Raw genomic sequence first — 56,855 nt, 5'->3', positions numbered from 1 at the left:
GGCGGAGGGGCGACGCAGCGAGCACGCCACCGCCAACGCCCTCGACATCGCCGGCTTCACGCTGGCCGACGGCACCACCATCGCCCTGCCCGGCGACTGGAGTCCGGCAGATGGGCGTAAAGGCGCCTTCCTGCGCGAGGTGCGCGACGGTGCCTGCGAGGTGTTCCGCGCGGTGCTGGGCCCCGACTACAACGAGGCCCACCGCGACCACTTCCACCTCGACATGGGAGCCTACCGCGTCTGCCGGTGAGCCGACGCCGCCGGATCAGGCACTGTGGTAGGCCAGCACGCCGTCGGCGCGCGTCTCGATGCGCAGCTCGCCGCGCCCGACCATGTGGTTGAGGTGTGCCAGCGCCTCGCCGAAGGCGAAGCTCAGCTGGTGCGAATCCAGCGCCCGGCGGAACAGCACCGGAACCAGCTCCTTGCAGCTCAGCGGCTTGGCGCGGCAGGTCTCGGCGATCTGCGTGCAGCGGTCGGCGTGGTGGGCCTCTAGCGCGCGGGTGCGGTGGTCCAGCCCGTAGAAGGGCAGCCTGTGCCCGGACAGGACCAGCGCGTCCGCCGCCACCTCCTCGCGGATCGCGGCCAGCGACGACAGGTAGAGCCCCAGCGGGTCGGCCTTGGGCTGCATCGCCGAGACGCTGACGTTGGGGGAGATGCGCGCGATGACCTGATCGGCGGCGAGGAACAGCCGGTCGGCGGCGCAATAGAGCATCGCCTGCTCCGGCGAATGGCCGCCGCCGGTCAGGATGCGCCAGTCGCGCCCGCCCAGCCGCAGGGTCTGGCCGGGAATCATCCGCTCGAAGCCGGGGGCCAGCCCGGTCGTGCGGTTCAGGTAGCTGAGGCCGCGGCCGAGCATCTGCTGGATCTCGTCGGGCGACAGGCCGCCGGATTGGTAGAACGTCTCCTGCGCCTCCAGCGCCTGGGGGTCGCGGCCCTGCTGCAGCAGCTTGGCGTAGAAATACTCGCTCTGCGTCATGTGCAGCGGTGGGGCGAAACGCTCGTGCAGCCAGCCGGCCAGACCGACATGGTCGGGGTGGAAGTGGCTGACCACCAGCCGGACGATCGGCTTGCCGCCCAGCGGGCCGCGCAGCAGACGGTCCCAGCAGTCGCGGCTGACGTCGTCGCCCAGCCCGGTGTCGAACAGCGCCCAGCCGTCCCCTTCCTCGAAGAGGTAGAGATTGACGTGGTCCAGTGCGTAGGGCAGCGGCAGGCGCAGCCACAGCACACCCGGCGCCACCTCCCGGACCGTTCCATTATCCGGTGCTTCGGAAAACGGATGGCGGATGAGTTCGGCGTCGTCTTTCACCCTGATGATCCTCCTTGCGCTGCGGTGCCCCCAAACTCTTGGCTACCCGTTGGCTCGGGCCCGGTCAACTATCCGCAGATAGAACATTCCGACCATTGACGCACCTCGTGTTTCGTTTCACACCCGCTCCGCCGCGGGAGCATCAAGGGATTCGCGACGAATGCGCCGCGCACCGGTTAACGAAAGGGCATTGCCAAAGGAGAATACCCGGATGACCACCGCAACGTTCAGGATCATCCGCCACGCCGACGGGCCGGTTTTCTTTGATGACCGGACGATCACACTCGCGGAGGCGCAGATCATCGTCAACGACGCCATCGCACGGGGCGATCTGGAGGTCGGGTCCTTCCTGCGAATCGATGACGAGGAGCTGGTGATCGAACGGGAGGTTGCGGGGTAGACGGCGCACCGCCCACCCCGATCCGTTCGAAGCCGTCAGCTCCCAGGTCAGCTCATGGCGACGAGGCTGGCGTTGCCGCCCGCCGCCGCGGTGTTGACGCTGATCGACCGCTCGTTCAGCAGCAGGTCGAGGTCGTAGCCCTCGCCCCGTCCCGCCGCCAGCGCCTCGGCGGTCGCCGCCTGCACCAGCAGGATCGGGCCGGGAAGCTCCGCGACGCGCCGGTTGATGGCGGTCACGCGCTCGCGGTCGCCTTCCACCAGAACCGCGGCGAGCGGCCCGACGTCGCGCCAATCCGCCGTGGTCCGCACCCGCGCGGCCAGCGCCGGCGGCAGGCCGCGCAGCAGCTCGCCAAGCTCCGGCGGGGCGTCCACCGCGGCGCTGTTGCCCGTCGCCAGGACCGCGCCGAGTTGGAGCAGCAGACCCGTCCGCGTCTGAGGCAGCAGCAGGACGCGGCCCCGCCCATGCAGTTCATAGAGGTTGCGCTCGCCCACTGGGCCGTTCAGCTCGGCACCGCCGCCGATGGCGCTGCGTGCCGCATAGCCGGCGCAGCGCGACGCCTCCGCCGTGAAGCCCTTGGCGCGCAGCCACTCGCCGTAGGCCAGCCCGGCCGCGCGTGCGGCGTCCGGCCCGCGGAACTCCAGCCAGCCCTTGGGACGGCGGCTGAGCAGGCGGGAGAGGTAGAGCGGGCCGCCCGCCTTGGGGCCGGTGCCCGACAGGCCGTGGCCGCCGAAGGGCTGCACCCCGACCACCGCGCCGATGGTGTTGCGGTTGACGTAGACGTTGCCCGCGCCGATCCGCTCGGTGACCCGCTCGATGGTGGCGTCGATGCGGGTGTGCAGGCCGAAGGTCAGGCCGTAGCCGGTGGCGTTGATCGCATCGACCAGCGCGTCGAGGTCGTCGCGGTGGAAGCGGACGACGTGCAGGACCGGGCCGAAGACCTCCCGCTCCAGCTCGCCGATGCTGGCGATCTCGATCACCGTCGGGGCGATGAAGGTGCCGTCCGCCGTCTCGGTGGGCAGCGGCAGGAACTCCACATTGCGGCCCTTGGCGCGCATCGCCTCGATGTGGGCGGCGATGGTGGCGCGGGCCTCCTCGCTGATGACCGGGCCGACATCAACCGCCAGCCGGTCCGGGTTGCCGATGCGCAGTTCCCGCATGGCGCCCTTCAGCATGGCGAGCGTGCGGTCGGCCACGTCCTCCTGCAGGCAGAGGATGCGCAGGGCGGAGCAGCGCTGGCCGGCGCTGTCGAAGGCGGACGCGATCACGTCGCCGACCACCTGCTCGGCCAGGGCGGAGCTGTCCACGATCATGGCGTTCTGGCCGCCGGTCTCGGCGATCAACGGGATCGGCGCGCCGTCCGGCAGCAGGCGCCCGGCGAGTTGGCGCTGGATCAGCCGCGCCACCTCGGTGGAGCCGGTGAACATCACGCCGCGCACCGCCTCGTGCCCGACCAGGGCGGCGCCGACCTCCCCCGCGCCGGGCAGAAGCTGGAGCGCCCCGGCGGGGATGCCCGCGGCGTGCAGGATGCGCACGGCCTCGGCGGCGATCAGCGGGGTTTCCTCGGCCGGCTTCGCCAGCACCGGGTTACCGGCGGCCAGCGCCGCGGCGATCTGGCCGGAGAAGATGGCGAGCGGGAAGTTCCACGGGCTGATGCAGACCACCGGCCCCAGCGGGCGGTGGGTGGCGTTGTCGAAACGGTCGCGCGCCTGCGCCCCGTAGTAGCGCAGGAAGTCGATGGCCTCCCGCACCTCGGCGATGGCGTTGGGCAGCGACTTGCCGGCCTCGCGGACGATCAGGCCGAGCAGGGTCGGCATCCGCTCCTGCATCGCGTCGGCGGCGCGGAACAGGCTGGCGGCGCGCTCCTCCGGCGGGGTGGCGGCCCAGGCGGACGCCGCGGCGACGGCGTGGCCGAAGGCCTCCGCCACCAGGGCCTCGCTCGCCTCGGTCACCGTGCCCACCACGTCGCGGCGGTCGGCGGGGTTGCGCACCGGCTGGGCCTGCCCCGCCCGCTCGCCGTCCGCCAGCAGCGGCGCGGCGGTCCAGGTCATCACGGCGCTGGCCGACAGGGCGGCGGACAGGCGGGCCAGCTCCGTCTCGTCGGACAGGTCGATGCCGGCGGAGTTGACCCGCTCCGGCGCGTAGAGGTTCCGCGGCAGGGCGATCAGCGCGTGCGGCGCGCCCAGCGGGGCGATGGCCCTGGCGACCGCAACCGGATCGGCGACCAGCTCGTCGACCGGGACCGCCGGATCGGCGATACGGTTGACGAAGGAGCTGTTGGCCCCGTTTTCCAGCAGGCGGCGGACCAGATAGGCCAGCAGCGTCTCGTGCGTGCCGACCGGCGCGTAGATGCGGCAGGGCCGCTTCAGCGGGCCGACAACCTCCTTGTAGAGCGGCTCCCCCATGCCGTGCAGGCACTGGAACTCGTACTTGCCGACCTGGAAGTCGCTGCCGGCCATCTCGTAAATGGTGGCGAGCGTCTGGGCGTTGTGGGTGGCGAACTGCGGGAACACCGCCTCCGGAGCGGCCAGCAGCTTACGGGCGCAGGCAACGTAGGAGACGTCGGTGTAGACCTTGCGCGTGTAGACCGGGAAGTCGGGCAGCCCGTCGAGTTGGGCGCGCTTGATCTCGCTGTCCCAATAGGCGCCCTTGACCAGCCGGATCATCAGCCGGTGGCCGCTGCGCCGCGCCAGATCGACCAGGAAGTCGATGACGTACGGGCAGCGTTTGCCGTAGGCCTGGACGACGAAGCCGATGCCGTTCCAGCCCGCCAGATCCGGGTCGAAGCACAGCGATTCCATCAGGTCGAGCGACAGCTCCAACCGGTCGGCCTCCTCGGCGTCGATGTTCAGGCCGATGTCGTAGCCCTTGGCGAGCAGCGCCAGCGCCTTCACGCGCGGCAGCAGCTCGTCCATCACCCGGTCGGCCTGGGCGCGGGAATAGCGCGGGTGGATCGCCGACAGCTTGATGGAGATGCCCGGCCCCTCATAGACGCCGCGCCCCGCCGACGCCTTGCCGATGGCGTGGATGGCGTTCTCGTAGTCGGCGTAGTAGCGCGCGGCGTCCTCCGCCGTCAGCGCCGCCTCGCCCAGCATGTCGTAGGAGTAGCGGAAACCCTCGGCCTCCATCGGGCGGGCGTTGGTCAGCGCCTCCTGGATGGTCTGGCCGGTGACGAACTGCTCGCCCATCATGCGCATGGCGAAGTCGACGCCGCGGCGGATCAACGGCTCTCCGCCGCGCGCGATCAGGCGCGTCAGGGCGGAGGACAGCGCCTGCTCCCCGCCAGCCGAGGTCAGCTTGCCGGTGATCAGCAGACCCCAGGTGGCGGCGTTGACGAACATCGAGCCGCCCTTGCCGAGATGGGCCTGCCAGTCACCCCCGGCGATCTTGTCGCGGATCAGCGCGTCGCGCGTGGCGTGGTCGGGGATGCGCAGCAGCGCCTCGGCCAGACACATCAGCGCCATGCCCTCCTGGCTGGACAGGCTGTATTCGTGGATCAGCCCTTCGACGCCGCGGCCCCGTGGCTTGGCGCGCAGGGCGGTGATCAGCTTGCGGGCGGTCGCCGCCGCCGCGGTGATGACACCGGGCGGCAGCGACGCCTGCTCGAACAGGAAAGGCAGGCAGTCCGGCTCGGGCCGCCGGTAGGCGGCGGTGATCGCGGCGCGCAGATCGGTCGCAGGACGGATCGGCGGGGCGAAATCCGCGAAGGGCGCCGCGCGGCCGGACGCGGCGGGCGGGGTGGCGGTCCGGGTGGCGGTCGGGTTGGTCATGCTGTTCATCGGTGTCGTCCGCTCGAATCCGCAGGCCGGGGGCGAGCCGGTCCCTGATGGTGAAAGGGGGGGTGTTTCTCAGGCTTTCGGGCCGGTTCCGCCCAGTTCGGCGGCACGCTGGGCCGCCGCGCGCAGGGTCGCGTTCAACAGACTCTGGAGGTGGTCATCGGCCATCAGCTTGGAAAGGCCGGCCGCCGTGGTCCCGCCGGGGGAGGTCACGCCGGCGCGCAGCTCGGCCGCCGGCTGGCCGGTGGCACCCATCAGTGCCCCCGCCCCCTCGACCGTGGCGCGGGCCAGCCGTTCCGACACGTCGGCGGGCAGCCCCACCTCCACTCCGGCGCGGGTCAAACACTCCACGAGGTAGAAGACATAGGCGGGGCCGGAGCCGGACAGCGCCGTGGCGGCATCGACCAGCGCCTCGTCGGCCAACCACTCCAGGCTCCCGACCGCGGTCAGCAGGGACGCGGCGCGCGCCTTCCGCTCGGCCGGGCAGCCCGGCTCGACCACCGCGACGGTGGCGCCGCGCCCGACCGCCGCCGGAAGGTTCGGCATCGCGCGCACGACGCTGCCCGCCGCCGGGAACAGGCGGCGCAGGTCGGCCAGCGTCTTGCCCGCCATGATCGACAGCACCAGCGTGTGCGGCGCCAGCGTCGCCTGCACCCCCGCCGCGGCGCTCTCCACCATCTGCGGCTTGACCGCGACCACCAGGGTATCGACTGGGGCGGTATCGACCGCGGCACCGTCCGCCGGATTCAAGCGGACGCCGGTCCGCGCGGCCAGTTCGACCAGATCCGGCGCGGGGCTGGGGTCGGCAACCGAAATGGCGGAGGCCGGCACGCCCTGCGCCAGCCAGCCGCGCAGCATGGCGCCGCCCATGCGTCCGGCACCCAGCAGAAGGATCGTGCCGCCGCCCAGCGCCGATCCGGCGCCATCCGCGGTCTTAGGGCCAATGTCGAAGGTCACGGTGTCTCTCACCCGATCCAATTCGTCTTTTCAAAGCCGCGGCGTCCGCTTTGTTTTGCTTGTTCCACTGCGGCATCCGCAGACTATCGCGGAGTCCGCCGTGCCTCCATGGTTGTTTTTGCCTTCAGGCCGCGATATCAACGGCTAAAAGTGGCGTGGAGCGCGAAAATGACGGAGCTTGACCGGACTGACCGGCGCATCCTGGCGGTTTTGCAGATGGACGGGCGGATTTCCGCCGTGGATCTGGCGGAGCGGGTCGGCCTATCCGCCACGACCGCCGGCGAGCGGATGCGGCGGTTGCTGAAGGACGGCTATGTCACGGGGTTCACGGCGCGGCTCGATCCGCACCGGCTGGGCTTCGGGCTGATGGTGTTCGTCGAGGTGCTGCTCGACAAGACGACGCCCGACGTGTTCGACCGCTTCGCCCAGGCCATCCGACACGCGCCGGAGGTCCTGGAATGCCACATGGTGGCCGGCGGGTTCGATTATCTGGTGAAGACGCGGGTGGCCGACATGGCGGCCTACCGGCGGTTCCTCGGGGATGTGCTGCTGTCGCTGCCCGGCGTCCGGGAAACCCGAACCTACGCGGTGATGGAGGAGGTCAAGAACGACGGCCCCCTCCCCCTCTGACGCCTGATCATATAAGGCGCCTGGTCACGACACCCGGACGGGGGCCACCGCAGGGCGGGCCGGAAGGACGACCCGTACCGTCGCGTGCAGCGTGGCCAAGCCCAGCACCGAGAGCGCCGTCAGGAAGCCGGTCAGCAGAAGCGCCAGCGCCAGAAAGACCATCGTTTCCATGTCATACCTCCTTGCAAAGCATGGAGGGGAGGCTACGCCCGGACCGGGTTCGGCGGATTGACCCGAGTCAATGGATGGCCTGATTCCGGAAACGCCCTCCTTTTTGTCCGCATCCCCGCCATTCTTGGCTGCGCACCGCTCCGCTCAGTACCGCTGCCGCATCGGGTGGCGCTGGCGCTTTTCCCACCGGTTGTAGCGCCGAACCACCGCGCCACCGGGGCGGATTGGCCTCACTGTGACCGGATTATCACGCATTTGAGATTTATTATCCTAAAATCGTCCCATTTAAGGCCACAGCGAAGTCGATAGTCTTAAGGGGTAAGCCAAAAGGCTAGAGCGCCAACCGAAAGGATGGGGACGCACCGACCGCGTGCCTGCCCCGCCGGCCACCAACCGCGGTGGCATCCCCACAAGGAAGAGAGTGCAGACCATGGACGATCTGGGTATCGACCTTCACCACCAGGATCTGACCGACCACACCAACTACGCTGGCGATTTCGGCGCCGACACGACGCATCTGACCATCAGCGAGACCTCCGTGTCCACCGCCGATGGCTTCGCGACGCCGGCCTCCCTCCTCCAGGCGCAGGCCCTGCAGACCGCGCAGCCGCTGGCCCTGGCCGACGCCGCCGCGACCGCCGACAATGCGACGAAGATCGTCATCAACGCCGCCGGCAACGTGGCGGGCGGCGTCGCTCCGCACTTCAAGGTGATGGTGGACGGCAAGGTCATCGGCGAAGGCTCCGCCGGCACCGACGCCAAGGACTTCACCTTCAACGCCAACGTCGCGGCGGATCAGGCCCACAAGATCCAGATCCAGTACGACAACGACGGCTTCGTGAACGGCCAGGACCGCAACCTGATCGTCAACAAGATCACCATCAACGGGCATGCGCTCGACGCGGCCGATCCGTCGGTGACCTATGACAAGGGGGCGCTCGACGGCAAGGACGTGGTCAAGGGCCAGTCCGGCATGTGGTGGAACGGCACTCTGGTCGTCGCCGCGCCGAAGGACTTCTTCCCCGCCGCGACCGCCGAAGCGGTGACAGGCGCCACGAAGATCGTCGTCAACGCCGCCGGCAACGTGGCGGGCGGCGTCGCCCCGCACTTCAAGGTGATGGTGGATGGCAAGGTCATCGGTGAGGGTTCCGCCGGCACCGCCGCCAAGGACTTCACCTTCAACGCGAACATCGCCGCCGGTCAGGCCCACAAGGTCCAGATCCAGTACGACAACGATGGCTTCGTAAACGGTCAGGACCGCAACCTGATCGTCAACAAGATCACCATCAACGGCAACGCCGTCAACCCGACCGACGCCTCCGTCACCTATGACAAGGGCGCGCTGGACGGCAAGGACGTGGTGAAGGGCCAGTCCGGCATGTGGTGGGACGGCACGCTGGTCGTCGCCGCGCCGAAGGAGTTCTTCCCCTCCTCGACCACGACACCCACCACGCCGACGACGCCGACCACCCCCACCACTCCGACCACTCCCACGACGCCGACGGCCCCGCCCGCCCCGTCGAACCCCGGCGGCGGCACGTCGGATTACCCGGCGACCCCGGCCTCGCAGGTCTTCTACGTCGACGCGACGCACGGCAACGACAGCAACTCCGGCAACAACCCGAACCAGGCCTGGAAGTCGCTGGCCAAGGTGAACGCCACCAGCTTCGCCGCCGGCTCGCTGGTCCTGTTCGAGCGTGGCGAGACCTGGACCGACAGCCTGTTGGTCTCGACCTCCGGCACCTCCGACAAGCCGATCATCTACGGCGCCTACGGCACCGGCGCCGACCCGATCATCAAGGCCAAGAGCGGCGCCAGCTACGCCGTCAGCCTGAACAACAAGGACAACATCACGTTCGACAACCTGACGATGACGGGTTCGAACGACACCGGCCTGCTGCTCAACGGCGGGGCCAACAACGTAAAGGTCACCAACTCCCAGATCCTGGACAACCGCGGTTCGGGCGTGGTGATCAGCGGGACCTCCAACAACCTGCGCATCGATCACTCCACGATCGACGGCAACGGCGGCTACGGCCTCGTCCACTATTCCGCCGACAACGCCAACCAGTACTTCACCAACAACATCATCAGCGACAACGGCTGGCGCACCGATGCGGTGTATTCGGGCTGGAACGGCCGCATCCTGAGCGGCGAGATCGCCGGCAACACGATCTTCAACAACGGCAGCGGCGGCGGCGACGGCCGGTCGCATGGCCTGTACCACGACCACAGCCAAGCCAACAGCACGCTGAAGATCCACGACAACGTGATCTACTCGAACCCGCGCGGCGCCGGCATTCTCGCCAAGTCGAGCACCGAGATCTACAACAACACGATCTACGGCAACTCGAACGTCGGCATCTCGATCGGCCAGAACCAGACCACCAACGTCACCTACAAGATCTACGGCAACGAGATCTTCAACAACAACGGTGGCATCATGGAGCACCTGAAGGGCAGCGGGTCGATCACGCTGAGCCTGTACGACAACACCTTCTACAACAACAACGGTCGTGCGGCGATCAACATCGCCGACAGCATCAAGCAGACGGTGACCAACAACACCGTCTCCTCGGCCTCCAAGGCCAACCCGATCATCTGACGATCGGCGGTTCCGCCCCTTCGGCAATGTCCGCGCCCGGCCAGTCTCTGGCCGGGCGTTGGCGTGTCCGGGAGAGCGTTTCCTGCTTCCGCTTGCGACACAAAACGGCAATAATCGAAAGCACAGTCCCGCCGGCGGCTCTGCTTTTGCCTCTATTTCTTGTGCGCTGCACAACAAGGCCCGCCTCAGCGGAGTGATGAAGACCGAACGCCACCCCCGTTCGCCGCCTTTTCATGACGATCAGCCGTTATTTCTGCTCAGTGCGCGCGGCATCCCCCACTTTCTCCCCAATCGACCAAAGTGGCAGACGGCTTTCCCTTTAGGACGCTGCGAAGGGGATATTTATCTTGCACTTTATGTAGGTTTACCCGCCTTCCGCCCTTTGATAGCGTCCACAGACCTATTCCGTGCCTATGCGTGCATCGGCACCGGCCGATACGACGGCCAGGGGTGTCCTAGTCCGGGATGCGGACCGGAGGGAGGCCCCTACAGAACCGACCAGGAAAGGGACGAGACAGGGCAAGAACGGCACTGACAACGACGACAAGGACGGGACGGCTGGCGCCACACAAGCGCCCGACCGACGGCCACCGGGGAAGGAACGCCGAAACCGCTTCCGCGCGCGTGCCACGGGAGCGGGGCTCTGGGCGGCACGCACACGCCTCCATTCCCAGGGCCGCGGTGTCCGTGGTCATGGCCATCGGTTGCCCCGTTCGCGGGGAGACACCCGATGGCCGGACCGCCGGACGCCGTCCGCGTCGCCACGACAAGAGGGGTGGAGACCAGGTATGAATCACGTGAGCGGACCGAGGGACGGTCGGGACACTCAATCGATCAGCGTGCTTATGGCCACCTACGCGGGCGAGAAGGCGGATAACCTTCAGGCCGCGCTGGAGAGCGTCTATACACAGACGCTTCTCCCGCGCGAATGCGTGCTGGTGGTCGATGGACGGATCGGGGAGGAGCAGGAAAAGGTCATCGCCCGCTATCAGGCGTCCAACGCCTGCCGGCTTGTGGTGGTGCGGCGGCGCAACCAGGGGGGCTTGGCCCGCGCGCTGAACGACGGCCTGCAATATTGCACGGGCTATCTGGTGGCCCGCATGGACAGCGACGACATCTGCCTGCCCCACCGCTTCGAGACGCAGGCGCGCGCCTTCGCCGAGCAGGGGTCGCTGGACGCATCGTTCTCCTGGCACGCGGAGTTCGAACAGGACCCCGGCGCCATCACTTGCGTGAAGCGCAGCCCGGAGACGCACGAAGAGATCAGCCAGGGCATGAAATGGCACTGCGTCCTGTCGCACCCCACCATGATGGTGCGGCGGCGGGCGCTGACCGCCATCGGCGGCTACCGCTCCTGCTTCGGCAATCTGGAGGATTACGACCTGTATGTCCGCCTGCTTCAGGCCGGGGCGCGCATGGAGACGGTGCAGGAGGCGCTTCTCCTCTTCCGCACCAGCATGGCCCAGCGCGTCCGCCGCGGCGGGTTGCGCTACGCCGTCAACGAATGGGCCTTCCGGGTGTGGTGCTGGCGGTCGGGCTTCCTGACCAATTCGGAATTCCTGGCGACGGCCTCGCTTCAAATCGGGTTCCGGCTGACTCCGCCGGGCCTGAAGAGGATGCTGTACCGCTTGGTCCGCACGCCGACCGAGGCGCAGGCCATGGCCCGGATCCACAGCGCCATGATGCAGCCCAAGCGCCTTGCTCCCGATGGCGCGGACGCTCTCTGACCCTCTGCCCTCTGACCCTTTCGCGGGAGGATTTGAATGAGCGTTGCCGACGTGATTTCTGGTGGCGGCTTGGGTCGGCGGCTCCGGTGGACGGACGCGCTGCGCAACCCGCTGGGGACCGCCTGCCATCACGCCTACGGCAGCCCGGTGCTGGCCGTCGTCTACCACGCCGTCTGCGACACGGTGCCGGACCATTTGAAGCACATCTACCGGCCCCGCACGCCCAGGGAATTCACGGAGGATCTCGATTTCCTCCTGAAGCATTTCGAGCCGACGGACCTGCCCACGGTCACCGGGTCGGCCATGGGCGGACCGGAGATCCGCCGCCCGTCGCTGCTGGTCACCTTCGATGACGGCATGCGCGAGGTCGCGGAGGTCGCGATGCCGATCCTGCGCCGCAAGGGCATCCGTCCGGCGCTGTACCTGAACCTGAACTTCCTCGACAACAAGACGCTCTTCTACCGGCACAAGGCGAGCCTTCTGGCGGAGCGGCTGAGCCGGCTGGCGGAGGCTGATCCGCGCCGCGCCGTCTGCGCCGCCACCCTGGCGCGGGCGGGCGCCGTCGCCGCCAACCCCGCCGTGGGGGTCATGAAGGTGAGCTGGCACCAGCGCGCCGTGCTGGACGAGATCGCCACCGTGCTGGAGTTCGACACGGCCGGCTTCCTGGCGGACGAGAAGCCCTATCTGACTCGCGACGAGATCGCCGACCTGATGGCGGAGGGGGTGTCGATCGGCGCCCATGGGTTCGACCATCCCAACCACCGCCTGCTGACGCCGGAGCAGCGAAAGGAGGAAGTGACGGGCAGCGTCGCCGGCATCCGGGAATTGTTCGGCCCCGGTTGCGGCTCCTTCGCCTTTCCCTATTCCGACGAGGGCCTGCCCGAGGCGCTGTTCGGAGAACTGTACGGCGATGGGGTCGACGTCACCTTCGGCACCTCCTGGCCGCGCCGCGGCGGTCCGCAGCGGCGGATTCAGCGGATCTGCTTCGAGAACGGTCCGGCGCCCGCGAAGCAGCAGCTGGTCAAGCGCCTGCTGCGCGGCGGTGCCGGCAACATGAAGCGCGCGCTCGCCGGCTGAGCGGTCCGGCCTATGAAACGCTCCCTCTCCCGTTGCGGGGGAGGGAGTTCTTGCCGTTGGCATAGGCGTTACGGGCGATGACCGCGCAGCAATTCCAAAGAGAAGTCCTATTCCTCCCTTTGGAATGCCTCCTTATCGTGCGCTGATCGCTTAAGCGTGATCCCTTTTCATTTCCCTTTATTTGTCCGCGGCGTAACACAAAATACCGCAATAGGAACACGCTGCGGTTTTGGTCGCTGATTCCCCCGCCTATCAGGCCCCCCGCGAGGAGATCGCTATGATCGAGCAAGCCACGCCGGCCAGCCCGAACCTGCTGGGTGGGGTTGCGGACGTGATGCCGACGGACGCCACCCCGAAGGCGACGGACCGCGTCGTCCCCCCGTTGCTCGATCTCCAGCGGGCCGGCTGGGCCTTGCTGTGCACCGGCTGTGCTTTGGCGGCCTGGGGCCTCGCCTATGCGCTGATCCGCGTCGCTTTGTAAGGCCGCGCGAGACAGACCCATGGATTACCTGCCCCCGCCTCCCCCCGCCATCGAGCGTCCCGCCCAGCCGTCGCTGCTCGTCAGCGCGCGACGGACCGCTGAGGATGCACCGGTCTTTTACGTCGATGCCACGGACGGCGACGACCGCCGGTCGGGCCGCGGCCCGAAGGAGGCATGGAAGTCGCTGGAAAAGGTGAACGCCACCGCCTTCCCGCCGGGAAGCCGCGTGCTGTTCGAGCGCGGGGAGAGTTGGCGCGGCAGCCTGCTGGCCTCTTCCTCCGGCACGACCGACCGGCCGATCATCTACGGCGCCTATGGCAAGGGCGACGCGCCGGTGATCGACGCGCGGGGTGCCTCGGTCGCGGTCAGCCTGAACGGACGGACGAACGTCGCCTTCGACGGGCTGACCATCACCGGCGCGGCCGACACCGGCCTGCTGCTCGGCCCGCGGGCGCGCAACGTGTCGGTGACGAACGTGACCGTCGCGGGCAACGGCGGCTCCGGCATCGTCGTTGCCGGCACGTCGGATGGGCTGCGGATCGACGGGTCGGCCATCACCGGCAACGGCGCCTATGGAATCGTGCATTACGCGGCTGACAACACCGATCAGGTCATCACGCGCAACACCATTGCCGACAACGGCTGGCGCAAGGACGGCGGCGTCTATTCCGGCTGGAACGGGCGCATCCTGACCGGCGAGATCGCCCATAACCGGGTCTTCAACAACGGCGTCAACGGCGGCGAAGGCCGCTCCCACGGCCTTTACCACGACCAGGGGCAGGCCGGCAGCACGCTGAAGATCCACGACAACCTGGTTCACGACAACCAGCGCGGCGCTGGCATCCTGGCGAAGTCCAGCACCGAGATTTACCGCAACGTCATCTTCCGCAACGCCGACGCAGGCCTCTCGCTCGGCCAGAACCGCGGAATCGACGTGACCTACCGGGTCTACGACAACGAGTTCTACGACAACAACGGCGGCGTCCTGCAGCACCAGAAGGGCAACGGCTCGATCACGCTGGAGTTGCGCGACAACCTCTTCCACCGCAACGGCAAGCGGGCCGCCATCATCATCGCCGACACCATCGACAAGGCCGTCACCGGCAACCGGGTCAACAACAGCGCCAGAACAGAGGCCAAAACCGAAACCCGGACCGGGACCACCGCCAACCATCCATCGGCCAACCATCCTTCGGCCAGCCAACCATCGGGAGGAACTGTGCAGGAAGCATCCGGAATGCGGCCGGAATCCGTGCGCTGACCTTGCCCCGATGTCCGCGGGCGAGCCGCGGGCCGGGCAAGGGAATGGCGCGTTCGAACAAGGGGGGGCATGTGAACACCAGCAGCAGCACCGTCGGTCAGTCGATCACCGACCGGCTGAAGAAAACCGTTTTCCGTTTCGACGCTTCCGACAAGGGGGAACTGCGCAGCTTCCAGCGCAAGATGTTCGGGGAACGGGTCTGGCAGGTGGACGACGCCTACAACCGCTGGCTCTTCGACGAGGTGCCCGACCGTGACGCGGACGGGCCGCAAGTCTGGGTGTGCAAGCGGCAGGGACAGATCGTCGGCCAGCAATGCGGGATTCCCTTCCGTCTGAAGGCGCGGGACCGGGAAATCCCGGCCTCCTGGGCCAACAGCCTGATGGTCCTGCCGGAATGGCGGATGCGCGGCGCCTTCACGCCCCTGGCGGAAGCACAGCTCGACAGCCGTCCGCTGGCCATGGCCATCCACATCTCGGACTCCGCCTACAAGGCCTACAGCAAAGCCGGCTGGATCGACATCGGCGCCCTGCCCGCCTACGTCTTCCCGCTGGACACGCGGCGCTGCCTGGAGGCGTCGTCGCTTCAGGGCCGCATGCGGACCATCGGGGCGATCGCCGGGCCGGCCCTGCACGGCGCGCGGATCGGCGGCCACCTGCTGAGCCGGGCGACCGGCGCGCGGTTTGAGGAGATCGGGCGGTTCGACGGGCGGGCCGACGCCATCTGGCGACGCGCCTCCCCGCATTACCCGCTGATCGCGCTGCGCGACCTGACGCATCTGCGTTGGCGCTACGACGCGATTCCCTGCGCATCGGACTACCGCCGCTTCATCCTGACGCGCGGGGGCGAGCCGCTGGGCTACGTGGTCCTGCGCCGCGAGACTTGGCGCAAGGAACCCTGCCTCGCCATCGTGGATTACTTGTGCGAGCCGAAGTGGCTGTGGGTCCTGCTGAGCCACACGCTGCGCATCGCCGCGACGGAGCGCGCGACCGCCCTGATCTGCCGGACGCTGAACAGGCGGGCGGAGCGGACCTTCCTCGCCATGGGCATGATGAAGGTGCCCGACCGCGTTGGCTTCCCGGTGCGGGTGATGGCGCACGCCGGGCCGGACGCCGGCATCGACCGCGACGCGTTCGCCGACCGCGGCAACTGGCTGCTGACCATGGGCGACGGCGACGCCAGCTTCCTGATGCACAACACCCTGCCCGAGACCGCCGGGCTGCAACCGGAGGGAGTCGCCGTCCAGGGATGACCGCGGTGCGAAGGAGCCGTCCGGCCGCCGACGCGCCGGTCCGGCTCCTTTCGTCTATTCTGCCCGTGGTTACTCAAAAGGGGTTAATGAAGCGACTTTCGGGAAGGTCATCCCTAAAGTCTCACAAGAAAGGTCATCCGATCAACTGACGGTGGTTCGGCCTTTTACGACGTTTACGGCTGCCACTTTTTCTATCACGATTGCTGGGTGCTTAGACAAAGCAGCCTAATGTATTCGGTGAGAGGAAACGCCGATCGATCAGTCTAATGAACAGCAAAAGCCAAGGCCCGATGTCAGAACCGGACCTTGGCTTCGGTTTTGTGTCGGTAAATTTGATCTCTGCAATACAGCGCCAATAACGGTGAAACCTCTACGAACAAGAGAGTCGGAAAAGGAGACGTCTTATGTCGAGCAATGAGTTTGCCGACCTGTTGGTGAGCGGGGGTTCGGTCGGCACGTCCGGCATTCCGGAAGCTCTGGCGACGCTGGAGTCGAAGATCGCGGCGGGCACCGCCAGTGTCGGCGTCATCGGCCTGGGTTACGTCGGCCTGCCTCTGGCGCGGCTGTTCGCGCGGGCCGGCTTCTCGGTGACGGGCTTCGACATCGATCCGGAAAAGGTCGCCAGCCTGAACGGCGGCACCTCCTACATCGGCACCGTGTCGACCGACGAGGTCCGCGGGATGCTGGAGGAGGGCCGCTTCACGGCGACGGCGAACTTCCAGTCGCTGGCCGACATGGACGCCATCGTCATCTGCGTGCCGACGCCGCTGACCCGCAACCGCGAGCCGGACATGAGCTGCATCGAGGTCACCACCCGGCAGATCGCCCAGGTGCTGCGCCCCGGCCAGCTGATCGTCCTCGAATCGACCACCTACCCCGGCACGACGCGCGAGGTGGTGCGCCCGATCCTGGAGAAGACCGGCCTCAACAGCGGCACGGACTTCCTGCTGGCCTTCTCGCCGGAGCGCGAGGACCCGGGCAACGAGACCTTCACCACCGCCCGCATCCCGAAGATCGTCGGCGGCGAGGACCCCAACGCTCTGCGCATCGCCTGCTCGATGTACGGCCGCGCGCTGGAGCGCGTGATCCCGGTCTCGTCGCTCGAGGCGGCCGAGGCGGTGAAGCTGACCGAGAACATCTTCCGCTGCGTCAACATCGCGCTCGTCAACGAGCTGAAGGTCGTCTACGACGCGATGGGCATCGACGTCTGGGAAGTGATCGAGGGCGCCAAGACCAAGCCCTTCGGCTACATGCCCTTCTACCCCGGCCCCGGCCTGGGCGGCCACTGCATCCCGATCGACCCCTTCTACCTGACCTGGAAGGCCCGCGAGTTCGACGTCGCCACCCGCTTCATCGAGCTGGCCGGCGAGATCAACACCCGCATGCCGCATTACGTGGTGGAGCGGCTGTCCCAGGCCATGGACTCCAAGCTGGGCCGCGCGCTGCGCGGGTCGCGCATCCTCGTTCTGGGCGTCGCCTACAAGAAGAACATCGAGGACATGCGCGAAAGCCCGGCGCTGAAGATCATCGATCTTCTCCAGGACCGTGGCTGCGAGGTCTTCTACTACGACCCGCATGTGCCGGAGCTTCCGGAGACGCGCCGTCTGGCCCGCATGGCCGGCACGCCGTCGGTCGCGCTGGAGGAAATCCAGGAAGGCGCCTTCGACGCCGCGATCCTGTGCACCGACCACGACTCCTTCGATCTGAAGGCCTTCCTGGACGGGCTGCCGCTGATCGTCGACACCCGCAACGCCTTCGGCAAGGCGGGCATCGTTGACGAGAAGATCGTGAAGGGCTGACCGCCGGCCTGGACCCTAACCGACCGATCCTCAGGAGAATGGGATGGCCGCGTACACTCATGTAGACGGAGCCCTGGGGTCCGAAGCCAGCACCCGGGAGGTCGCGCTCCGCGACCTCCTCCAGGTGCTGCGCCGGCGCCGGAGCACGATCATCGCCAGCGTCCTGTGCTGCACCGCGCTGGCCACCACCGGTGCCCTGCTCTATGAGCCGCGGTTCACCAGCCAGGCCGTGCTCATCATCGACCCGCGCACGACGGAGGTCACGGACATCAACGCCGTGATCTCCAACCTCCCGCGCGAGGCGGCGGCGATCCGGACCGAAATCGACATGATCACCTCCAGCGCCACCGCCGCCAAGGTGGTGGACCGGCTGGGGCTGGTCCATGACCCGGAGTTCAACGGCGCCATCGAGCGGCCTTCGGCCATCGACCGGGCCATTGCCGGGATCAACGACACCATCGGCTACGACCTGTCGCCGCTGCGCCAGCAGATCACCGGTTACCTGAACTCCGCCGGCATCGGCGTGAAGGAGCCGACGTCGCCGGAGAAGGAGCGCGCCGCGGTCATCGCCGACGTTCGCCGCGGCCTGTCGGCGACCAGCGACGCGCAATCCTACACCATCGTCGTCTCCTTCAAGGCGAAGGAAGCCGACAAGGCGGCGCGCATCGCCAACGCCTTTGTGGACGAGTATCTGCTCGACCAGCTCCAAACGAAGCAGGAGGTCACCCAGCAGGCCAACAAGTGGCTGGAGGACCGCATCAACGAGCTGCGCGCCCAGGTCGAGGTGTCGGACAAGGCGGTGCAGGACTACCGCGCGCAGCAGGGCCTCGTGCTCGGCAGCGCCGGCGGCGAGACCTTCCTGTCGCAGCAGCTGGCCGAGCTGAACCGCGCCCTGGTCGTCGCCCAGACGGAGCGCGGCCGGGCGGAGGCGCGGGCGCAGAACGCCCGGATCGTCGCGCGCAGCCCGACCGAGGGCAACGCGGCCGAGGTGCTCGGCTCGCCGCTGATCCAGCGGCTGGGCGAGGAGGAGTCGGGCATCGCGCGGCGGCTCGCCGAATACCGCACCCGCTACGGCGACCAGCATCCGGCGGTGCAGGCCTACGTCAACCAGTTGACGAACCTGCGTCAGAAGATGCGCGAGGAAGCCACCAAGATCATGGCGGTCATCAACAATGAGGTCGAGATCGCCCGCGCCCGCGAGCGCGAGCTTGAGGCCGCGTTGAAGAAACTGACCGCCGAAACCGCCGGCGAGCTGGGCGCCAACGTCCGTCTGGCCCAGCTTCAGCGCGAGGCCGACGCCAACCGCCGCGTCTATGAGGGGCTGCTCCAGCGTCTCGTCGAAACGCGCGAGCAGGACGACCTTCAGCAGCGCGACGCCCGCGTCGTGTCCAAGGCGGAGCCGCCGCTGGAGCCGTCCACCCCGGGCAAGAAGCTGTTCGTCGGCGGCGGTCTGGCCGTGGGCCTGCTGATCGGCATGTTCCTGGCCTTCCTGCGCGACCATCTGAACAAGACCTTCCGCAACACCCAGCATGTGGAGGAGACGATCGGCGTGCCGGCCATCGGGCTGGTGCCTTCCCTGCCGCATCACAAGAACGCCAAGCCGGAAGACTATGTCCTCGACCGTCCGCGGTCGGAGTACAGCGAGGCGGTGCGCGCCATCGGCGTGTCGCTCTACGCCCGCGGCGCCCTGAACACCGGCAGCGTGGTGATGGTCACCTCCGCCGTTCCCGGTGAGGGCAAGACCACCGTCTGCCTGACCCTGGCGCGCATGCTGGCGGCGTCCGGCCGCCGGGTGCTGCTTCTGGAATGCGACCTGCGCTGCCCGCGCATCGGGAACGTGTTGGGCGACAACGCCCCGGGCGACCTGAGCGACCTGATCGTCGGCAAGGCGGAATGGCAGGACGTGGTCCAGGTGGACGGCCGCAGCGGACTGCACTACGTCGTCGGCCGTCCGCATTGCGACCACCCGCAGGAGCTGCTTGGGTCGGAGAAGCTGGCGAGCATCATCAAGTTCGCCTCGCTCGAATACGACTGCGTCATCCTCGACACCCCGCCGATGGCGGTCGTGGCGGACGCGGGCGTGCTGACCCGGACGGCGACGGAATGCCTGTTCGTGGTGCGCTGGGAGCAGACGCCGCGCGCCGTCGTCCAGCGGGCCATCGACCGGCTGACCGAGCTGGGCCGCGACGTGACCAGCGTCGTGCTGAGCCGGGTGGACCTGAAGAAGCTGGCCCGCACCGACGCGTCGGAAGAGACCTACGGCATGAACGAGGCGCGCCGCTACTACACGCGCTGACCATGACGTGACGGCGGAAACGCCCGGCGCCCCGGCGGCCGGGCGTTTCCGTACCCCAAGGGACCAGTTGGTCCCGGGGGGTTCATCGGGGGAACAGGATGAGTGCAACGCCATTTCCGCGAAACCGAGCCGCTCTGGCGGCGGCGCCCGCTGCGGACGCGCCGCCCGCCCGGCCACGGACGCCGCCGCTCCTGCGCAGCGCGGCCGACCTGACGCCCAGCCTGTTCGATCAGGTTGTGTGCGCCATCGGCCTGATCCTGCTGTGGGACGCGCTGCTGTCGGTGATGATGTCCGCGCCCTCGCAGCGCTTCATCCTGCGCGCGGGCGGCGCGCCGGAATCCTCCGGCGACACCATCAAGCAGCTCATCTTCGCCGGCCTCTACGCCACGGCCCTGCTGCGGATCGTCATGCTCCACGGCGTCCGGGCCTTCCGCTATCTCAGCATTCCCATGGCGCTCATGGTCGTTCTGGCCATCGCGTCCAGCCAATGGTCGCATGACCCGTCGCTGACCGTCCGCCGCAGCGTGGCCCTGGTCGGCACGACCATCTTCGGCCTCTATGTCGGCCTGTCCTACGGCGAGGTCGCACTGGCCCGGCTGATTCACCGCGCGGTCTTCGTGCTGGCGGTGCTGAGCGCGCTGCTCGCGGTCGGCCTGCCGAGCTACGGCCTGATGCCGGCGGAGCAGGGGTCGCAGTGGCGCGGCGTCTTCTCCCACAAGAACGGGTTGGGCGACGCCATGGCCTTCGGCCTGACCGCCGGGCTGTTCGTGCTGCGCTCCCGCCCGGTGACCGACACCATGGCGCTGGTCTGGCGTCTGGGCACCTTCGCCATCATGGCCGGCTGTCTCGCCATGTCGGGCTCCGCCACGGCGCTGATCGTCGCCATGGCCGGCATGACCTTGGTGATGCTGGTCACCCACCGGCAAGACGCCGGGTCACTGGCGCTGGAGCTGTACGGCGGCACCATGGTCATCATGCTGGCCGCCATCTTCGCGCTGCTGAACCTGGAAAGCATCGTCGCGCTGCTCGGCCGCGACATCACGCTGACGGGGCGCACGCTGATCTGGGACTTCGCCTTCCGGATGATCGAGCAGCAGCCGGTGCTGGGCTACGGCTTCAGCGCCTTCTGGTCGGGGCTGGACGCGCCGGGCGCGCTGTTCTGGCGCACCTCGGGCCGCTTCGACATCCACGCCCACAACGGCTTCATACAGACGACGCTGGACGTCGGCCTGCTCGGCCTCGGCCTCTTCCTGGTGGCCTATGCGATCTACCTGTCGCGCATCGCCCGGATCGTCCCGGTCGACCGCAGCGGGGCGGCGCGCTGGCACATCGTCTTCGCCATGATGCTGCTGCTGGGCAACGTCGCCGAGAGCAGCCTGCTGATCCAGAACGGCCTGCTGTGGTTCCTCTTCACCGCCTTCCAGACGCGGCTGGCCAAGACGGTCCACGCCCATGCCCTGACCCCGCGTCCGGCGGCGGGACGGCGGCCCAAGCTGCGGAACGGCATCCCGGTTGCGGAGTCCCGGTCATGATGTCGAGCGGCTTCGCCTTCTTCGCGACCCGGATCGCCGTCGGAATCCTGGGCTTCGCGGCGGTCGCGGTCTTCTCGCGCATCGTCACGCCGGAGGCCTACGGCCATTACGCCCTGGTGATGGCGGCGGCAGCGGCGATCAACGCCTGCGGCTTCTCCTGGATGGGCCTGTTCGTCCTGCGCAAATGCGGCGGCGACGCGGCCGAGCGGGACGCTTGGCTCTCCACCGTGGTCACCGCCTTCTTGGTGGTGGCCTGCGGGGTGCTCGCCATCCTGGGCGCGGTGGTGGCCTTCTACCCCGGCATGAACGGCATCGACTATGTGCTGTATCTGCCGGTCATCGCGATCCTGATCTCCTGGTTCGACCTGTCGATCCAGATGTCGCGGGCCCGGCTGAAGGGCTCGGTCTTTGCGGCCAAGTCCTTCGCCAAGGCGCTGTTCGGGCTGGCGCTCGGCTCCGCCTTCGTGCTGATCGGCTGGAAGGAGGAGGGGCTGCTGCTCGGCACCAGCATCGGCTTCCTGCTGGTCACGGCGATCTGGCTGCGTTCCGACCTGAAGGGCATTTCGCTGCGCTGGCCGGCGCGGGAGCGGGTCGGCCTTCTGCTGACCTTCGGCGGCCCGCTGATGCTGAGCTTGATGGTCGGCTGGGCGCTCGATTTCGCCGACCGCTTCCTGATCTACTGGTTCATCGGCGAGGCGGCGGCCGGCGCCTACGCCATGGCCTTCGACCTCGCCAAGCAGCCGATCATGCTGGTGGCGTCGGCGGCCTCGCTGGTCACGCTGCCGATGGCGTCGCGCGCCTTCGACAGCGCCGGTCCGCGCGCCGCGCGGCCAATCATGGCGCAGAACCTGACGATCCTGCTGCTGGTCTGCCTGCCCCTGGTGCTCATGGAGGTCATCTCCGCCCAGGGCATCGTCGGGCTGCTTCTCGGCGAGGCGTACCGCGAGACCGGTGCGGCGATCATGCCCCTCGTCGCCCTGTCGGTCTTCATCAGCATCCTGCGCATCTACCACTTCGACCTGTCGCTGCACCTGACCAAGAAGACCGGCTACATCCTGAAGCTGACCATGCTGACGGCGGTGCTGAACGTCGGCGCCAACCTGTTCCTGATCCCGCGCTTCGGCGTGATCGGGGCGGCCTACGGCTCGCTGGCGGCCCAGCTCGGCTGGGTGGTGGCCGCGGTCCTCCTGATGCCGCGGGCCGGCGTTCTGGCGGTACCGGTGAAGGATCTTCTGAAGGTGACCACCGCCGCCCTGCTCTTCGCCGCCGGACTGAAGATCGCGGCGATGGAAAGCGACCTGCTGCTCGTCCAACTCGCCCCGGCGGGCAGCCTCTATCTGCTGGCCCTGGCCGTGCTCAACCCCGCCAACCTGATGGGTCAGGTGCGGATCGCGCTGGCCCGGCTGAAACGCACCCGATCCCCGGCATGAACCCCATGAACAGGCGTGAGGAAGGAACAGGCATCATGTCGAAAAAGCTGGTGGTTTGCGTGTGCACCTACCGCAGGCCGAAGGATCTTCACCGCACGTTGCTGTCGCTGGAGGGGCTGACCTTCAACCCCGATGCCCCGCTGGACGTCGAGGTGCTGGTGGTGGACAACGACCCGGCGCGCTCCGCCGAACCGCTGTGCCGCGAGATGGCGCAGGACTGGCGCTTCCCCATCCGCTACGCGGCGGAGCCGGTGCCGGGCATTCCCGCCGCCCGCAACCGCTGCCTGGACGAGACCACGGACGCCGACCTGATCGCCTTCATCGACGACGACGAGGTAGCGAGCCCCGGCTGGTTGGACTGGCTGGTGACGGCCATGGAGCGCACCGGCGCCGCCGTGGTCGCCGGCCCCGTCCTGCCGATCTACGAGAAGCGCCCGCCCGACTGGCTGACCAAGGGGCGCTTCCACGACCTGCAGCGCATGCCCACGGGCAGCGAGCCGGCCTATTGCGCCACCGGCAACGTGCTGTTCCGCCGCTCCATCCTGAAGGGCGGCGTGCGCTTCGATCCGGAGCTGAGCCTGTCCGGCGGCAGCGACGTGCTGTTCTTCGAGCAGATCCGCCGTCAGGGCCACCGCATCGTCTGGTGTGACGAGGCCACCATCGAGGAGCATGTGCCGGCCAGCCGCATGACCGCGCGCTGGATTCTGCGCCGCGCCTTCCGCCTGGGCACCTGCGTGTCGCTGACCGAGGCCAAGCTGAACGGCCAGCGCCGCACGCTGGTGAAGCGCTCCACGCTGGGGCTCGCGCACATCGCGCTAAACCTCGCCGCCCTGCCGCTGGTGCCGATGGTGATGGCCTTCGACACGAGCTGGCCGATCCGCCGTCTCCAGAAGATCTGCGTCGGCAGCGGCTATCTCTACGGCCTGATGGGCTTCCAATATCTGGAGTACAAGCGATGAAGGACGCGGAGATGAAGGGGACGGCGGAAGCCCCGCCCGTCACCGTCAGCGCGGTCATCCCGACGCGCAACCGCCCGCATCTCGTGCTGAACGCCGTCGAGAGCGTGCGCGCCCAGACGCTCAAGGATGTGGAGATCGTCGTCGTCGTCGACGGGCCGGACCCCGCGACCGTCGCGGCGCTGGAGGCGGTGGAGGACCGCCGCCTGCGCATCGTGCAGAACCCGGCGTCGCTCGGTCCCGCGGGGGCGCGCAACGCCGGTGTGCAGGCGGCGCTGGGCGAGTGGATCGCATTCCTGGACGACGATGATTCCTGGGCACCGGAGAAGCTGGAACGGCAGCTCGCCGCCGCCAAGGCGTCGGGCGCCAAGCTGCCGGTGGTGTCCTGCAGCACCAGCGTCAGCATCGGCGAGCGCCGCTACGTCTGGCCGCAGCGGCGGCCGGAGCCGGGCGAGCCGATCAGCGATTACCTGATCGACCGCCGCAGCCCGCTGTCCCGCCCCGGCTATCTCGCCACCCCGACCATCATGGTGCCGCGCTCGCTGGCGCTCGCCGTGCCGATGCCGGACTACCGCCATTTCGAGGATTGGGGCTGGCTGTTCCGCGCGCTGGACCAGCCGGGCGCGGAGCTGGTCTTCGTCGACGAGCCGCTGTGCTTCGTGGAGATCGACGAGGGTCGCGCCTCGCTGCATTCGGTGGACGACTGGCGGCAGGCCTTCGAGTGGGCACGCACGCACCGTCCGCTGATGACCGGCAACGCCTACGCCGCCTTCCTGATGACCAAGGTCGTCGGCATGGCCCGCCGCGAGGGCGACTGGAACGCCGTCCGCCGCCTGCTGGCCGAGGCGACCCGGGCGGGCGACCCGAAGATGCGGCATTACCTGATGTTCTTCGGGACCTGCGTGGTGCCGCCGTCCTTCCACCGCCGGGTGCGCGCGGCGACGCATTCGGACGCCGCGACGGCGTGAGGCCAGTTCAGACGTTGCGGCGTCTGGCCCCCACCCTAACCCTCCCCCGCTGCGCAGGGGAGGGGACTGCTTCTCCCTCCCCTGCGTAAGCGGGGGAGGGTTAGGGTGGGGGCAATCAACTCCCCTCCCCTCACATCACCGCGGCCAGCAGCAGCGGCAGCGTCAGGAACGACAGCGCCGTGGAGCCCAGCACCATCCCGGCGACCTCCTGCGGCGCGTTGTTGTAGCGCAGCGCCCAGAGGTAGTTGAAGACCGCCACCGGCATTGTGCTTTCCAGCAGCACGACGCCGCGCATCGTGCCCTCCAGGCCCAGCACCTCCACCACCGCCAGCCCGGCGGCGAAGCCGAGCAGCAGGCGCAGCGCCGACATGGCCAGCGACCGCATCATGCCCTGCATCCGCAGCCCCGCCAGTGCCACCCCCAGAGAGAACAGCATCAGCGGCACCGCGCAGTTGCCGAGCAGCGTCGTCGTGTTGGTCACCCATTGCGGCGGCTGGACGCCGGTCATCAGGACCAGCACGGCCAGTGCGACCGCGTAGATCACCGGGGTGCGCAGCACCTGCTTGGCGTCCGTGCGCCCCGCCGCCAGGGCCGGGCCGATGGTGAACTGGAGAACGGCGAGCGTTGCGAAGAACAGCACCGCCAGCCCCATCCCGGTTTCCCCGAAGGCGAACAGGCAGACGGGGATGCCCATGTTGCCGCCGTTGGGAAAGCTGAGCGCCGGCAGATAGACGCGCAGCGGCAGGCGGCTGGCGAGCAGGATCGGCGTCGCCATCAGCCCGGCCAGCGCCATGCTGCCGACCGAGGCCGCCGCCATGGTCAACAGATCGTCCCCGCCCAGCGTCAGGCGGGCCAGCGAGGAGAAGACCAGGCAGGGGGTGGAGACGTTGATCGCGAAGGTGGTGATGAAGGCGCTGTCGTAGGGCAGCTTGGCGCGGCTCCAGCCGAAGCCGAGGGCGGCGATCAGGAACACCGGCACGACGACGGCGGCGATGCTGGACAGGGGGGCAAGCAGGTCCATGGTCAGCGCGCGGCCCGCGTGTTGGCGGCGTGGAACCAGCCCAGCCCATCCTCCGTCCGGGCGCGGGGCCGGTACTCGCAGCCGATGAAGCCGCGGTAGCCGGTGTCGGCCAGAACCTCGAACAGATAGGGATAGTGGACCTCGCCGCGATCGGGCTCCTGCCGGTCGGGCACGCCGGCGATCTGCACATGGGCGGTGAGGTCGGCGTTGGCCCGGATGCGGGTGGCGAGGTCGCCCTCGCTGATCTGGCAATGGTAGAGGTCGAGCTGGAGCTTCAGGTTCGGCGCCCCCACCTCTCCAATCACTTGGCGGGCCAGCGTGGTGCCGTTCATCAGATAGCCCGGCATGTCGCGGTTGTTGATCGGCTCCACCAGCAGCGTCAACCCGGCCTCCGCACAGGCCGCCGCGGCATGGCGCAGATTGCCGGTGTAGACCTCCAGCGCCTCCTCCCGATCCATCCCCTGCGGCTGAATGCCGGCCATGCAATGCAGCAGTCGGTTGCCCAGCACCTTGGCGTAGGCGATGGCCGTCGCCACGCCCTCGCGGAACTCCGCCTCGCGACCGGGCAGGCTGGCGATGCCGCGCTCCCCCGCCGCCCAATCGCCAGGGGGCAGGTTGAACAGCGCCTGGGTCAGCCCATGAGCGTCCAGCGCCGCCTTGATCCGCTCCGCCGGCACGTCGTAGGGGAACAGGAACTCCACCGCATCAAAGCCGGCCGCTGCCGCGGCGCCGAACCGCTCAAGGAAGGGCCGCTCGGTGAACATCATGGACAGGTTGGCGGCGAACCTCATGGCGTCCGTCCCGTGGATTTCTTGGGCATGGTCCCCTCCCGCGTCGTCTGGGCCGCCGTGGCGGCTGGTTGTTCCGACAATGCAGCAGGCGGACGGTCCGGACAATCGCCGGCCCATGCCGCACACGCTTGTCAGGTGACCGCCCTTACCGGTTGCACGACATTGCGGGGGACACGCACAGTGCACGGCCCTTGCCGCAGCCGGACCCGACGGATGATGAAGCGACTCGCCGCCACCGCCCTGACCCTCCTTCTGGCCGCCCTGGGCGGCGGGCTGTTCGCCTTGGCGGGGCTGCCCGCAGCGTGGCTGATGGGAGCGATGACCGCGGTGGCCGGCGGGGCGCTCGGCGGACTGAAACTCCGCCTGCCCTCCCCGCTCGGCACCGCCGCCTTCGTGCTGCTGGGCATCTCCATGGGCGCCGGGGTGACGCCCGACACGCTGCACCAGATGGCGTCCTGGCCGCTCAGCATGGCGCTGCTCGCCGGATCGGTGATGGTCTGCCTCTACGCCTGCTCGGCGTGGCTGGAGCGGGTGCATCGCTGGGACCCGGCGACCGCGCGCTACGCCGCCGTCCCCGGCGCGCTAGGCGCGGTGCTGGTGTTGGCGGCGGAGAGCCGGGCCGATCTGCCGCGGGTGGCGCTGGCGCAGAGCCTGCGGCTGTTCGTCCTGGTCGCCGCCATGCCCTGGCTGTTGGACTTGGTGGCGTCCACGCCGGGTCTGCCACCCCGCCCTGCCCTCTCTGACCCGGCGGGCGCCTTGCCCGAGATGGCGCTTCTGGTCGGCACCAGCGCCCTGGCCGGGCTGTTGTTCCAGAAGCTGCGAGTGCCCGGCGGTGTGCTGCTCGGCGCCATGCTGGGAAGCGCGGTGCTGCACGGCAGCGGCCTCGTTGACCACCGCCTGCCGAACTGGCTGCTCAACGCGGGGTTCGTGGTGACGGGCGCGCTGATCGGGTCGCGCTTCGCCGGGGTCACGCTGGCCTCCCTGCGGACGGCGCTGCGCCCGTCGCTGGAAAGCGTGGCGCTGGCGCTCGTCCTGTCCTCGGCCTTCGCCTGGGCGGGGGCCTGGATACTCGGGCTTCCCTTCGGCCAGCTCTGGCTCGCCTACGCGCCGGGCGGGGTGGAGGCGATGACCATCGTGGCCTTCGTGCTCGGCCTCGACACCGCCTTCGTCGGCACGCACCACGTCGTGCGCTTCGCCGGGCTGGGCTTCCTGGCCCGCTGGTGGCAGCCCCGCCGCGGCTGAGCGGACGCTTTACAGCCCGTCGAAGAGAAGCTGCGCCGGCGGCTCGGCCTTGCGCTTTTTCTTCTTCTCCTTGGGCGCCTTTTCCGCCGCCGGTTTGTCCTCCGCCGCCTTCTCCTCGGCCGCCGCATCCTGGGCGTCCGGGTTCAGGGCCATCTCAACCCGTTCCAGAGGAGCCGGTTCGGGCGCGAGCGCTTCTGGGGCCGCCCCGACCGGTTCGGGCGTATGGACCGGTTCTTCCGGCGCCGGCGCTGCGGCAGGAGGCACGTCCTCCGCCACGGCCTCCTGAATCGGCTCGACCGCCGGTTCCTCGGCCGGCTTGGCCGCCTTTTTCTTCTTCGGACGGGACGGGCGCGGTTCGATGCCCACCCCGTCCTTGACACGGGCCTTGGCCTTGTCGCGGGCGACGGCCTCTGGCGCGTTCGGGTCGTCGTTCAGCCACTTGCCGCGCTTGATGACCTCGTTCACGCGGCCCTGGTTGACGCTGAGCTGGAACGCGATTTCCTGCTGCGTCATGTCGGTGGTGCGATGAAGCTCCAGAATCTGCGCGGCAAGTTCCGGGGTCATCTTCTTGCCGACGACGCGCCGCGCCGGGCGGATCGACCGCTGGGCCTTGTCGCGCTCACGCAGCTTGCCCAGGATCTCCAGGGCCTCCGTGTTGCCCGCCGTCTTCAAGGCTTCTTCGAATTCCTTGAGCGTCGCCACCCGTTCCTCCTGCCACCATCCACCCGCAGCGATGCCATCGCATCGCCGGCCTACAAGACCGACTATACATGGAATCGCGCGGGCGGTTGAGAAGGCTCTTGAGAGGATATCCACAGAATGGCACGGCCGGGAGAAGACGGCGATGCGACGCTATTAGACGTCTAATCGCCGGGAGCCATCATTCGCCGGGATACTGTTTCTCCTTCAGGAAGCGCGCGAGGTGGGCGGCGTTGCGCGCGGCCATGGCCGAGGTGGAGACCACCTTGTCGGGCACCTTGTCCAGGTCCTGAAAGTCGGTCTTCTGCATCGCCTCCCCCACCCAGTAGCAGACGGCGTTGGCGGCGAGCGTGAAGCCGACGTCGTTCAGCGCCTGGAACAGCTCCGCCGAGACATGGTGGGCGCCATCCTCGTTGCCGACCACGGCGACGAGCGCGACCTTGCCGTAGGACACCATGCGGCCCTGGTCGTCCGTCTCGCCCAGAAAGGCGTCCATGCGCTCCAGCACCCGCTTGCACACGCTGGACGGCTGGCCCATCCAGATCGGCGTGCCGAGGATGAGGATGTCCGCCTCCAGCACTTGGCGGCGCAGGTCCGGCCAAGCGTCGCCCGGCCCCTCCTCCGAGGTGACCCCGGGCTTCACGTCATGATCGGCGACACGGACCGGCGCGCTCACCTCGACCCCATGGGCGGCAAGGTCCTTCTGGAGCAGGCCGATCATCGCGTCGGTCGAGGAGGGCTTTCCCGACGGCTTCAGGGTGCAGTTGAGCGCAAAGGCTTTGATCGGCATGGTGCTCTCCGGATGCGATCCCCCGCCTGCCGGCGGTGACGGGAAGCAACATCACGCCTTGCCAAACGTTGCGGCTTCCAGAATACGGCCACCGAAAACATGACCACCGAATTGCCCCGGCACAGCCCATCCGCCATCGGATAGGATGCGGTGGACAGAACCACAACGGAGGAACAGCAATGCCGACCATGACCGTCCGACCCCTGTGCCTTGCCGCGGCGCTGGCCGGGTCCCTGGCGCTGGCCGGATGCGCCGGAAACTCGACGGGGCTCGGGCTGAACCTCGTCTCGCAGGAACAGCTCGTCGAGCTTGGCCAACAGGACTGGCAACGCCTGATCCAGTCGACCCCGGCCACCGCCAACGCCAGTTACCAGCGCCGCGCCGAGCAGATCTCGGCCCGCCTGCTGCGCGCCGCCTCGCTCGACCCCGCCGGTTGGGAGGTCCGCGTGTTCCAGGGCAAGGAAGCCAACGCCTTCGCGCTGCCCGGCCAGAAGATCGGCGTCTATGAGGGGCTGTTCCAATACGCCAAGACCGACGCGCAGCTCGCCGCGGTCATCGGCCATGAGATCGCCCACAATCTAGAAGGCCATGCCGCCGAGCGGGTGAGCACCCAGATGGCCACCGACGCCGGCACCAGCATCCTTGGCGCCGTGGCCGGAGCGAGCGGGGTCGGCGGCAGCGAGATGATCGCCGCAGCACTGGGCACCGGCGCGCAGTACGGCCTGCTGCTTCCCTATTCCCGCAACCAGGAACTGGCGGCCGACCGCGCCGGCCTGCTGATGATGGCCCGCGCCGGCTACGACCCGCAGGCGGCCATCGAGCTGTGGCAGAACATGAAGCAGGCAGGGGCCGAGCAACCCACCTTCATGTCCACCCACCCCGGCACGGCGGACCGCATCGCCGCGCTGCAAAAGCTGATGCCCGAAGCGAAGGCGGCCTACAAGCCGAGCTGACCGGAGCGGCGGGTGGTGCCGCGGTCGCACCACCCGCCGGGCGTTTCCCGCGAGAAAATTTTCTCGCCGAATGTTGACTCCCCTCCCCTGCCCCGGAGTCAACATTCCGGCTTGACCGGACTCCGGCGCCGCGCAAAAGTGGCCTCGGGGCAAGGCAGGGGAATAAACCATGCGCGGCGAGGACATCAAGGCGTTCCGGGAAGGCCGGGCGCTGAACCAGCCGGATTTCGCGGCTTGGCTGAACGAAAAACTCGGTCGGAAATACGACAAGGCGAAGATCTCGCGCTGGGAAAACGGCAGCGAGAAGATCCCGGCCCCGGTCATTTCCCTGCTGTTGCAGGAGAAGATCGGAACGGTGACGCAGCATGGCCCGGCGCTGATCTGTGCGGCGGCCAACCGCAAGGGCGGCGTGGGCAAGACCGCCTTCACCGTCAACACCGCCACCCTGCTCGCCCGGCATTTCAAGGTCCTGCTGATCGACGCGGACCCGCAGGCCAACGCCACCATTCATCTCGGCATCAACTCCATCGAGCGCGAGCGCGAGGAGAAAACCCTCTACTACGCGCTGAAGGCGTCCGTGGAGGCGCTGAAATCGCGGGGGAAAGATTTTGACCTCAGCGACTACATCGTCACCACCGACAGCGGGCTGGACGTGATCCCCAGCGGCATGCGGCTGGGCGACGCGGAGGCCGAGCTGCAAAGCCAGTCCTCGGGGGATTGCGCGCTTCGGGAATGCCTGGATGGCGGAGCGCGGCAGAGTTACGATTTCATCTTCGTCGACACCCCGCCGCATTTCGGCATGCTGGCGCGCAACGCGCTGACCGCCGCCAACACCGTCGCCATTCCCTGCCAGACGGAGATGCTGAGCGTCGCGGGCGTGGAGTTCCTGCTGGAGAACCTGGACATGATCCGCCGCCGGGCCAACCCGGGGGTCAGCGTTCTCGGCATCCTGCCGACGATGTTCAACGCGCGGCTGACCCAGGACCAGGCGTCGCTCGACGACATCCGCAACCTGTTCGGCGCGAAGCTGCGCGTCTTCGGCCCGATCCCGCGGGCGACCGTCTACGCCCAGGCGGTGGCCGCCGGGCGCGCCGCGCTGGAGGCGGTGCCGGACGCGCCGGGCTACGAGGTCTATCAGGCCGTCGCCGACGCGCTGATCCAGGAACGTGCCCGCATGCCGGAGGTGATGGCCCATGTCGCGTAAACTGGCCCGGACGAACACTGGCGTGCTGACCACCGCAGCGGCGGAGCGCCAAGCCCGCGAGGACGGGCAGGGCTTCAACCGCCGGGGCCCGGTCGTTGTGGAGATCGACGTCGGCCGCATCGTCACCAACCCCGACCAGCCGCGCCGCCATTTCGACGAGGCGGACATGGAGGCGCTGAAATCCTCCATCGCGCAGCATGGGCTGGCCCAACCGGTCGGCGTGCAGCAATTGGGCGACGGCCGCTTCCAGCTCGTCTTCGGGGAGCGGCGCTTCCGCGCCGTGCGGGCGCTCGGCCACCCGACCATCTACGCCGTCACCGTCACCGGCGCGTCGGACGAGTTGGCGCTGATCGAGAACGTCGTCCGCGCCGACCTGTCGCCCTTCGAGGAGGGCGACGCCTACGCCCGGCTGATGGAGCGCCACGGCTACCGGCAGGAGGATGTCGGGCGGATCGTCGGCAAGGACCGGGTGGACATTTCCCGCGCGCTCCTCATCAGCCGCCTGCCGCAGCGCATCCGCGACGAATATCCGCTGCATCGCCCGGCGCGTTACCGGCTGGTGGAGATCGCCCGGCTGAAAGGGGAGGGCGAACAGCTGCGCGGCTGGGACGCGCTGGTCAATGAGATGACCCGGCGCTCCGCCGACGAGGAGACCCCAGCGCCCGTGGCGGCAAAGCCCCGCAGCAACGCGGTTCCGACCGGCAGCGCTCTGCCGAAGCCGCTGGCGAAGGTGGTGTTCGGGGCGCGCCAGACCGTCGCCAGCGTCCGTGAACAGGGTTTGGCGCTGGCGGACATCGACCGGGAGACGCTCCGCGCGATCCGCGACGACATCGACGCGATCCTCGACGCCGGGAAGGGCAGGGGAGGGGAGTAAAAAAGACGGCTCCGCGAGAAAATTTTCTCGCGGAGCCGGGGCTGCCGTTGCGGTTCAGTGGCTTTCCGACGCCACCAGCGCAGCCGGGCTCCGGGCGCTGTCCAACGATTGCAGCAGGTTCGTGCGGGCCATCACGAGCAGCAGGTCCGTCTGGGTCACCACCCCCAGCAGTCCGCCGCTCCCATCCACGATGGCAACCTCGTGCGTGCTCTCGTCCGACAGTGGGCCGAGCAGGCGGAAGGCTGGGGTTTCCGGGCCGGCGGTCACCGGCGGGGCCATCACCGAGGCCACCGTCGCGGCGTTCCCGACCAGATGCTGGTGCCCGACCAGACCAACCACCACGTTGCGCCGGTCCACCACCGGCAGGGTGCGGAAGCTGTGCTCGATCAGGCGGGCACGGGCCACCTCCGGATGAGCCTCCGCACTCACCGTCACCACATCGCGGGCCATGATATCGCCGCAGGTGATCCCGCCGTGCATCCGCTCCATGGCGTGAAGTTCGGCCTTCTCCAGAAGGGCGCTCAGGTCGTCGCGGTTGACGTCCAGCGCCTCCCCCAACTCGCGGATCGCCTCGTCCAGATCGTCGGCGGTCAGGCCGCCGCGCGTCCGGGCGGGCGGGTCGGCGGTGCCGTGGCTGTTGGCCGGCTTGGGCGGCGCCCGGTGCGGGTAGGAATGGCCGGAGAAGCGGTGGAACGTCCAGCCCGCCAGCACCAGAAGGATGGAGTTGACGGCCACCGGATAGAACACGAACTGCATCCCCGACGCCGCGACCGCCGGTCCACCGATCACCGCGGTCAGCGCGGCGGCGCCGCCCGGCGGGTGCAGACAGCGCGTCATCGACATGGTGGCGATGGCCAGCGCCACCGCCACGCCGCCGGCCAGCATCGGGTCGGGGATCAGCGCCGCAACCATCACCCCGACCAGCGCCGACAGGGTGTTGCCGCCGATGATCGACCAGGGCTGAGCCAGCGGACTGGCCGGCACCGCGAACAGCAGAACCGCCGACGCCCCCATGGGCGCCACCAGGGCCGGCGCACTGGTGATGTGGGTCAGCAGGTTGTGGCAGAGCAGGCCCGTCGCGGCGAGGCCGAGCATGGCCCCGCAGCAGGCGATCAACCGGTCCTTCAGATTCGCACCGGGCAGGATGGGCCTGAACAGGGCAAGGCGGCGGCGGTTTTCGCGTTTCTTCAGCAGAGTAATTTTCCAGCGGCGCAGCAGGAGCCGTATCTCGCGGTGCATTCGGCCCGGTCCCTCCCAAGGTTTCGGCGTGCGGCGGCAGGATAGAACCTCAAGCTAAGTTGAGGTCAAACGGAAAGTGCCGGACCGCCTTACCGTTTTTGCGCGGTGTTGCCGCCATCGGACAGACAATCGGGAGCGCGCGCCTTGACCGGGGGCAAGGGGGCGATCCCGTCCAGCGCCTCCTTCAATCCCAGCACGCGCTCCACCGACGCCTTCCACTGGGCGACGGTCGCCAGATTGTCGATGGGCCAGGACAGCGCCGCGACGGCCTGCTGGAAGGCTTGCGCGGTCTGCATCATCATCCCCAGCGTGATGGCCCCCGCGACGTAGCGGGGCGCCACCACCAGGATGGGAAAGACCGTGGACAGCACCGAATAGGACGCGCCGAAGGCCATCACGCGGACCAGCGCGCCGGTCTGCCGCTCCCAGCCACGGCGCACCCCGCCGAACAGCAGAGCCATGCGGCTGCGCTCGACGGCCTCGCCATGCTGCCGGGCGATGACCGGGGCGTTCTCGCGAACCCGCGCCAGCCCGAAGCGGAAATCGGCCTCCAGCCCCTGCCGGCGCTCCGCCGCGCGGACGAGCGGCCGGGCGACGGCGATGGCCGCAGCGGTCCCGGCGGCGGAGAAGGCCAAGGCGAGGAGGAGCAGATGGCCGGGCACCGGAACGCTCACGCCGCCGAGCGTGACAGGAACGACTCCGGAAAGGCGCCATAGGATGCCGGCGAAACTGACCAGCAGCAGCAGGCAGTAGGTCAACGAATGGCCCAGGTCGATGGCGAGTTCGGTGACGATTCGGACGTCCTCGGCGATGCGTCCGTCCGGATTGTCATGGTCGCCTGGACAGGAGGGGAGGGCCAGTTCGCGCCCGTCGGACAGCCAACCGCCGACCAAGCGCCGGGTCAGCCACGCCCGCCAACCGAACTGGATGCGCCGCTTCACCCACAGATGCGACACGGTGACGGCGATGTTGAACAGCAGAATGCCGCCGGCCGCCGCGGCCATGACCGGCAAACGGTCCATCGCCCGCTGCTCCAGCGCGTCGAACAGGCGCTGGCTCCACAGGTTCAACATGACCGGGACCGACACCTGCGCCACCGTCAGGGTCAGAAGAGCCGCCGTCAGCAGCCATACCGACCAGCGGTCCCGCCCCGCCCAGTAGCCCCCGGCCAGCCCGGCGAAACGCCGGACAAAACCGGAGGCGGCTCTCAGGGAAATCCTACTCACCATGACCGACCATCCCGGCCGCCCAACCGAGACGCCTTTTGCTCAGGCGCCTCGGTTCAGCCTACCACCCTTCCGGTGGAGGGGAACCGGAACAAGCGGTGATCCCCTCATCCCGCCGGATCAGGCGGCCCGGACGGTGGCGATGAAGCTGCGCACCTCGCTGCGCAGCCGCTCGGCCTCGGCGGCCAGTTCCTCCGACGTGCCATGGACATGGCTGGCTGCACTGCCAGTCTCCGACACCGCCGTGCTGACGCCGGCGATGTTGCGCGACACCTCCTCCGTCCCCTGAGCGGCCTGGGACACGCTGCTGGCGATCTCGCGGGTCGCAGCGGCCTGCTCCTCGATGGCCGCGGCGATGGTGGTGGCGATCTCGCTCATCCGGCCGATGGTCTGGCCAATGCTGCCGATGGCCTTCTGCGCGCCGCCAGTGGTCTGCTGGATCTCCTGCACCTTCGACTGGATCTCGTCGGTCGCCCTGGCGGTCTGGTTGGCCAGCGCCTTCACCTCGCCCGCCACCACGGCGAAGCCCTTGCCGGCCTCGCCCGCGCGCGCCGCCTCGATGGTCGCGTTCAGCGCCAGCAGGTTCGTCTGGGCGGCGATGCCGCTGATGATCTCCACCACCTGCCCGATCTGCTCGGCGGCGGTGACCAGGGCGCGCATGGTGCGGTCGGCACCTTCCGCGTCGGTCACCGCCTGACCGGCGATGCGGGTGGAGATCTCCACCTGCTGGCCGATCTCGGCGATGGAGGCCGACAATTCCTCCGTCGCGCTGGCGACGGTCTGCACGTTGGCCGACGCCTCCTCGGAGGCAGAGGCGACCAGCAGCGAGCGCTCGCTGGCGTCCGACGCGGTGCCGGACAGGGTGCTGGCGGCGTTGTGCATGCCGCCGGCGGCGCTCGCCACCGCCTCGACGATGCCCTGGACGGTCGCTTCGAAGGTGTCGGCCATGCGGATCATGGTGACGCGGCGCTGCTCGGCGGCCTGGCGTTCGGCCTCCTCCTGCGCCTTGCGCATGCGCTCCATCTCCTCGGCGTTCGACTTGAAGACCTGGAGGGCGCGGGCCAGCGCGCCGATCTCATCCTTTCGCCACCCCTCATCCACCTGCACCGTGCGGTCACCTTCGGCCAGCCGGCCCATCGCCACGGTTATGGCGCCAAGCGGACGGGTGATCGCCCGCGAGATCATCCAGGCCAGCAGCAGGCCCAGCGCAACGGCGGCGGCGGTCACCGCGGCACCCTGCCGCTCGGCGGCGGTCACCGCGGCGGCGGCGCTGACCTCCAGCCCCTTCAGGACCTCGGTGGAGTGCTGGCGTATCGACCCGATCTTCCCATTGATCTGGGCGCCGGCGCGGGTCAGCGTGTCGGCGTTGACGCGTGTCATCTCCTCGGCGATGGCGGCGATGCGCTCGATGCCGGCGGTGTAGCGCGGCAGCTTGGCGAGCACCTCGGTGCGCTTGGCGGCGCCCGGGGAGTCGGCCCAGCCCTTGGCTTCGCCCTCGACATCGGCGGCCACCGACGCCAGATCCTGGCGGATGCGGACCAGATCCTCGGGCTTCGTCTCGGTCACGAAGCGTGCGACCAGGACGCGCACCAGCAGATACTGCTCGCTGACGCCCGCGGCCTGAACGGTGCGGTCCAGATTGCCGGTCTGCCGTTCGACCGTCACCAGATCGCTCAACATCCGGCGAATGTCGGCGCCCAGCTTGTTGACCACCTCCGCAACGATGCCGTCCCGTTCCGTGCGCAGGGCGACCAGACGGTCGAAGCCGGTCAGGAAGTCCCGCTCCAGCCCGCGGATCTCCTCCACCGCCTGACGATCGGCCGAATCGCCGATGCCGGGGGCCGCCCTGTCCAACTGCCGGCGGAACTCGCCGGCTGTCGCGCGGAATCGGTTGGCCGCGCCGTCCGTGCCGGAAACGAGAAACTCCGCTGCCGCTCCCAGCGCGTCGGACAGCGCGGTATCGGCCTCTCCCAACGTCACCGTGATGTTGGACTGCGCCGCGTAGCTGCGCAGCGCTGTATCGTTGGACCGAAGGCCGCTCCAGGAAACCGCCCCCAACGTGACCAGCAGGGCCAGCGTGACCCCGAAGCCGGTATAGACCTTGGTTGCGGTGCGCAAGTTGGCGAAAGCACGAAGGGAGGTGGTCATGATGGGATGTCCTGCCTGGGGTATTTTTTGTTCGGCGCCGGTTGCCCGCACCGGATCAAATCATTCTCAAATTCCGTACCAACTCCCAAACTCCGCGCAATTGCTGTTCCACCCAGCAAAATTCCCGAGCGGGCTGCGCGGTTGTTCCTTCCCAACCGTTGCAATTTGCCAACGCGCTCCCATTCGTGTCGCAAATTGCCACGCCCGCGTCGTCAAGTTGCGAATGGGAACGCGGGAACCATCCCGATGTTGAGGGCCGATGTTGAGGGCCGATGTTTAGGCCCCATGTTGAGGGAAGCGCCGCCAGAGCGCAGACTGGAATCCCGCACACGCACGGAACAACGAGAGGTCGGTCATGCCGGACAGCAAGCATTTCGCTCCGCCCGGACCCATCGGGTTTGGTGGCGCTCCGCTCGGCAACATGTTCGAGGAGGTGCCGGACGACGTGGCGGAGGCCACGCTGGCCGCCGCCTGGGACGCCGGCATCCGCTATTTCGACACGGCGCCGGAGTATGGCCCCGGCATATCGGAGCACCGGTTCGGCCATGTCCTGCGCAACCGGCCGCGCGACGACTTCGTCCTGTCCACCAAGGTCGGGCGCCTGCTGCGCGCCGATTCCAGCAAGGGCGGCAAGCACGGCCCCTTCGTGAAGGGGCTGCCCTTCCGGGTGGACTACGACTACACCGCCGACGGGGTGCGCCGCTCCATCGAGGACAGCCTGCAACGGCTCGGCTTGGCCCGCATCGACATCGCCTACATCCACGACTGCGCCGAGGACGCCCACGGCGACCGCTGGCTGGAGGTGTTCGACACCGCCATGAAGGGCGCCGCCGTGGCGCTGACCAAGCTCCGCGAGGAGGGCGTGATCCGCGGCTGGGGCCTGGGCGTCAACCGGGTGGAGCCCTGCGTGATGGCGCTGGAGCGGGCCGACCCGGACGTCTTCCTGCTGGCCGGGCGCTACAGCCTGCTGAACCAGCCTGCGCTGGACACGCTGTTCCCGCGCTGCCAGAAACGCGGCGTCCATGTCGTGGTCGGGGGCCCCTACAACTCCGGCCTGATCGCCGGGGGCAAGAACTTCGAGTACCAGGAGGCCCCGCCGGACAAGGTGGCGGCACGCGACCGTCTGGCCGAGATCGCCCAGCGGCACGGCGTGGATCTGCGGGCGGCGGCGCTGCAATTCTGCGCGGCGCACCCGGTCGTCGCATCGGTCATTCCGGGTACCAAGAACCCGCCGCGCGTCCATGAAAATGTGGCGCTGATGAAGCAGCCGATCCCGGCGGACTTCTGGCGGGAACTGAAACAGGCCGGCGTCCTGCCGGAACAGGCGCCCACACCAGCTTGAGACTCCAGCCTAATCGTCCGCCTGGAGGGCGGCGGCGATCCAGTGGCGGAAGCTCTGCATCGCCGCCGTCTCGGGACGGGAGTGCAGGCGGGTCAGCCAGTAGCGGCCCGCCGGCACCTCGATGGCGAAGGGGCGGACCAGCCGGTCGGTGACGAGATCGTGCCCGAACAGCCGCGCCGGCAGCAGCGCTACCCCGGCGCCCATCGCGGCGGCGGCGGCGATGGTGGGGGAGGAGTCGAAAACCGGGCCGCGGATGGCCGGGCAGGGCACCCCGGCCAGCGCGAACCAGCGCTGCCATTCCTCGACCCGGTAGGAGCGCAGCAGCACCTCCCGCGCGAGGTCCGCCGGGCTGGACAGCCGTTGTGCCAGCGCCGGGGCGCAGAGCGGGGTCAACGGGGCGTCGAGCAGCGGCACCGCCTCCACCCCGTGCCAGGAACCGTCGCCGAAACGGATGGCGAAATCCAGCCCCTCGCCGGCCAGATCGACCCGGTTGTTGTTGGTCAGGATGCGCAGGTCGACCGCCGGGTTCGCGGCGGTGAAGGCCGGCAGGCGCGGCAGCAGCCAGCCCGTCGCGAAGGTCCCCACCACCCCGACCGTCAACACCTCGTGGTAACGCCCGTCGGCGAAGCGGTCGAGCGTCGCGCCGATGCGCTCGAAGGCATCCATCAGCACCGGCACCAGCGCCGCCCCCTCGTCGGTCAAGGCGAGGCCGCGCGGCAGGCGGCGGAACAGGGTGACACCCAGCCGCGATTCCAGCGTGCGGATCTGCTGGCTGACCGCCGCCTGGCTGACGCACAGTTCCAGCCCGGCGCGGGTGAAGCTGAGATGGCGGGCCGACGCCTCGAAGGCGCGCAGCGCGTTGAGCGGAAGCTGGGAGCGGGCCATGGACAGCTATTAGTTTTTCTTGTGGCTTGTGAAAACTATCATCGTTTGTTCGGCGGCCGTCAGCTTTTTATCGTCCGTCCATCGACACGGCATGAGACGAGGACACGATGATCGGACGGCGGGCTTTCCTGGCCGCGGCGGGCGGCGTGACGCTGCTGGCGGCAACCGGAGTGAAGGCGGAGAAACCCAGGAAATTCGGGGACAAGCGGCTGGCCGACGCGATCGCCGCGCTGGAAAAGCGCAGCGGCGGGCGGCTTGGCGTGGCGGTGCTCGACACCGGCACCGGGCAGAGCTTCGGGCATCGCGCGGACGAGCGCTTTCCGATGTGCAGCACCTTCAAATTTCTTTTGGCTGGCGCCGTCCTGAAACGGGTGGACGAGGGACGCGAGCGGCTGGACCGGCCCATCCCGGTGACCAAGGCGGACATGGTTCCCTACGCCCCCTTCGCCGAAACCCGCCTCGACGGCCGCCCCCCCACGGTGGCCGAACTGTGCGAGGCGACGATGACGCTCAGCGACAACGTGGCGGCGAACCTGCTGCTGCCGGCGGTGGGTGATCCCGCCGGGCTGACCGCCTTCCTGCGCACGCTGGGCGACCGGAAAACCCGGCTGGACCGCAACGAGCCGTCGCTGAACAGCGCCATTCCCGGCGATCCGCGCGACACCACCACGCCCGCGGCGATGGTCCACAGCATGGAGCGGCTGATGCTGGGCGACGCGCTGAGCCCAGCGTCGCGCGAGCGGCTCATCGCCTGGATGGTCGCCAACCGGACCGGTGATAAGCGCCTGCGCGCCGGCCTGCCGAAGGGCTGGCGCGTCGGCGACAAGACCGGCACCGGCGTGCGCGGGACGGCCAACGACATCGGCATCGTCTGGCCGGAGGGGAGGGCCCCGCTGCTCATCGCCAGCTACCTGACCGAGACGGCCGACGCCTTCAAGGAACGGGACGCCACCCACGCCGGCGTGGCCCGCGCCGTCGCCGACGCCCTCAAGGGCTGATCGCCGCCGGAGCACCATCCACAAACCCTGCGGCATGTCGTCACTGGGGTTTACCCTAAGAAGTGTAGGGATGCCCCCAATGGGAGTGGGGGCAGGGCGCCGGTACCCTTCGCACCGTAGGGCCGCGGTTCGTCGCGGCCGAAGGAATCAGGTGCGAAGAGGCCAGCCATGGACCGATCAAGGCGCAACTTCTGCCTCGGCACCGGCGCCGCGACCATCGGCGCCGCAACGGCGACGGCAATGCCCGCCGCCGCAGCCCCCGGGGTAGCGTCGCTCCGCCGGGACGGCGATCCGGCGCACCGCTGGGCGATGGTGGTGGACGTGGGCAAATGCGTGGGCTGCCAAGCCTGCACGGTCGCCTGCATCATGGAGAACGACGTCCCGGAAAACAGCTTCCGCACCATCGTCTCCACTTACGAGGTGACGGAGCAGGGCAAGGCCGGCAGCTACATGCTGCCGCGCCTGTGCAACCATTGCGAGGACCCGCCCTGCATCCCCGTCTGCCCGACCGGCGCGACCTTCCAGCGCCGGGACGGCATCGTCGTGGTGGACAACACCGTCTGCGTCGGCTGCGCCTATTGCGTCCAGGCCTGCCCCTACGACGCGCGCTTCATCAACCACGAAACCCAGACCGCCGACAAATGCACCTTCTGCGTCCACCGCGTGGAGGCCGGGCTGCTGCCCGCCTGCGTGGAGACCTGCGTCGGCGGCGCCCGCATCTTCGGTGACCTGAACGACCCGGACAGCGCCGTCGCCACCCTGGTCCGCGAAGAGAACCCCAAGGTGCTGAAGCCGGAGCAGGGGACCCAGCCGCGCGTCTTCTACCTCGGCCTCGATCCCCGCTTCCAAGGGAAGGTCGACGGCACGCCGACGCTCTGGCGGCCCAGCAGCGAGACCCACGCCCAAAAGGAGCACGCGTGATGGACAACCACATCGTCGAGGTCATCAACGTGACCCGCGAGGTCGCGTGGCTTCCCTGGGCCGTTCAATACTTCTTCCTGATCGCCCTGTCGGTCGGCGGCCTGCTGCTGAGCCTGCCCGGCTACGCCTTCGCCCGACAGGACTGGCGTGCGCTTGGGCGCACCGCCCTGCTGGTGGCGCTGACCTGCGGGCTGGCCGCCCCGGTGGCGCTGCTGTCGGACCTCCATCAGCCCGGCCGCTTCTGGCACTTCTACGTCGTGCTGCGTCCGACGTCGTGGATGTGGTGGGGCTCCGTCTTCATCCCCCTCTACGTCACCGGCCTGCTGGTCTACGGCTGGGCGTGCTTCCGCGAGGAGTTGCAGGCGCATGGCCGGGTGGACAGCCGCCTCGCCGCGCTCTACCGGCTGGCGTCGCTGGGCGGCGGGCGCAACGACGCGCTGATCCGCGCCGCCGGCCTGTTTGCCCTGGCGGGTGCGCTTCTCGTCGCCCTCTACACCGGGGCGGAGGTCGCGGTGGTCAAGGCGCGCCCGCTGTGGCACACGCCGTTCCTGCCCGTGCAGTTCCTGATGACCGCGCTGGCCGGCGCCGCCGGGCTGGTGCTGGTGCTGAACCGCTTCGCCGCCGGCAACGACCGCGCGGTGGAGGTGCGGGCGAACCGGCTGCTCGCCGGCTTTCTGGGCGGCGTCATGATGGTCGGGGCGCTTTGGCTGGCGCTCGGCCTGTTCGGGCTGGACGCCACCCACGCGGAGGCGCTGGGCAGCGTCGCCGGGTCGGAGGCATGGCGCGTCACCGCCGTCTGGGCCGTCGTCGCCACCGCGCTGCCCTTCGCCATCGCCGTCGCCAAGCCGGCCGGAACTGGGCTGCTGACCGGGCTGATCGCCCTGCACGGCGCCTGGATGTTCCGCTGGACCGTGTTCATCGGCGGCCAGACCGTGCCGAAGACCGGCGCCGGCTTCTACGACTACGCGTTGCCCGCCGGGCCGGAGGGGCTGCTGGGGATCGTCGGCACGGCGGGACTCTGGCTGTTCCTGCTGATCGTCCTCACCGCCATCCTGCCTTCCCCGCGCCGCCCGGCGCCCGCTTCGGCCCGCGCCCCCCGGGCGCCCGCCGGAACCGTGGCCGCCGCCGAGTGAACGGAGCACCCATCATGTCGATTTCCCGTCGCCTTCTTCTGAAGACCAGCGCCGCGGGCGGCGCGCTCGCCGCCTTCGCGGGTGGCTTCTCCGACACCGGGCGCAAGCTCGTGAAGGGCGCCTGGGCCGGCGACAAGCCCGACCACGCCATCTCCGGCAACGCCCCGGCCCCCGAATTCCGCGTCGATCCGGCGACCGGCGACCTCGCCCCGACGCCGGGCCAGATCGTCGCCAACGTCGCCTGCCTCGGCTGCACCACGCTGTGCGGCGTCCGCGTCAGGGTGGACGTCGAAAAGAACAAGGTGCTGCGCGTCGCCGGTAACCCCTACAGCCCGCTGTCCACCGATCCCTTCCTGCCCTATGGCACGTCGATCAAGGAGAGCTTCAAGTCGCTGTCGCGGCTGGACGAGAAGGGGCTGAAGGGCCGCTCGACCGCCTGCGGCCGGGGCAACGCGGCGCTGGAGATGCTGACCTCGCCCTTCCGCGTCGCCACGCCGATGAAGCGCGTCGGCCCGCGCGGCTCCGGCCGGTGGGAGCCCATCGCCTTCGACCGGCTGGTCGAGGAGATCGCGGAAGGCGGCGACCTGTTCGGCGAAGGCCCGGTGCCCGGCCTGCGGTCTTTGCGCGACCTGAAGACGCTCATCGACCCGGCCGCCCCCGAACTGGGGCCGAAGGTCAATCAGGTGGCCCTGCTGTCGTCGGTCAACGACGGGCGGGAGCCCTTCGTGCGGCGCTTTTTCAACCAGGCGCTGGGGACCATCAACTTCGTCGGCCACGGCTCCTATTGCGGCGGCGCCTACCGCTCCGGTTCGGGGGCGGTGTTCGGCGACGCCAAGAAGATGCCGCACGCCAAGCCGGACCTGCAGAACGCCGAGTTCGTGCTGTTCATCGGCACCGCCCCGTCGAACGCCGGCAACCCGTTCAAGCGGCAGGCCATGCTGCTCGCCAAGGGGCGGACGGACGGTGTCTTGAACTACGTCGTCGTCGATCCCGTGCTGACCAACGCCGATAACCGCGCGGCGGCGGAGCGGTCCAACTGGATTCCCATCCGGCCCGGCACCGACGGCGCCCTGGTCATGGGCATGATGCGCTGGATGTTCGAGAACGGGCGCATCGACACCAACTACCTGTCCCAGCCCAACGGCAAGGCGGCGGACGCGGCGGGCGAGGCCGGCTGGTGCAACGCCACCCATCTGGTGATCCAGCAGGCGGGCCACCCGCGCGACGGGCGGATGCTGCGCGCCTCCGACCTCGGCTGGGTGACGCTGGACGAGAAAGAGCGCTACGGCGCCAAGGACGCCTTCGTCGTGCTCGACCCCAGCGGGACTTCGGTGGCCCACGACGCACTGATGGGACCGGCCGCTCTGTTCCACGGCGGGACGGTGGCGACCCCGGCGGGCGACGTCGCGGTGAAGACCAGCCTGACCCTGCTGCGCGAGCAGGCGATGAAGCTCGACCTCGCCGGCTACGCCGACGCCTGCGGCATCCCCGCCGACGTCATCGCCGGGCTGGCGCGGGAGTTCACCAGCCACGGCAAGAAGGCCGCCGCCAACACCCACGGCGGCATGATGGCCGGCAACGGCTTCTACAACGCCTTCGGCGTGGTCACGCTGAACACGCTGATCGGCAACCTCAACTGGAAGGGCGGCACCATCTTCGGCGGCGGGCGCTTCCCGGACGAGCAGGACGGCCCGCGCTACAAGCTGGCCAGCTTCCCCGGACAGGTGAAGCCCTCCGGCACCGCCATCAGCCGCCCCATACCCTACGAGAAATCCAGCGAGTTCAAGGCGAAGAAGGAGGCGGGCAAGCCCTATCCGGCCAAGGCGCCCTGGTACCCCAACGCCCCGCAGCTCACCACCGAGTATCTGACCAGCGGCGTGGTGGACGGCTACCCGTACCCGCTGAAGGCTCTGTTCCTGTGGAACAGCAACCCGGTCTACGGCATCCCCGGCGTCCGCGCCCAGGTGGAGGCGAAGCTGCGCGACCCGAAGGCGCTGCCGCTGATCGTCGCCATCGACCCCTTCATCAACGAATCCACGGCCTTCGCCGACTACATCATCCCCGACACCGTGCTGTACGAAACCTGGGGCTGGGCGGCCCCCTGGGCGGGCGTGCCGACCAAGACCTCGACGGCGCGCTGGCCGGTGGTGACTCCGCGCACCGAACCGCTGCCGGAGGGCCGGCACGTCCAGATGGAAACCTTCCTGATCGCGCTCGCGAAGCGGCTGGGCCTGCCCGGCTTCGGCCCGGACGCCATCGCCGACATGGACGGGAACACCCACCCGCTGGAACGGCCCGAGGATTGGTACCTGCGCGGCGGCGCCAACATCGCGTGGCTGGGCAAGCAGCCGGTGCCCGACGCCACCGACGAGGACATCGCCCTGTCCGGCGTCGCCCGCGTCCTGCCGGCGCTCCAGTCGGTGCTGAAGGAGGAGGAGTGGCGCAAGGTCGCCTTCATGCTGGCGCGCGGCGGGCGCTACCAGAACCAGGCGGAGGGCTTCGAGGGCGACAGGGCCACCCACCGCTTCAAGGACGGGCTGCTGGTCTACAACGAGGCGGTCGGCGCGGCGAAGAGCAGTGTCACCGGCAAGCGGTGGACCGGCACCGCCGCGTGGACGCCCCCGGCCTTCGCCGACGGCACGCCGATGCGGCAGGTCCACACAGCGGAGGACTGGCCCTTCCAGCTCATCAGCTCGAAATCGGTGCTGGTCAGCGCCTACACCATCGCCGCCAACCGCCTGCGCCACCTGCATCCGGAGAACCCGGTGGGCATCAACGCGGAGGACGCGCGGCGGCTGGGCATCGCCACCGGCGACCGCATCCGCATCGCCACACCGGGCGGGTCGGAGCTGGCGACCGCCATCGTCCGGCACGGCGTGATGCCCGGCGTGCTGGCCGTCGAGCACGGCTTCGGCCACAAGGAGTTCGGCGCGCGGCCGCACGTCATCGGCGGCCGCAGCCAGCCGGTGGTGCCTGAGATCGGGGCCGGGGTGAACATCAACGACCTGGGCCTGCACGACCCGACCCGTCCGGGCGCCTCGGTCTGGGTCGATCCCATCGCCGGAACGGCGGTGCGCCAGGGCCTTCCCGCCAAGCTGGAACGGGTCGCGGCGGCGTGAGTCATGGATCACCTTTGAAATCCCCTCTCCCGTCCGGGGAGAGGGTTACTTCACCCCGTCACGCGTCGAGTTCCGGCATCCGCCAGTTCCCGCCAAGATCGGCGTTGCGCAGCAGCAGGAACAGCTCGTCCTGCGAGCGGGTGACGGCGGTGTAGAGCCAACGCCACTTGTGCTCGCGGAAGGCGGCGGAATCGTCGAGCACAGTAACGGACGGGAACTCCGACCCCTGGGCGGAATGGCAGGTGATCATCCAGGCCCAATCGAACTGCTGCACGTCGCGCTCCACCCGCGGCGCCTTGGTCTCGCCGCTGTAGTGCGCCTGGAACATCCAGGGATGGACCATCAGCTTGCTGCGGGGCTTCACTTCGTCCTCCATGTGGACGCCGAGCGACCACAACCCGTCCTGGCGCCCCCGCCCTTCCGCCGCCGGACGGGTCAGCGTGCCGATCATGCCGTTGAACAGCCCCTCCTCGCGATCGTTGCGGCGGCAGATCACCCGCTCGCCCGCCTGGGGCATCACCGTGTCGAAGCCGTGGCGGGTGCGGATGCGCCGGGTGAAGTCGGTGCGCACACGGTGGGTGCCGCAGATGGTCTGGGTGTCCACCCGCAGGGCCAGCGGCTCGGTCACCCGGTTCAGCGGCAGGACATGTGCGTTCCCGGCGGTTCCGAAGCGGCGCGGCAGCTCCTGCCGGCGCAGCAGATGGGCGAGGCGGATCACCGGGCTCTCCCGCGCCGTGCGGTGCGGCTCGACCAGCCGGAAATCCGGCTCGCCCTTGGTCAGCGTGCCCTGGCCGGTCACCGGGGGGAGCTGGTAGTCGTCGGCGATCATCAGGATCTTCTTGCCGGAGCGCAGCAGGTCGCCCGCCACGTCGTCCCCGACCATCGAGCCTTCGTCGCAGACGATCAGGTCGGCCTCGGCGAACTTGCCCTCCGACTTGCGGGCGAAGAACAGCTCGCCGGTATTGTCGTCCTGCCGCGGCGCGTAGATCAGCGAATGCAGCGTCGCCGCCCGGTCGATGCCCTTGCGGCGCAGCACCTGCGCGGCCTTGCCGGTGGGCGCCCCGACCACGAAATTCTCCAGGTTGCGGCGATCCTGGAGATGATCCAGGGCGAAGACGGTCGTCTTGGTCTTGCCGGTCCCGGCCTCGCCGGCCAGCCAGAACATCTGGGGGGCCGCGGGGTCGGCGTACCAGGCGTCGATGGCCTGGATCGCCCGGAACTGCTCGTCGGTCGGGGTATCGGTGGTGCTGGGCATGAAGCGCGGGGGGGGGCTGCTGGGCGGGACACAGTAGCCCGCCCGCCCGCCCGCGGCCAAGCATTACGGCCTTTACGGCTTCACGGCTCGGGGCGGAAAGGGCCGCTGATGAGGCGGCGCAGGCCGGCGAACAGGGTCAGCCCGCCCGACACCACCCCGACATAGACGAACAGCGCGTCATGCCCGAACCACTCCATGGCCGCCGTCGCCAGCAGCGGCCCGAGGGCGGCGCCCAGCGCCCAGGCGAGCAGCAGCGCGCTCGCCAGCGGCACCGTCTCCTCCACCGTCACATGGTCGTTGGCGTGGGCCACGCAGATCGCGTAGAGCGACAGGGCAGCGCTGCCCCACAGGGTGAACAGCCCGAGCAGGACGGCCTGCGGCGCCGCCCCGCCCGGCGGGTTGGCGAAGGCGGCGATCAGGAAGGCGGCGACCGTCGCCACGGTTGACACCGCGAAGATCACCAGCCGCCGGTCGTGGCGGTCCGACAGCCGGCCGATCGGCCATTGCAGCACCACGCTGCCCACCTGGATGCCCGACATGATCAGGGCGACCCCGGCGGCGGGCAGAGCCAGCCCGGCGAGCCAGGCCGGGCCGATGCCGGTGACCGCGGTGTTGCACAGGCCGACCATCAGGCAGCCGGCGAAGGCCACCGGCGCCCGCCGCACATACTGCCAGGGCGAGGGCGCCGGCCCCTTCGGCGCGGCGCTGGCCGGCGGGCGGATCACCGCCACCGGCACCAGCGACAGGCCGTAGCAGCCCGCCGCCAGGACGGTCAGCCACAGGGCCGACAGGTCCGGGCTGGCGAGCAGCATCTGGCCGCCGATCACCGCCACCTTGCAGGCGATCATGTAGAGGGAGAAGACGCTGCCCCGCGATCCCGGCGGGGTCAAGCTGGCCAACCCGCTTTCCGCGACGGTGAGCATCCCGACGTAGGACACCCCCATCAGCAGCCGCAGCCCCACCCAGGCCCGCGCGTCCGGCAGCAGGTTCAGCAGCAGCGTGGCGGCGGCGGCGAGCAGCCCGAAGGCGGCGAAGGACCACACCCCGCCCACCCGGCGGATCATCCAGGGTGCCGCCCAGCAGCCCAGCACGAAGCCGATCGAATAGGCCGAGGCCACCGCCCCGACCACCAGCGGCGGGGCCGCGGCCTCGGCGAGGCGGAGCGGCAGCAGGATCTGCAGGATGCCGTTGGCGACCTGGATGACGCAGACGCCGAGGATCAGCGCGGCCAGCACCGTCAGAGGCGAGGCCGGAGGCCGATGGGTGGTGTGGGGCAAGATCGCGGGAAGGTCAGTGGTTGCCGGGCAGGGCGTCCAGCGGGTCTTCCGCCGCCGGCTGCGGGCGGGCGCCGGCGAGATGGCCGTCCACCAGCGCGCGCAGGAAACCGCGGGTGCGCTCCTGCACCGGGTTGGTGAAGATCTGCTCCGGCGAACCGGACTCGACGATGCGTCCGTCGGCCATGACGACCACGGTGTCGGCGACCTCGCGGGCGAAGCCCATCTCGTGGGTCACCACCATCATGGTCATGCCTTCCTCGGCCAGCGTCTTCATAACCTGGAGCACCTCGCCGACCAGCTCGGGGTCGAGCGCGGAGGTCGGCTCGTCGAACAACATCACCTTGGGCTTCATGGCGAGCGCGCGGGCGATGGCGGCGCGCTGCTTCTGCCCGCCCGACAGGGTGGACGGATAGACGTCGGCCTTGTCGCCCAGCCCGACCTTGCGCAGCAGCCCCATGGCCAGCTCCCGCGCCTCGGCCTTGGCCATGCCGCGCACCACGACGGGGGCGCGCATGACGTTCTCCACCGTGGTCATGTGCGGAAACAGGTTGAAGGACTGGAAGACCATACCCGTCTCGGCGCGCAGCGCGTTCAGCTCCTTGTCGGGCAGCGGCTTGCCGTCGGCGATGATGGTGCGGTGGTTGATGCGGATCTCGCCGCGGTCGGCGATCTCCAGGCAGTTGCAGCAGCGCAGCAGTGTGCTCTTGCCCGAACCGGACGGGCCGATGACCACGGTGGTGCGCGACGGCGGCACGGTCAGGCTGACGTCCTTCAGCACCTCGGTGCTGCCGAAGCTCTTGTAGACGTTGCGGATCTCGATCACCGGCTTACCCTCTTTCCACGGTCATGCGCTTTTCGATCTGGCGCAGGATCCAGGTGGCCGCGTTGGTCAGCACGAAATAGATCAGCGCCACCGCGATGTAGACCTCCAGCGCGCGGAAGCTGGTGGAGATGATCCGCTGCCCCTCGCGCATCACGTCGTCGATGGTCAGCAGCGACACCAGCGCCGAATTCTTGATCAGCGCGATGGTCTCGTTGCCCAGCGGCGGCAGCATGCGGCGGAAGGCCTGGGGCAGAACCACCTCCCACATCGCCTCGCGGTAGGACATGCCGAGCGAGCGGGCGGCTTCCATCTGGCCGCGGTCGATCGACTGGATGGCGCCGCGCACCACCTCCGACACGTAGGAGCCGCTGTAGATGCCGAGCCCGATCACGCCGCACAGCCATGCCGGCAGCAGGATTCCGAACTGCGGCAGGCCGAAGAACAGCAGGAAGAGCTGCACCAGCAGCGGCGTGCCGCGGATGAAGGCGACATAGGCCGACGCGATGCCGTACAGCACGCGCCGCGCCGGGTTGAGGCGGATGATGCCGACGAGCAGGCCAAGCACGGCGCTGAGCAGGAAGGCCGCCGCGGTCACCTCGATGGTGACCACGGTGCCCTTCAGCAGCTCCGGCAACCCTCCCCAGACGGGGGCGAAGTCGAGCGTCACGGGAGGGGTCCTCCGTTCACGAAGATATCGATCACTTCTTGGCTTCGAACCACTTGTCGACCAGCTTCTGATAGGTGCCGTCGGCCTTCAGCTTGGTGATGGCGGCGTTCACCTTGGTCACCAGGTCGGTGTTGTCCTTGCGCATGGCGAAGCCGTAATCCTCGGTGGTGAGCTGGTCGTCCAGCACCTTCACGGTCGGATGCGTCTGGGCGTAGAGCTTGGCGGCGGGCTTGCCGGTCACCGCGACGTCGGTGCGGCCGGTCTCGACCTGCCCGAACATCTCGGCGTTGGTCTCGACCTCGACGATCTTCGTCTTCGGGAAATGCTCCTTCAGATGGACGACCGACTTGGTGCCGATCTGCACGGCGGCGGTCTTGCCTTCGAGGTCGGCCGGGCCCTTCACGGCGGTGTTGTTCGCCTTGACCATGATGACGAGGCCGCCCGGATAGTAGGTGTCGGAGAAGGCGACCACCTTGCGGCGCTCCTCGGTGATGTACATGGCCGAGGCGATCATGTCGAAGCGGTTGGCCATCAGGCCGGGGATCAGGCCCTTGAAGTCGATGTCCACCCACTCGACGCCCTTGGTGGCGCCCAGCTCCTTGGCGATGGCCTCGACCAGCTCGATGTCGAAGCCGGTCTTCTTGCCGTCCTGCGAGAATTCGAAGGGCGCGAAGGTGGCGTCCACGCCGACGCGGAAGGTGCCGTTCTGCTTGATCGAGGCGATCACCGCGTCCTCGGCGCGCGCCGGGACGGACCCGGCGCCGACCACGGTGACGACCGCGGCGGCGGCGAAGGAGGCGGCGGCGAGAAACTTACCAAAGGACTTCATGGGTCGGAATTTCCCTGTTCGTTGCGCCTGCGTTGCCAGTTTCGGACGCCGGGGAACCCCCTTGCGCAGCGAGCGGCTTGGCAGCGCCGTGTTTTGCCTATAAAACATATGTTGCCCAGGGATAACAGTCGCGTCAACGCCGTTTGTCATACTGGAGCATGTCGGACGCCCTGTGGCAACGCTGGTGTTGCAGCCAAGTACCGCGAACGACGCGGAAGCCGGGGGCGACCGAACAGGGACGCAGAAAGTTTTGCTGACAAAACACTTGTCGCACGGGAGAGAGGAAATGGACGTTTTCGGGTTTCGCGCCGCGCGCCGTCCGGTGCTGGTCAGCCTGCCCCATGTCGGCACGGCGCTGCCGGACGGATTCATCGGCCGGCTGGTGCCGGAGGCGCAGGGCCTGCCCGACACGGACTGGCACCTGCCGCGGCTCTACGACTTCCTGGAGGATCTCGGAGTCGGGGTGATCCAGGCGCGCTTCTCGCGCTACGTCGTCGACCTGAACCGCCCCAGCAACGACACGCCGCTCTACAGCGGCGCCACCACGGGCCTGTGCCCGACCACCCTGTTCGACGGGGCGCCGCTGTACCAGCCGGGCGCCGAACCGGACGCGGCGGAGGTGGCCGAACGGGTCACCCGCTACTGGGCGCCCTACCACGACGCCATCACCGCGGAGATGACCCGGCTGCGCGACCAATTCGGGCGGGCGGTGCTGTTCGACGCCCATTCCATCCGCTCCGTCGTGCCGCGGCTGTTCGAGGGGCGGCTGCCCGACCTGAACATCGGGACCAACGACGGGCGCAGCGCCGATCCCGTGCTGAGCGACCGGCTGGTCGCGGTCGGCGCGGATGCCGGAGCCGACGGCTTTACCCATGTCCTCAACGGGCGCTTCAAGGGCGGCCACATCACCCGCCATTTCGGGCGCCCGTCCGAGGGCTGGCACGCCGTGCAGCTCGAGATGGCGCAGGTGACCTACATGGAGGAGGATGCGCCCTTCGCCTTCGACGAGGCGCGCGCCGCGCGGATTCGTCCGCATCTCCGGCGCTTCATCGGGGCGATGGCCGAATGGGCTGAGGAGCGGGCGTGATGGAGGCGGCGATGGACAGCGTGATGGGGGACGGCATGAACGGACTGTTCTGCGAACGGGCGCTGCTGCCCGACGGCTGGGCCTCGAACGTAGCGCTGCGCTTCGACGCGCGGGGCACGCTGACGGCGGTGGAACGGGACGCCTCCGCAGAGGGCCTGCCCCAGGCCGCCGGGCCGGTGATCCCCGGCATGCCCAACCTGCACAGCCACGCCTTCCAGCGCGCCATGGCCGGGCTGACCGAATACGCCGGCGCGTCGGAGGACAGCTTCTGGACGTGGCGCGACGCCATGTACGGCTTCGTCCGCCGCATGACGCCGGAGGCGGCGGAGGCCGTCGCGGCGCTGCTCTACATGGAGATGGCGAAGCAGGGCTACACGGCGGTGGCGGAGTTCCACTACCTCCACCACAGTGCCGACGGGCGCCCCTACGCCGACCGGGCGGAGATGTCGCGCCGCATCCTGGCCGCCGCCGACACGGCCGGGATCGGCCTGACCCATCTGCCGGTGCTCTACGCCCACAGCGGCTTCGGCGGCAAGCCGCCGTCCGACGGGCAGAAGCGCTTCATCAACGACGTGGACGGGCTGCTGTCCATCGTCTCCGCCATGCAGAAGGCGATGGGCACGGAGCGGGCGGGCCGCCGCACCGGTCTCGCCCTGCATTCGCTGCGCGCGGTGACGCCGGAGGAGATGCGCGACGCGCTGGCCGGCCTCGACGCGCTCGACCCCGGCGCGCCCATCCACATCCACATCGCCGAGCAGACGGCGGAGGTGGACGACTGCGTCGCCTGGAGCGGCAAGCGCCCGGTGGAATGGCTTCTGGAAAACGCCCCGGTCGGGCCGCGCTGGTGCCTCGTCCACGCCACGCACGTGACCCCGGCCGAGGTGGACGGCATGGCGGCGAGTGGCGCGGTGGCCGGTCTCTGCCTGACGACCGAGGCCAATCTGGGAGACGGGCTGTTCCCCGCCATCCCCTTCCTGGCGCAGGACGGGCGGTTCGGCGTCGGGTCGGACAGCCACATCAGCGTGTCCGCGGCGGAGGAACTGCGGCTTCTGGAATACGGCCAGCGGCTGGTGCAGCGGCGGCGCAACGTGCTGCGCATCGGGGATTGCCCGTCCATCGGCGGCGGCCTCTACCGGGCGGCGGTGGCCGGCGGCGCGCAGGCATTGGGCCAGCCGGCGGCCGGCGGCGGGATTCAGGTGGGCCAGCCCGCCGACCTCGTCGTGCTTGACGCCAACAACCCGAAACTGCTTTCTCGGACCGACGACAGCCTTCTGGACGCCTATGTCTTCGCCAGCGACGGGCACGCCGTGCGCGACGTGGTCGCGGCGGGGCGGACCGTGGTGCGCGACGGCCGCCACGTCCGGGAGGACGCCATCCTGGCCGCCTACCAGCGCGCCATCGAGGGGTTGCGCCGGGACACATGAGCGAGACCGATCCGAACACCTACATCGCCCCGGCGCTGCAGCGCGGGCTGGCCATCCTGGAGCTGTTCACGCCGCAGCGCCGGACCCTGTCCCTGACCGACATCGCCAAGGCGCTGGGGATCGGGCGGGCCTCGGCCTACCGGCTGGTATTCACGCTGGAGCATCTCGGCTACATCGGACGGGTGGGGGACGGCAAGTCCTACCGCCTCGCGCCGCGGTCGATGCAGCTCGGCTATCATTACCTGTCGGGGCTGGACGGGATCGAGGTGGCGATCCCCTACATCGACGGGCTGCGCGACAGCACGCAGATCTCGGCCCACATGGCGGTGCGCGACGGGACGGAGATCGTCTACGTCTACCGCGCGCACTCGCACATGACGCTGTCCAGCAACATCGCGGTCGGCTACCGCCTGCCGGCCCACGCCACCGCGATGGGGCGGATGCTGCTGAGCGGCCTCACCGACGAGGCCGTCGCGCAGCTCTACACCGGCGTGCGGCTGGACCGCTACAGCGACACCACGGCGGTCACGCTGACATCGCTCATCCAGGAGGTGGCGGAGGACCGCAAGCGCGGCTGGACGATGAACCGCTCCTCTTTCGTGTCGGGGATCGTCGCCATTGCGGCGGCCATCCGCGACCACCGGGGTGAGGTCATCGCGGCCATCAACCTCTCCGGCCCCAGCGCCGTGATGGACCAGCCCGCCACGCTCGACCATCTGCGGACCAAGGTGGTGGAGACGGCGGACGCGATCTCGCACCAGCTTGGCTACCTGCCGCGCGGCTGAGCGGCAACTGCCCAATTGACCCTCGCCCCAGAGGGGAGAGGGGATGTCTTCTCCCGGGACGTAGAACACGGCATTCTGACCGGGTCGGAAGATTGCACGGGGAAGCCCTATGCGTGCGCATCGCAACGCCCTGCGGATCGCTCTTGTGGCGACGGTCGCATGGGGAGGCACCGCCCTCGCCGCAGAATCCGCCGGCCCCTCCTTCTCCTGCGCCACGGTGGAGAAGGGCAGCATCGAACAGATGGTCTGCACCGACGCCGGCCTGTCGGCGCTCGACCGCAAGCTGGCCGGCGTCTATGGCGAAGCCACGGGCAAGGCGGCGAACGAACACCCCCCGGTGCTGAAGGCGGAGCAGCGCGGCTGGATCAAGGGCCGGAACGACTGCTGGAAGGCCGACGACCGCCGCGCCTGCGTCGGGGAGCAGTACCGTCTGCGCATCGCCGAGCTTCAGGCCAGATACCGGCTGGTCCCCGCCATCGGCCCGGTCCGCTTCGCCTGCGACGGCCAGGCGGGCAACGAGCTGGCCGCCACCTTCTTTGAGACCGACCCACCGACGATGATCGCCGAGCGCGGCGACGCCGTATCGCTGATGGTCGGACAGCCGGCGGCGTCCGGCGCCCGCTACCAGGGCCGCAACGAGAGCTTTTGGGAGCATCAGGGCGAAGCGCGTGTGACCTGGGGCTACGGCGCTCCGGAGATGACCTGCCGGAAGGCGCCGTAACCCCTCAACCTAACTCCTCACGCGAGGTCCTTTAGCCGCGCGCCGCGACGCGGGCGAGGACGGCGCAGGCCCCCGGCCCGGTCTCCAGCGTGGCGGCGGTGTCGTCCAGACGGGCGGTCCAGCCCGGCGACACGCGCGCCACGCTGTCGCCGGTGCGCAGGATCACCTCGCCGGCCAGCGCATGGACCAGCGCCACGCCGCCGGCCGGGATGTCCGCGGCTTTGTCGGCCGGCAGGATGTCGAGCCGGGCGTCGGCCCGCTCGCGGTCGAAGATCAGGTTGAAGTCGCGGATCGGCCCGTCCAGCAGGGCGCAATCCACCGCTGCGTCGCCGGAGAAGCGGAAGGGGGCGGTGCGGTTGGTCACGGTCGCCGGGACGCCGTCCACGGTCAGCCGCATGCCGGCCCCCTCGACCACGGCGATCAACCGCTCGTAGCCGGTGAAGGCGGAGAAGGGGCCGGCCTCCGCCACGTCGGCGATGCTGACCCGCCACAGGAAGCGGCCGGCGGCGCCGGGCAGCTCCTGGAGGGCAATTTCGGTGGTCGTGCCGCCGCCGTTCTTCCAGGGCATGCGGCGGTAGCGGGCGGGGTCGAGAAGAGAAACAGCCATAAGAATCCTCGCGGGACGGGGGAGGGCGTCCGGCCCATCCCCCGTCCCTTGTCCTCGTGTGCGTGTCTGCGGCGCCGATGGGCGGTGCGTCAGGCGTCCCCGAGCGACTGGGTCAGGCCCCGGTGCTTGAGGAGTGCCTCGATGCGCGGCTCGCGTCCGCGGAAGGCGGTGTACAGCTCCATCGGGTCGCGGGTGTCGCCCGACGAATAGATCGTCTTCAGCTTCGCCGCAAGGTCCGGGTCGAAGGGGTTGCCGGTTTCCAGGAACGCCTCGAACCCGTCGGCGTCCAGCACCTCAGCCCACAGATAGGCGTAATAGCCCGCGGCGTAGCCGCTGCCGGCGAACAGATGCTGGAAATGGGTCGGGCGATGGCGCACGGCGATTTCCGCCGGCATGCCGATCTTGTCCAGCACCGACCGCTCGAAGGCGGCGACATCCGTGTCGGCGGCGTCGCTCCGGGTATGGAACTCCAGATCGAGCAGCGCTGCCGCGGTGTATTCCACCGTGCCGAAGCCCTGGTTGAAGTTGCGGGCGGCGAGCAGGCGGCGCAGCAGGTCCTGCGGGATCGGCTCCCCGGTCTGGTGATGGCGGGCGTAGGTGGACAGCGTCTCCGGAACCGCCAGCCAGTGCTCGTAGATTTGCGAGGGCAGCTCCACGAAGTCGCGGCGGACCGAGGTGCCGGACTGGCTCGGGTAGCGGACGTTGCTGAGGCAGCCGTGCAGGAAATGGCCGAACTCGTGGAACAGCGTCTCGGCGTCGTCGAAGCTGAGGAGCGTCGGTTCGCCCTTCGAGAAGTTGTTGTTGTTGACGATGATCGGCGACACCGCCCCGTCGAAATTCTCCTGGTCGCGGTAGCTGCTCATCCAGGCGCCGGAGCGCTTCGACGAGCGGGCGAAATTGTCGTGCAGGAAGAGGCCGACGTGCCGCCCGTCCTTTTCCGTCACCTCGTAGACACGGACGTCGGGATGGTAGACCGGCAAGTCGGGCCGCTCGGTGAAGGTCAGCCCGAACAGGCGCCCGGCGGTGTCGAAGGCCGCGCGCACCATGTTCTCCAGCACGAAGTAGGGCTTCACCTCCGCTTCGTCGATGTCGTACTTGGCCTGCCGGACCTTCTCCGCGTAGTAGCGCCAGTCCCAGGGGGCGATCGGCTCGTTCATGCCCTCCGCGCGGGCGCAGTCCTGAAGCTCTGCGCGCTCGGCGGCGGCCTTCTCCTTGGCCGGACCCCAGACCTGCAGCAGCAGCCGCTCGACGGCGGAGGTGTCCTTCGCCATGCTGTCGTCCAGCTTGAAGTCGGCGTAGCTGGCATAGCCCATCAGCTTCGCCTGCTCGGTGCGCAGCGCGACGATCTCGCGGATCAGCGGGCGGTTGTCGTGCTCGCCCTCATGCTCGCCGCGGCGGATCCAGGCCTCGTAGGCCACCTGACGCAGGTCGCGGCGGGCCGAGAAGGTCAGGAACGGCTCCACCGAGGAGCGGGCCAGCGTGATGACGTACTTGCCCTCCTGCCCGCGCTCCTTGGCGGCCTGGGCGGCGGCGTTGCGAGCGAAGTCGGGCAGGCCGGCGAGGTCGCTCTCCTCCAGCACGAGCTGCCAGTCCTTCTCGTCGTGCAGAACGTTCTGGCCGAACAGCGTGTGCAGCGTCGCCAGCCGCTCGGTGAGCGCGGTCATCCGCGCCTTGGCGTCCGGCGGCAGCAGCGCGCCGCTGCGCACGAATCCCAGATGCTGGCGCTCCAGCAGGCGCCGCTGGTCGGGGGCGAGGTCCAGCGTGCCGCGCCGCTCGTACAGGTCGGCGACGCGGGCGAACAGCGCCGGGTCCAGCGCGATGCGCATGGAATGCTGGGCGAATTTCGGCGCGTAATCGCGGGCGATGGTCTCCAGCGTGTCGGTGGTGTTGCTGGAGTTCAGGTTCCAGAACACGCCGCCGACCCGGTTCAGGAAGCGCCCGCTGCGCTCCATCGCCTCGATGGTGTTGGCGAAGGTCGGGGCGTCGGGGTTTCCGGTGATCGCCGCGATCTCCGCGATGTTCTCCGCCATGCCATGGTCGAAGGCGGGCGGAAAATGCTCGGCCTGGATGCGGTCGAAGGGCGGCAGGCCGAAGGGCGTGGTCCAGGTTTCGAAGAACGGGTTGCTCATCAAGGCCCCTTGCTGACCGGAAACGGAAGACATGCCGAACATGGTGC

General features: G+C 69.1%; 47 protein-coding genes (1 of these 47 only partly in view). 28 read left to right on the top strand and 19 right to left on the bottom strand.

The features are described 5' to 3' along the window. Positions 1 to 250: the 3' portion of an extensin-like domain-containing protein gene (locus ACWPXE_RS00695; protein ID WP_454016258.1), read on the top strand. Its footprint begins 458 nt before the window's first position; 250 of the gene's 708 nt are visible here — the last part of the coding sequence; its start codon lies off the left edge, out of view; its stop codon occupies positions 248 to 250. Positions 251 to 265: 15 nt separating this feature from the next. On the opposite strand, the gene ACWPXE_RS00690 is transcribed toward ACWPXE_RS00695, so the two are convergent. Then, positions 266 to 1,306 carry an MBL fold metallo-hydrolase gene (locus tag ACWPXE_RS00690; RefSeq protein WP_454016257.1) on the bottom strand — a complete coding sequence of 347 codons (1,041 nt, stop codon included), beginning with the start codon at positions 1,304 to 1,306 and terminating at the stop codon, positions 266 to 268. A 211-nt stretch (positions 1,307 to 1,517) separates the two neighbouring features. Between ACWPXE_RS00690 and ACWPXE_RS00685 the strand changes: the two genes are divergently transcribed. Beyond that, positions 1,518 to 1,706, top strand: coding sequence for a hypothetical protein (locus ACWPXE_RS00685; protein WP_149163922.1), 189 nt, complete (start codon positions 1,518 to 1,520; stop codon positions 1,704 to 1,706). A gap of 47 nt (positions 1,707 to 1,753) precedes the next feature. Here the strand turns inward: ACWPXE_RS00685 and putA are convergent, their stop codons facing one another. Both putA and proC read right to left on the bottom strand, forming a co-directional pair. Then, positions 1,754 to 5,482 (bottom strand): trifunctional transcriptional regulator/proline dehydrogenase/L-glutamate gamma-semialdehyde dehydrogenase, encoded by a 3,729-nt coding sequence (gene putA, locus ACWPXE_RS00680; protein WP_454016256.1) that lies wholly within the window; start codon positions 5,480 to 5,482, stop codon positions 1,754 to 1,756. A 69-nt stretch (positions 5,483 to 5,551) separates the two neighbouring features. Continuing rightward, on the bottom strand, positions 5,552 to 6,436 hold the full coding sequence (gene proC / locus ACWPXE_RS00675) for a pyrroline-5-carboxylate reductase (RefSeq protein WP_454016255.1): 885 nt from the start codon (positions 6,434 to 6,436) through the stop codon (positions 5,552 to 5,554). Between the two features lie 168 nt (positions 6,437 to 6,604). Here proC and ACWPXE_RS00670 point away from each other — a divergent pair, with 168 nt between their 5' ends. After that, positions 6,605 to 7,066 (top strand): Lrp/AsnC ligand binding domain-containing protein, encoded by a 462-nt coding sequence (locus tag ACWPXE_RS00670; protein ID WP_454016254.1) that lies wholly within the window; start codon positions 6,605 to 6,607, stop codon positions 7,064 to 7,066. A 24-nt stretch (positions 7,067 to 7,090) separates the two neighbouring features. Here ACWPXE_RS00670 and ACWPXE_RS00665 read toward each other — a convergent pair whose 3' ends face one another. Then, positions 7,091 to 7,237 carry a hypothetical protein gene (locus ACWPXE_RS00665; RefSeq protein ID WP_454016253.1) on the bottom strand — a complete coding sequence of 49 codons (147 nt, stop codon included), beginning with the start codon at positions 7,235 to 7,237 and terminating at the stop codon, positions 7,091 to 7,093. A gap of 430 nt (positions 7,238 to 7,667) precedes the next feature. Here ACWPXE_RS00665 and ACWPXE_RS00660 point away from each other — a divergent pair, with 430 nt between their 5' ends. The 12 genes from ACWPXE_RS00660 to ACWPXE_RS00605 all read left to right on the top strand — a co-directional run bounded on the left by ACWPXE_RS00660 (position 7,668) and on the right by ACWPXE_RS00605 (position 24,619). Continuing rightward, the gene (locus tag ACWPXE_RS00660) at positions 7,668 to 9,842 is read left to right on the top strand and encodes a carbohydrate-binding domain-containing protein (protein WP_454016252.1); all 2,175 of its coding nucleotides are present in this window, start codon (positions 7,668 to 7,670) and stop codon (positions 9,840 to 9,842) included. A gap of 845 nt (positions 9,843 to 10,687) precedes the next feature. Beyond that, complete coding sequence (locus tag ACWPXE_RS00655) at positions 10,688 to 11,569, top strand: glycosyltransferase (RefSeq protein ID WP_454016251.1); 882 nt, start codon at positions 10,688 to 10,690, stop codon at positions 11,567 to 11,569. 36 nt (positions 11,570 to 11,605) lie between these two features. Beyond that, a complete protein-coding gene (locus ACWPXE_RS00650; protein ID WP_454016250.1) occupies positions 11,606 to 12,646 on the top strand; it encodes a polysaccharide deacetylase family protein in 1,041 nt (346 codons plus the stop codon). Between the two features lie 277 nt (positions 12,647 to 12,923). Beyond that, a complete protein-coding gene (locus ACWPXE_RS00645) occupies positions 12,924 to 13,127 on the top strand; it encodes a hypothetical protein (RefSeq protein ID WP_454016249.1) in 204 nt (67 codons plus the stop codon). 19 nt (positions 13,128 to 13,146) lie between these two features. Next, entirely contained in the window at positions 13,147 to 14,388 is a 1,242-nt protein-coding gene (locus ACWPXE_RS00640) for a right-handed parallel beta-helix repeat-containing protein (protein WP_454016248.1), read from the top strand. Positions 14,389 to 14,459: 71 nt separating this feature from the next. Continuing rightward, positions 14,460 to 15,638: a GNAT family N-acetyltransferase gene (locus ACWPXE_RS00635; RefSeq protein ID WP_454016247.1), complete on the top strand. Its 1,179-nt coding sequence runs from the start codon at positions 14,460 to 14,462 to the stop codon at positions 15,636 to 15,638. 404 nt (positions 15,639 to 16,042) lie between these two features. Beyond that, positions 16,043 to 17,437, top strand: coding sequence for a nucleotide sugar dehydrogenase (locus ACWPXE_RS00630; RefSeq protein ID WP_051658570.1), 1,395 nt, complete (start codon positions 16,043 to 16,045; stop codon positions 17,435 to 17,437). 43 nt (positions 17,438 to 17,480) lie between these two features. Beyond that, positions 17,481 to 19,733 (top strand): GumC family protein, encoded by a 2,253-nt coding sequence (locus ACWPXE_RS00625; RefSeq protein WP_454016246.1) that lies wholly within the window; start codon positions 17,481 to 17,483, stop codon positions 19,731 to 19,733. A 98-nt stretch (positions 19,734 to 19,831) separates the two neighbouring features. After that, positions 19,832 to 21,265 carry an O-antigen ligase family protein gene (locus ACWPXE_RS00620; protein ID WP_454016245.1) on the top strand — a complete coding sequence of 478 codons (1,434 nt, stop codon included), beginning with the start codon at positions 19,832 to 19,834 and terminating at the stop codon, positions 21,263 to 21,265. Continuing rightward, positions 21,262 to 22,695, top strand: a complete 1,434-nt coding sequence (locus ACWPXE_RS00615) for a lipopolysaccharide biosynthesis protein (RefSeq protein ID WP_454016244.1) — start codon at positions 21,262 to 21,264, stop codon at positions 22,693 to 22,695. The genes ACWPXE_RS00620 and ACWPXE_RS00615 overlap by 4 nt, the downstream gene beginning before the upstream one ends. A gap of 35 nt (positions 22,696 to 22,730) precedes the next feature. Next, entirely contained in the window at positions 22,731 to 23,654 is a 924-nt protein-coding gene (locus ACWPXE_RS00610) for a glycosyltransferase family 2 protein (RefSeq protein ID WP_051140669.1), read from the top strand. Next, entirely contained in the window at positions 23,651 to 24,619 is a 969-nt protein-coding gene (locus ACWPXE_RS00605) for a glycosyltransferase family 2 protein (protein WP_454016243.1), read from the top strand. Before ACWPXE_RS00610 ends, ACWPXE_RS00605 begins: the two co-directional genes overlap by 4 nt. 130 nt (positions 24,620 to 24,749) lie before the next feature. Here the strand turns inward: ACWPXE_RS00605 and ACWPXE_RS00600 are convergent, their stop codons facing one another. After that, the gene (locus tag ACWPXE_RS00600; RefSeq protein ID WP_454016242.1) at positions 24,750 to 25,640 is read right to left on the bottom strand and encodes an AEC family transporter; all 891 of its coding nucleotides are present in this window, start codon (positions 25,638 to 25,640) and stop codon (positions 24,750 to 24,752) included. Positions 25,641 to 25,642: 2 nt separating this feature from the next. Next, positions 25,643 to 26,431: a 2-oxo-tetronate isomerase gene (gene otnI / locus ACWPXE_RS00595; RefSeq protein ID WP_454016241.1), complete on the bottom strand. Its 789-nt coding sequence runs from the start codon at positions 26,429 to 26,431 to the stop codon at positions 25,643 to 25,645. A 213-nt stretch (positions 26,432 to 26,644) separates the two neighbouring features. Here otnI and ACWPXE_RS00590 point away from each other — a divergent pair, with 213 nt between their 5' ends. Beyond that, positions 26,645 to 27,673: an AbrB family transcriptional regulator gene (locus ACWPXE_RS00590; RefSeq protein ID WP_454016240.1), complete on the top strand. Its 1,029-nt coding sequence runs from the start codon at positions 26,645 to 26,647 to the stop codon at positions 27,671 to 27,673. 9 nt (positions 27,674 to 27,682) lie between these two features. On the opposite strand, the gene ACWPXE_RS00585 is transcribed toward ACWPXE_RS00590, so the two are convergent. Next, positions 27,683 to 28,489 (bottom strand): hypothetical protein, encoded by an 807-nt coding sequence (locus ACWPXE_RS00585; protein ID WP_454016239.1) that lies wholly within the window; start codon positions 28,487 to 28,489, stop codon positions 27,683 to 27,685. Between the two features lie 64 nt (positions 28,490 to 28,553). Further along, complete coding sequence (locus ACWPXE_RS00580; protein ID WP_454016238.1) at positions 28,554 to 29,162, bottom strand: flavodoxin family protein; 609 nt, start codon at positions 29,160 to 29,162, stop codon at positions 28,554 to 28,556. A gap of 188 nt (positions 29,163 to 29,350) precedes the next feature. Between ACWPXE_RS00580 and ACWPXE_RS00575 the strand changes: the two genes are divergently transcribed. The 3 genes from ACWPXE_RS00575 (at position 29,351) to ACWPXE_RS00565 (ending at position 32,193) form a co-directional block, all read left to right on the top strand. Continuing rightward, a complete protein-coding gene (locus ACWPXE_RS00575; RefSeq protein ID WP_041813439.1) occupies positions 29,351 to 30,115 on the top strand; it encodes a M48 family metallopeptidase in 765 nt (254 codons plus the stop codon). Positions 30,116 to 30,284: 169 nt separating this feature from the next. Further along, the gene (locus tag ACWPXE_RS00570; protein WP_454016237.1) at positions 30,285 to 31,319 is read left to right on the top strand and encodes an AAA family ATPase; all 1,035 of its coding nucleotides are present in this window, start codon (positions 30,285 to 30,287) and stop codon (positions 31,317 to 31,319) included. Beyond that, positions 31,309 to 32,193 (top strand): ParB/RepB/Spo0J family partition protein, encoded by an 885-nt coding sequence (locus ACWPXE_RS00565; protein WP_454016236.1) that lies wholly within the window; start codon positions 31,309 to 31,311, stop codon positions 32,191 to 32,193. The genes ACWPXE_RS00570 and ACWPXE_RS00565 overlap by 11 nt, the downstream gene beginning before the upstream one ends. A gap of 54 nt (positions 32,194 to 32,247) precedes the next feature. Here the strand turns inward: ACWPXE_RS00565 and ACWPXE_RS00560 are convergent, their stop codons facing one another. The 3 genes from ACWPXE_RS00560 to ACWPXE_RS00550 all read right to left on the bottom strand — a co-directional run bounded on the left by ACWPXE_RS00560 (position 32,248) and on the right by ACWPXE_RS00550 (position 36,806). Next, complete coding sequence (locus ACWPXE_RS00560) at positions 32,248 to 33,432, bottom strand: HPP family protein (protein ID WP_454016235.1); 1,185 nt, start codon at positions 33,430 to 33,432, stop codon at positions 32,248 to 32,250. Positions 33,433 to 33,521: 89 nt separating this feature from the next. Further along, positions 33,522 to 34,661, bottom strand: coding sequence for an SbmA/BacA-like family transporter (locus tag ACWPXE_RS00555; RefSeq protein ID WP_454016234.1), 1,140 nt, complete (start codon positions 34,659 to 34,661; stop codon positions 33,522 to 33,524). Between the two features lie 117 nt (positions 34,662 to 34,778). Continuing rightward, complete coding sequence (locus ACWPXE_RS00550) at positions 34,779 to 36,806, bottom strand: methyl-accepting chemotaxis protein (RefSeq protein ID WP_454016233.1); 2,028 nt, start codon at positions 36,804 to 36,806, stop codon at positions 34,779 to 34,781. 355 nt (positions 36,807 to 37,161) lie between these two features. Between ACWPXE_RS00550 and ACWPXE_RS00545 the strand changes: the two genes are divergently transcribed. Continuing rightward, positions 37,162 to 38,148, top strand: a complete 987-nt coding sequence (locus ACWPXE_RS00545; protein WP_454016232.1) for an aldo/keto reductase — start codon at positions 37,162 to 37,164, stop codon at positions 38,146 to 38,148. A gap of 9 nt (positions 38,149 to 38,157) precedes the next feature. Here the strand turns inward: ACWPXE_RS00545 and ACWPXE_RS00540 are convergent, their stop codons facing one another. Next, on the bottom strand, positions 38,158 to 39,033 hold the full coding sequence (locus ACWPXE_RS00540) for a LysR family transcriptional regulator (protein ID WP_454016231.1): 876 nt from the start codon (positions 39,031 to 39,033) through the stop codon (positions 38,158 to 38,160). Between the two features lie 107 nt (positions 39,034 to 39,140). On the opposite strand from ACWPXE_RS00540, the gene bla reads away from it, so the two are divergent. The 4 genes from bla (at position 39,141) to ACWPXE_RS00520 (ending at position 45,204) form a co-directional block, all read left to right on the top strand. Then, a complete protein-coding gene (gene bla, locus ACWPXE_RS00535) occupies positions 39,141 to 40,031 on the top strand; it encodes a class A beta-lactamase (RefSeq protein WP_454016230.1) in 891 nt (296 codons plus the stop codon). 168 nt (positions 40,032 to 40,199) lie between these two features. Further along, on the top strand, positions 40,200 to 40,952 hold the full coding sequence (gene dsrO / locus ACWPXE_RS00530) for a sulfate reduction electron transfer complex DsrMKJOP subunit DsrO (RefSeq protein WP_454016229.1): 753 nt from the start codon (positions 40,200 to 40,202) through the stop codon (positions 40,950 to 40,952). Beyond that, positions 40,952 to 42,085 (top strand): NrfD/PsrC family molybdoenzyme membrane anchor subunit, encoded by a 1,134-nt coding sequence (gene nrfD / locus ACWPXE_RS00525; RefSeq protein WP_454016228.1) that lies wholly within the window; start codon positions 40,952 to 40,954, stop codon positions 42,083 to 42,085. The genes dsrO and nrfD overlap by 1 nt, the downstream gene beginning before the upstream one ends. A 14-nt stretch (positions 42,086 to 42,099) precedes the next feature. Beyond that, entirely contained in the window at positions 42,100 to 45,204 is a 3,105-nt protein-coding gene (locus ACWPXE_RS00520) for a molybdopterin dinucleotide binding domain-containing protein (protein WP_454016227.1), read from the top strand. 58 nt (positions 45,205 to 45,262) lie between these two features. Here ACWPXE_RS00520 and ACWPXE_RS00515 read toward each other — a convergent pair whose 3' ends face one another. The 5 genes from ACWPXE_RS00515 to ACWPXE_RS00495 form a co-directional block, all read right to left on the bottom strand. Further along, on the bottom strand, positions 45,263 to 46,459 hold the full coding sequence (locus ACWPXE_RS00515; RefSeq protein WP_454016226.1) for an ATP-dependent DNA helicase: 1,197 nt from the start codon (positions 46,457 to 46,459) through the stop codon (positions 45,263 to 45,265). 80 nt (positions 46,460 to 46,539) lie between these two features. Further along, the gene (locus ACWPXE_RS00510) at positions 46,540 to 47,736 is read right to left on the bottom strand and encodes an MFS transporter (RefSeq protein WP_454016225.1); all 1,197 of its coding nucleotides are present in this window, start codon (positions 47,734 to 47,736) and stop codon (positions 46,540 to 46,542) included. Positions 47,737 to 47,749: 13 nt separating this feature from the next. Beyond that, positions 47,750 to 48,559, bottom strand: coding sequence for an amino acid ABC transporter ATP-binding protein (locus tag ACWPXE_RS00505; RefSeq protein WP_454016224.1), 810 nt, complete (start codon positions 48,557 to 48,559; stop codon positions 47,750 to 47,752). Between the two features lie 4 nt (positions 48,560 to 48,563). Further along, complete coding sequence (locus ACWPXE_RS00500; RefSeq protein WP_035679436.1) at positions 48,564 to 49,226, bottom strand: amino acid ABC transporter permease; 663 nt, start codon at positions 49,224 to 49,226, stop codon at positions 48,564 to 48,566. A 31-nt stretch (positions 49,227 to 49,257) separates the two neighbouring features. Next, positions 49,258 to 50,055 (bottom strand): glutamine ABC transporter substrate-binding protein, encoded by a 798-nt coding sequence (locus tag ACWPXE_RS00495; RefSeq protein WP_454016223.1) that lies wholly within the window; start codon positions 50,053 to 50,055, stop codon positions 49,258 to 49,260. 286 nt (positions 50,056 to 50,341) lie between these two features. Here ACWPXE_RS00495 and hutG point away from each other — a divergent pair, with 286 nt between their 5' ends. From hutG to ACWPXE_RS00475, 4 genes are all read left to right on the top strand, one after another. Beyond that, positions 50,342 to 51,142: an N-formylglutamate deformylase gene (gene hutG / locus ACWPXE_RS00490; RefSeq protein WP_454016222.1), complete on the top strand. Its 801-nt coding sequence runs from the start codon at positions 50,342 to 50,344 to the stop codon at positions 51,140 to 51,142. Then, a complete protein-coding gene (locus ACWPXE_RS00485) occupies positions 51,142 to 52,566 on the top strand; it encodes a formimidoylglutamate deiminase (RefSeq protein WP_454016221.1) in 1,425 nt (474 codons plus the stop codon). Before hutG ends, ACWPXE_RS00485 begins: the two co-directional genes overlap by 1 nt. Continuing rightward, positions 52,563 to 53,351 carry an IclR family transcriptional regulator gene (locus tag ACWPXE_RS00480; RefSeq protein ID WP_454016220.1) on the top strand — a complete coding sequence of 263 codons (789 nt, stop codon included), beginning with the start codon at positions 52,563 to 52,565 and terminating at the stop codon, positions 53,349 to 53,351. The genes ACWPXE_RS00485 and ACWPXE_RS00480 overlap by 4 nt, the downstream gene beginning before the upstream one ends. Before the next feature lie 109 nt (positions 53,352 to 53,460). Next, positions 53,461 to 54,072, top strand: a complete 612-nt coding sequence (locus ACWPXE_RS00475) for an MliC family protein (protein ID WP_454016219.1) — start codon at positions 53,461 to 53,463, stop codon at positions 54,070 to 54,072. 31 nt (positions 54,073 to 54,103) lie between these two features. Here ACWPXE_RS00475 and ACWPXE_RS00470 read toward each other — a convergent pair whose 3' ends face one another. Then, a complete protein-coding gene (locus tag ACWPXE_RS00470; RefSeq protein ID WP_454016218.1) occupies positions 54,104 to 54,679 on the bottom strand; it encodes a HutD/Ves family protein in 576 nt (191 codons plus the stop codon). Positions 54,680 to 54,768: 89 nt separating this feature from the next. Continuing rightward, complete coding sequence (locus ACWPXE_RS00465) at positions 54,769 to 56,808, bottom strand: M3 family metallopeptidase (RefSeq protein ID WP_454016217.1); 2,040 nt, start codon at positions 56,806 to 56,808, stop codon at positions 54,769 to 54,771. Between the last annotated feature and the right edge of the window lie 47 nt (positions 56,809 to 56,855).

Source organism: Azospirillum sp. Marseille-Q6669 (assembly GCF_965111635.1).
This window is presented reverse-complemented; position numbering and strand designations above follow the sequence as displayed.

What these genes read in the sequence shown, in the direction of transcription:
- ACWPXE_RS00685 (WP_149163922.1), top strand. Translation starts at nt 1,518, where the DNA reads ATGACCACCGCAACGTTCAGGATCATCCGCCACGCCGACGGGCCGGTT.
- putA (WP_454016256.1), bottom strand. Translation starts at nt 5,482, where the DNA reads ATGAACAGCATGACCAACCCGACCGCCACCCGGACCGCCACCCCGCCC.
- ACWPXE_RS00670 (WP_454016254.1), top strand. Translation starts at nt 6,605, where the DNA reads ATGACGGAGCTTGACCGGACTGACCGGCGCATCCTGGCGGTTTTGCAG.
- ACWPXE_RS00665 (WP_454016253.1), bottom strand. Translation starts at nt 7,237, where the DNA reads ATGGAAACGATGGTCTTTCTGGCGCTGGCGCTTCTGCTGACCGGCTTC.
- ACWPXE_RS00660 (WP_454016252.1), top strand. Translation starts at nt 7,668, where the DNA reads ATGGACGATCTGGGTATCGACCTTCACCACCAGGATCTGACCGACCAC.
- ACWPXE_RS00655 (WP_454016251.1), top strand. Translation starts at nt 10,688, where the DNA reads ATGGCCACCTACGCGGGCGAGAAGGCGGATAACCTTCAGGCCGCGCTG.
- ACWPXE_RS00650 (WP_454016250.1), top strand. Translation starts at nt 11,606, where the DNA reads ATGAGCGTTGCCGACGTGATTTCTGGTGGCGGCTTGGGTCGGCGGCTC.
- ACWPXE_RS00645 (WP_454016249.1), top strand. Translation starts at nt 12,924, where the DNA reads ATGATCGAGCAAGCCACGCCGGCCAGCCCGAACCTGCTGGGTGGGGTT.
- ACWPXE_RS00640 (WP_454016248.1), top strand. Translation starts at nt 13,147, where the DNA reads ATGGATTACCTGCCCCCGCCTCCCCCCGCCATCGAGCGTCCCGCCCAG.
- ACWPXE_RS00630 (WP_051658570.1), top strand. Translation starts at nt 16,043, where the DNA reads ATGTCGAGCAATGAGTTTGCCGACCTGTTGGTGAGCGGGGGTTCGGTC.
- ACWPXE_RS00625 (WP_454016246.1), top strand. Translation starts at nt 17,481, where the DNA reads ATGGCCGCGTACACTCATGTAGACGGAGCCCTGGGGTCCGAAGCCAGC.
- ACWPXE_RS00620 (WP_454016245.1), top strand. Translation starts at nt 19,832, where the DNA reads ATGAGTGCAACGCCATTTCCGCGAAACCGAGCCGCTCTGGCGGCGGCG.
- ACWPXE_RS00615 (WP_454016244.1), top strand. Translation starts at nt 21,262, where the DNA reads ATGATGTCGAGCGGCTTCGCCTTCTTCGCGACCCGGATCGCCGTCGGA.
- ACWPXE_RS00610 (WP_051140669.1), top strand. Translation starts at nt 22,731, where the DNA reads ATGTCGAAAAAGCTGGTGGTTTGCGTGTGCACCTACCGCAGGCCGAAG.
- ACWPXE_RS00605 (WP_454016243.1), top strand. Translation starts at nt 23,651, where the DNA reads ATGAAGGACGCGGAGATGAAGGGGACGGCGGAAGCCCCGCCCGTCACC.
- ACWPXE_RS00600 (WP_454016242.1), bottom strand. Translation starts at nt 25,640, where the DNA reads ATGGACCTGCTTGCCCCCCTGTCCAGCATCGCCGCCGTCGTCGTGCCG.
- otnI (WP_454016241.1), bottom strand. Translation starts at nt 26,431, where the DNA reads ATGAGGTTCGCCGCCAACCTGTCCATGATGTTCACCGAGCGGCCCTTC.
- ACWPXE_RS00590 (WP_454016240.1), top strand. Translation starts at nt 26,645, where the DNA reads ATGATGAAGCGACTCGCCGCCACCGCCCTGACCCTCCTTCTGGCCGCC.
- ACWPXE_RS00580 (WP_454016238.1), bottom strand. Translation starts at nt 29,162, where the DNA reads ATGCCGATCAAAGCCTTTGCGCTCAACTGCACCCTGAAGCCGTCGGGA.
- ACWPXE_RS00575 (WP_041813439.1), top strand. Translation starts at nt 29,351, where the DNA reads ATGACCGTCCGACCCCTGTGCCTTGCCGCGGCGCTGGCCGGGTCCCTG.
- ACWPXE_RS00570 (WP_454016237.1), top strand. Translation starts at nt 30,285, where the DNA reads ATGCGCGGCGAGGACATCAAGGCGTTCCGGGAAGGCCGGGCGCTGAAC.
- ACWPXE_RS00565 (WP_454016236.1), top strand. Translation starts at nt 31,309, where the DNA reads ATGTCGCGTAAACTGGCCCGGACGAACACTGGCGTGCTGACCACCGCA.
- ACWPXE_RS00560 (WP_454016235.1), bottom strand. Translation starts at nt 33,432, where the DNA reads ATGCACCGCGAGATACGGCTCCTGCTGCGCCGCTGGAAAATTACTCTG.
- ACWPXE_RS00555 (WP_454016234.1), bottom strand. Translation starts at nt 34,661, where the DNA reads ATGGTGAGTAGGATTTCCCTGAGAGCCGCCTCCGGTTTTGTCCGGCGT.
- ACWPXE_RS00550 (WP_454016233.1), bottom strand. Translation starts at nt 36,806, where the DNA reads ATGACCACCTCCCTTCGTGCTTTCGCCAACTTGCGCACCGCAACCAAG.
- ACWPXE_RS00545 (WP_454016232.1), top strand. Translation starts at nt 37,162, where the DNA reads ATGCCGGACAGCAAGCATTTCGCTCCGCCCGGACCCATCGGGTTTGGT.
- ACWPXE_RS00540 (WP_454016231.1), bottom strand. Translation starts at nt 39,033, where the DNA reads ATGGCCCGCTCCCAGCTTCCGCTCAACGCGCTGCGCGCCTTCGAGGCG.
- bla (WP_454016230.1), top strand. Translation starts at nt 39,141, where the DNA reads ATGATCGGACGGCGGGCTTTCCTGGCCGCGGCGGGCGGCGTGACGCTG.
- dsrO (WP_454016229.1), top strand. Translation starts at nt 40,200, where the DNA reads ATGGACCGATCAAGGCGCAACTTCTGCCTCGGCACCGGCGCCGCGACC.
- nrfD (WP_454016228.1), top strand. Translation starts at nt 40,952, where the DNA reads ATGGACAACCACATCGTCGAGGTCATCAACGTGACCCGCGAGGTCGCG.
- ACWPXE_RS00520 (WP_454016227.1), top strand. Translation starts at nt 42,100, where the DNA reads ATGTCGATTTCCCGTCGCCTTCTTCTGAAGACCAGCGCCGCGGGCGGC.
- ACWPXE_RS00515 (WP_454016226.1), bottom strand. Translation starts at nt 46,459, where the DNA reads ATGCCCAGCACCACCGATACCCCGACCGACGAGCAGTTCCGGGCGATC.
- ACWPXE_RS00495 (WP_454016223.1), bottom strand. Translation starts at nt 50,055, where the DNA reads ATGAAGTCCTTTGGTAAGTTTCTCGCCGCCGCCTCCTTCGCCGCCGCC.
- hutG (WP_454016222.1), top strand. Translation starts at nt 50,342, where the DNA reads ATGGACGTTTTCGGGTTTCGCGCCGCGCGCCGTCCGGTGCTGGTCAGC.
- ACWPXE_RS00485 (WP_454016221.1), top strand. Translation starts at nt 51,142, where the DNA reads ATGGAGGCGGCGATGGACAGCGTGATGGGGGACGGCATGAACGGACTG.
- ACWPXE_RS00480 (WP_454016220.1), top strand. Translation starts at nt 52,563, where the DNA reads ATGAGCGAGACCGATCCGAACACCTACATCGCCCCGGCGCTGCAGCGC.
- ACWPXE_RS00475 (WP_454016219.1), top strand. Translation starts at nt 53,461, where the DNA reads ATGCGTGCGCATCGCAACGCCCTGCGGATCGCTCTTGTGGCGACGGTC.
- ACWPXE_RS00470 (WP_454016218.1), bottom strand. Translation starts at nt 54,679, where the DNA reads ATGGCTGTTTCTCTTCTCGACCCCGCCCGCTACCGCCGCATGCCCTGG.
- ACWPXE_RS00465 (WP_454016217.1), bottom strand. Translation starts at nt 56,808, where the DNA reads ATGAGCAACCCGTTCTTCGAAACCTGGACCACGCCCTTCGGCCTGCCG.